The organism is Agathobacter sp. LCP21S3_B2 (assembly GCF_052118705.1).
GTDB lineage: Bacteria > Bacillota > Clostridia > Lachnospirales > Lachnospiraceae > Roseburia.
The window spans coordinates 1-56,129 of the sequence record NZ_JBQKGQ010000002.1; the positions used below are offsets into that span (position 1 = coordinate 1).

General features: G+C 41.0%; 66 protein-coding genes (1 of these 66 running past the window's edge). 4 read left to right on the forward strand and 62 right to left on the reverse strand.

The genetic code is table 11. The features are described 5' to 3' along the window. Positions 1-566: transposase (locus ACTQ1L_RS01435; RefSeq protein WP_441365186.1), on the forward strand; the 566-nt coding region annotated here is incomplete at its 5' end. A 254-nt stretch (positions 567-820) separates the two neighbouring features. On the opposite strand, the gene ACTQ1L_RS01440 is transcribed toward ACTQ1L_RS01435, so the two are convergent. From ACTQ1L_RS01440 to ACTQ1L_RS01520, 17 genes are all read right to left on the reverse strand, one after another. Further along, a complete protein-coding gene (locus tag ACTQ1L_RS01440; RefSeq protein WP_441365187.1) occupies positions 821-2,227 on the reverse strand; it encodes an ATP-binding protein in 1,407 nt (468 codons plus the stop codon). Positions 2,228-2,412: 185 nt separating this feature from the next. Beyond that, complete coding sequence (locus ACTQ1L_RS01445) at positions 2,413-2,661, reverse strand: hypothetical protein (RefSeq protein ID WP_441365188.1); 249 nt, start codon at positions 2,659-2,661, stop codon at positions 2,413-2,415. 53 nt (positions 2,662-2,714) lie between these two features. Continuing rightward, positions 2,715-3,140 carry a hypothetical protein gene (locus tag ACTQ1L_RS01450; protein WP_441365189.1) on the reverse strand — a complete coding sequence of 142 codons (426 nt, stop codon included), beginning with the start codon at positions 3,138-3,140 and terminating at the stop codon, positions 2,715-2,717. Between the two features lie 21 nt (positions 3,141-3,161). Continuing rightward, on the reverse strand, positions 3,162-3,887 hold the full coding sequence (gene qatD / locus ACTQ1L_RS01455) for a Qat anti-phage system TatD family nuclease QatD (protein WP_441365190.1): 726 nt from the start codon (positions 3,885-3,887) through the stop codon (positions 3,162-3,164). Between the two features lies 1 nt (position 3,888). After that, a complete protein-coding gene (gene qatC / locus ACTQ1L_RS01460) occupies positions 3,889-5,238 on the reverse strand; it encodes a Qat anti-phage system QueC-like protein QatC (protein WP_441365191.1) in 1,350 nt (449 codons plus the stop codon). Between the two features lie 2 nt (positions 5,239-5,240). After that, positions 5,241-6,053 carry a Qat anti-phage system associated protein QatB gene (gene qatB / locus ACTQ1L_RS01465; protein WP_441365192.1) on the reverse strand — a complete coding sequence of 271 codons (813 nt, stop codon included), beginning with the start codon at positions 6,051-6,053 and terminating at the stop codon, positions 5,241-5,243. Positions 6,054-6,059: 6 nt separating this feature from the next. After that, positions 6,060-8,129 carry a Qat anti-phage system ATPase QatA gene (gene qatA, locus ACTQ1L_RS01470; protein WP_441365193.1) on the reverse strand — a complete coding sequence of 690 codons (2,070 nt, stop codon included), beginning with the start codon at positions 8,127-8,129 and terminating at the stop codon, positions 6,060-6,062. A gap of 391 nt (positions 8,130-8,520) precedes the next feature. Continuing rightward, positions 8,521-8,727 carry a hypothetical protein gene (locus tag ACTQ1L_RS01475; protein ID WP_441365194.1) on the reverse strand — a complete coding sequence of 69 codons (207 nt, stop codon included), beginning with the start codon at positions 8,725-8,727 and terminating at the stop codon, positions 8,521-8,523. 198 nt (positions 8,728-8,925) lie between these two features. Next, on the reverse strand, positions 8,926-9,828 hold the full coding sequence (locus ACTQ1L_RS01480; protein ID WP_441365195.1) for a hypothetical protein: 903 nt from the start codon (positions 9,826-9,828) through the stop codon (positions 8,926-8,928). A 1-nt stretch (position 9,829) separates the two neighbouring features. Next, positions 9,830-10,852, reverse strand: coding sequence for a hypothetical protein (locus tag ACTQ1L_RS01485; protein ID WP_441365196.1), 1,023 nt, complete (start codon positions 10,850-10,852; stop codon positions 9,830-9,832). A gap of 10 nt (positions 10,853-10,862) precedes the next feature. Further along, positions 10,863-11,894 carry an HNH endonuclease gene (locus tag ACTQ1L_RS01490; protein WP_441365197.1) on the reverse strand — a complete coding sequence of 344 codons (1,032 nt, stop codon included), beginning with the start codon at positions 11,892-11,894 and terminating at the stop codon, positions 10,863-10,865. Beyond that, complete coding sequence (locus tag ACTQ1L_RS01495; protein ID WP_441365198.1) at positions 11,895-13,115, reverse strand: LlaJI family restriction endonuclease; 1,221 nt, start codon at positions 13,113-13,115, stop codon at positions 11,895-11,897. A gap of 18 nt (positions 13,116-13,133) precedes the next feature. Next, the gene (locus tag ACTQ1L_RS01500) at positions 13,134-14,774 is read right to left on the reverse strand and encodes an McrB family protein (protein WP_441365199.1); all 1,641 of its coding nucleotides are present in this window, start codon (positions 14,772-14,774) and stop codon (positions 13,134-13,136) included. After that, positions 14,775-16,565 (reverse strand): DNA cytosine methyltransferase, encoded by a 1,791-nt coding sequence (locus ACTQ1L_RS01505; RefSeq protein WP_441365200.1) that lies wholly within the window; start codon positions 16,563-16,565, stop codon positions 14,775-14,777. A 2-nt stretch (positions 16,566-16,567) separates the two neighbouring features. Beyond that, complete coding sequence (locus tag ACTQ1L_RS01510) at positions 16,568-16,789, reverse strand: helix-turn-helix domain-containing protein (protein ID WP_441365201.1); 222 nt, start codon at positions 16,787-16,789, stop codon at positions 16,568-16,570. A gap of 599 nt (positions 16,790-17,388) precedes the next feature. Beyond that, a complete protein-coding gene (locus ACTQ1L_RS01515) occupies positions 17,389-18,042 on the reverse strand; it encodes a hypothetical protein (RefSeq protein ID WP_441365202.1) in 654 nt (217 codons plus the stop codon). A gap of 465 nt (positions 18,043-18,507) precedes the next feature. After that, positions 18,508-18,723 carry a helix-turn-helix domain-containing protein gene (locus tag ACTQ1L_RS01520; RefSeq protein ID WP_055237716.1) on the reverse strand — a complete coding sequence of 72 codons (216 nt, stop codon included), beginning with the start codon at positions 18,721-18,723 and terminating at the stop codon, positions 18,508-18,510. Positions 18,724-18,951: 228 nt separating this feature from the next. On the opposite strand from ACTQ1L_RS01520, the gene ACTQ1L_RS01525 reads away from it, so the two are divergent. From ACTQ1L_RS01525 to ACTQ1L_RS01535, 3 genes are read left to right on the forward strand one after another with little or no spacing between them, the layout of a single operon-like run. Continuing rightward, positions 18,952-19,878, forward strand: coding sequence for an amidoligase family protein (locus tag ACTQ1L_RS01525; protein WP_441365203.1), 927 nt, complete (start codon positions 18,952-18,954; stop codon positions 19,876-19,878). A gap of 47 nt (positions 19,879-19,925) precedes the next feature. Next, positions 19,926-20,105 carry a hypothetical protein gene (locus tag ACTQ1L_RS01530; RefSeq protein ID WP_441365204.1) on the forward strand — a complete coding sequence of 60 codons (180 nt, stop codon included), beginning with the start codon at positions 19,926-19,928 and terminating at the stop codon, positions 20,103-20,105. Then, entirely contained in the window at positions 20,102-20,575 is a 474-nt protein-coding gene (locus tag ACTQ1L_RS01535) for a gamma-glutamylcyclotransferase family protein (protein ID WP_441365205.1), read from the forward strand. The genes ACTQ1L_RS01530 and ACTQ1L_RS01535 overlap by 4 nt, the downstream gene beginning before the upstream one ends. 22 nt (positions 20,576-20,597) lie before the next feature. Here ACTQ1L_RS01535 and ACTQ1L_RS01540 read toward each other — a convergent pair whose 3' ends face one another. From ACTQ1L_RS01540 to ACTQ1L_RS01760, 45 genes are all read right to left on the reverse strand, one after another. Beyond that, positions 20,598-20,858 carry a helix-turn-helix domain-containing protein gene (locus ACTQ1L_RS01540; protein WP_055237723.1) on the reverse strand — a complete coding sequence of 87 codons (261 nt, stop codon included), beginning with the start codon at positions 20,856-20,858 and terminating at the stop codon, positions 20,598-20,600. 146 nt (positions 20,859-21,004) lie between these two features. Further along, positions 21,005-22,345 carry a phage tail tip lysozyme gene (locus tag ACTQ1L_RS01545; RefSeq protein WP_441365206.1) on the reverse strand — a complete coding sequence of 447 codons (1,341 nt, stop codon included), beginning with the start codon at positions 22,343-22,345 and terminating at the stop codon, positions 21,005-21,007. Positions 22,346-22,353: 8 nt separating this feature from the next. Beyond that, positions 22,354-22,653 (reverse strand): aminopeptidase, encoded by a 300-nt coding sequence (locus ACTQ1L_RS01550; protein WP_441365208.1) that lies wholly within the window; start codon positions 22,651-22,653, stop codon positions 22,354-22,356. Then, on the reverse strand, positions 22,643-22,960 hold the full coding sequence (locus ACTQ1L_RS01555) for a hypothetical protein (RefSeq protein ID WP_441365209.1): 318 nt from the start codon (positions 22,958-22,960) through the stop codon (positions 22,643-22,645). The genes ACTQ1L_RS01550 and ACTQ1L_RS01555 overlap by 11 nt, the downstream gene beginning before the upstream one ends. A 9-nt stretch (positions 22,961-22,969) precedes the next feature. Continuing rightward, entirely contained in the window at positions 22,970-23,278 is a 309-nt protein-coding gene (locus ACTQ1L_RS01560) for a hypothetical protein (RefSeq protein ID WP_441365210.1), read from the reverse strand. Between the two features lie 40 nt (positions 23,279-23,318). Then, the gene (locus ACTQ1L_RS01565) at positions 23,319-23,537 is read right to left on the reverse strand and encodes a hypothetical protein (RefSeq protein ID WP_055237730.1); all 219 of its coding nucleotides are present in this window, start codon (positions 23,535-23,537) and stop codon (positions 23,319-23,321) included. A gap of 1 nt (position 23,538) precedes the next feature. Beyond that, entirely contained in the window at positions 23,539-24,624 is a 1,086-nt protein-coding gene (locus tag ACTQ1L_RS01570) for a reverse transcriptase domain-containing protein (RefSeq protein ID WP_441365211.1), read from the reverse strand. Between the two features lie 278 nt (positions 24,625-24,902). Then, positions 24,903-25,238 carry a diversity-generating retroelement protein Avd gene (avd, locus tag ACTQ1L_RS01575; protein WP_055237734.1) on the reverse strand — a complete coding sequence of 112 codons (336 nt, stop codon included), beginning with the start codon at positions 25,236-25,238 and terminating at the stop codon, positions 24,903-24,905. 143 nt (positions 25,239-25,381) lie between these two features. Continuing rightward, positions 25,382-26,467 (reverse strand): SUMF1/EgtB/PvdO family nonheme iron enzyme, encoded by a 1,086-nt coding sequence (locus ACTQ1L_RS01580; protein WP_441365212.1) that lies wholly within the window; start codon positions 26,465-26,467, stop codon positions 25,382-25,384. 5 nt (positions 26,468-26,472) lie between these two features. Continuing rightward, on the reverse strand, positions 26,473-26,820 hold the full coding sequence (locus ACTQ1L_RS01585) for a hypothetical protein (protein ID WP_349192855.1): 348 nt from the start codon (positions 26,818-26,820) through the stop codon (positions 26,473-26,475). Further along, positions 26,817-27,335: a hypothetical protein gene (locus tag ACTQ1L_RS01590; protein ID WP_441365213.1), complete on the reverse strand. Its 519-nt coding sequence runs from the start codon at positions 27,333-27,335 to the stop codon at positions 26,817-26,819. Before ACTQ1L_RS01590 ends, ACTQ1L_RS01585 begins: the two co-directional genes overlap by 4 nt. Positions 27,336-27,348: 13 nt before the next feature. Further along, positions 27,349-27,651 (reverse strand): hypothetical protein, encoded by a 303-nt coding sequence (locus ACTQ1L_RS01595; RefSeq protein ID WP_055237740.1) that lies wholly within the window; start codon positions 27,649-27,651, stop codon positions 27,349-27,351. Next, positions 27,651-28,667: a putative phage tail protein gene (locus ACTQ1L_RS01600; RefSeq protein ID WP_441365214.1), complete on the reverse strand. Its 1,017-nt coding sequence runs from the start codon at positions 28,665-28,667 to the stop codon at positions 27,651-27,653. The genes ACTQ1L_RS01595 and ACTQ1L_RS01600 overlap by 1 nt, the downstream gene beginning before the upstream one ends. Next, positions 28,660-29,769 (reverse strand): baseplate J/gp47 family protein, encoded by a 1,110-nt coding sequence (locus tag ACTQ1L_RS01605; protein ID WP_441365215.1) that lies wholly within the window; start codon positions 29,767-29,769, stop codon positions 28,660-28,662. Before ACTQ1L_RS01605 ends, ACTQ1L_RS01600 begins: the two co-directional genes overlap by 8 nt. Next, positions 29,770-30,189 carry a DUF2634 domain-containing protein gene (locus ACTQ1L_RS01610; RefSeq protein ID WP_441365216.1) on the reverse strand — a complete coding sequence of 140 codons (420 nt, stop codon included), beginning with the start codon at positions 30,187-30,189 and terminating at the stop codon, positions 29,770-29,772. Positions 30,190-30,193: 4 nt separating this feature from the next. Next, entirely contained in the window at positions 30,194-30,619 is a 426-nt protein-coding gene (locus tag ACTQ1L_RS01615; protein ID WP_118389209.1) for a DUF2577 domain-containing protein, read from the reverse strand. A gap of 11 nt (positions 30,620-30,630) precedes the next feature. Beyond that, positions 30,631-31,845 carry an XkdQ/YqbQ family protein gene (locus tag ACTQ1L_RS01620; protein ID WP_118389207.1) on the reverse strand — a complete coding sequence of 405 codons (1,215 nt, stop codon included), beginning with the start codon at positions 31,843-31,845 and terminating at the stop codon, positions 30,631-30,633. A gap of 9 nt (positions 31,846-31,854) precedes the next feature. Further along, complete coding sequence (locus ACTQ1L_RS01625; protein WP_055237752.1) at positions 31,855-32,514, reverse strand: LysM peptidoglycan-binding domain-containing protein; 660 nt, start codon at positions 32,512-32,514, stop codon at positions 31,855-31,857. Beyond that, positions 32,504-36,070, reverse strand: a complete 3,567-nt coding sequence (locus ACTQ1L_RS01630) for a phage tail tape measure protein (RefSeq protein WP_441365217.1) — start codon at positions 36,068-36,070, stop codon at positions 32,504-32,506. Before ACTQ1L_RS01630 ends, ACTQ1L_RS01625 begins: the two co-directional genes overlap by 11 nt. A gap of 190 nt (positions 36,071-36,260) precedes the next feature. After that, positions 36,261-36,731 (reverse strand): phage tail assembly chaperone, encoded by a 471-nt coding sequence (locus ACTQ1L_RS01635; protein ID WP_118389203.1) that lies wholly within the window; start codon positions 36,729-36,731, stop codon positions 36,261-36,263. 160 nt (positions 36,732-36,891) lie between these two features. Continuing rightward, positions 36,892-37,320, reverse strand: coding sequence for a phage tail tube protein (locus ACTQ1L_RS01640; RefSeq protein ID WP_055237758.1), 429 nt, complete (start codon positions 37,318-37,320; stop codon positions 36,892-36,894). A gap of 15 nt (positions 37,321-37,335) precedes the next feature. Further along, positions 37,336-38,679, reverse strand: coding sequence for a phage tail sheath family protein (locus ACTQ1L_RS01645; RefSeq protein WP_441365218.1), 1,344 nt, complete (start codon positions 38,677-38,679; stop codon positions 37,336-37,338). Positions 38,680-38,685: 6 nt separating this feature from the next. Continuing rightward, positions 38,686-38,973: a hypothetical protein gene (locus ACTQ1L_RS01650; RefSeq protein WP_441365219.1), complete on the reverse strand. Its 288-nt coding sequence runs from the start codon at positions 38,971-38,973 to the stop codon at positions 38,686-38,688. Continuing rightward, positions 38,963-39,439: a hypothetical protein gene (locus ACTQ1L_RS01655; protein ID WP_118389195.1), complete on the reverse strand. Its 477-nt coding sequence runs from the start codon at positions 39,437-39,439 to the stop codon at positions 38,963-38,965. The genes ACTQ1L_RS01650 and ACTQ1L_RS01655 overlap by 11 nt, the downstream gene beginning before the upstream one ends. A 12-nt stretch (positions 39,440-39,451) precedes the next feature. Then, positions 39,452-39,970 (reverse strand): HK97 gp10 family phage protein, encoded by a 519-nt coding sequence (locus ACTQ1L_RS01660; RefSeq protein WP_306765753.1) that lies wholly within the window; start codon positions 39,968-39,970, stop codon positions 39,452-39,454. After that, entirely contained in the window at positions 39,970-40,332 is a 363-nt protein-coding gene (locus tag ACTQ1L_RS01665) for a DUF3599 family protein (RefSeq protein WP_441365220.1), read from the reverse strand. Before ACTQ1L_RS01665 ends, ACTQ1L_RS01660 begins: the two co-directional genes overlap by 1 nt. Before the next feature lie 9 nt (positions 40,333-40,341). Beyond that, positions 40,342-40,734, reverse strand: a complete 393-nt coding sequence (locus ACTQ1L_RS01670; protein WP_441365221.1) for a DUF3199 family protein — start codon at positions 40,732-40,734, stop codon at positions 40,342-40,344. Positions 40,735-40,743: 9 nt separating this feature from the next. After that, entirely contained in the window at positions 40,744-41,157 is a 414-nt protein-coding gene (locus tag ACTQ1L_RS01675) for a hypothetical protein (RefSeq protein WP_441365222.1), read from the reverse strand. Between the two features lie 11 nt (positions 41,158-41,168). Further along, the gene (locus ACTQ1L_RS01680; protein WP_055237771.1) at positions 41,169-42,233 is read right to left on the reverse strand and encodes a hypothetical protein; all 1,065 of its coding nucleotides are present in this window, start codon (positions 42,231-42,233) and stop codon (positions 41,169-41,171) included. Between the two features lie 25 nt (positions 42,234-42,258). Next, positions 42,259-43,572, reverse strand: coding sequence for an XkdF-like putative serine protease domain-containing protein (locus tag ACTQ1L_RS01685; RefSeq protein WP_441365223.1), 1,314 nt, complete (start codon positions 43,570-43,572; stop codon positions 42,259-42,261). A 204-nt stretch (positions 43,573-43,776) separates the two neighbouring features. Beyond that, positions 43,777-43,944, reverse strand: a complete 168-nt coding sequence (locus ACTQ1L_RS01690) for a hypothetical protein (RefSeq protein ID WP_158572531.1) — start codon at positions 43,942-43,944, stop codon at positions 43,777-43,779. Continuing rightward, the gene (locus ACTQ1L_RS01695; protein WP_441365224.1) at positions 43,937-45,607 is read right to left on the reverse strand and encodes a phage minor head protein; all 1,671 of its coding nucleotides are present in this window, start codon (positions 45,605-45,607) and stop codon (positions 43,937-43,939) included. The genes ACTQ1L_RS01690 and ACTQ1L_RS01695 overlap by 8 nt, the downstream gene beginning before the upstream one ends. 1 nt (position 45,608) lies before the next feature. Continuing rightward, positions 45,609-47,315, reverse strand: a complete 1,707-nt coding sequence (locus ACTQ1L_RS01700; RefSeq protein WP_441365225.1) for a phage portal protein — start codon at positions 47,313-47,315, stop codon at positions 45,609-45,611. Further along, positions 47,315-48,793, reverse strand: a complete 1,479-nt coding sequence (locus ACTQ1L_RS01705) for a terminase B (RefSeq protein ID WP_118389183.1) — start codon at positions 48,791-48,793, stop codon at positions 47,315-47,317. The genes ACTQ1L_RS01700 and ACTQ1L_RS01705 overlap by 1 nt, the downstream gene beginning before the upstream one ends. Further along, positions 48,786-49,634, reverse strand: a complete 849-nt coding sequence (terS, locus tag ACTQ1L_RS01710) for a phage terminase small subunit (protein WP_441365226.1) — start codon at positions 49,632-49,634, stop codon at positions 48,786-48,788. The genes ACTQ1L_RS01705 and terS overlap by 8 nt, the downstream gene beginning before the upstream one ends. A gap of 99 nt (positions 49,635-49,733) precedes the next feature. Further along, positions 49,734-50,288 carry a ParB N-terminal domain-containing protein gene (locus ACTQ1L_RS01715; protein ID WP_055237782.1) on the reverse strand — a complete coding sequence of 185 codons (555 nt, stop codon included), beginning with the start codon at positions 50,286-50,288 and terminating at the stop codon, positions 49,734-49,736. Next, complete coding sequence (locus ACTQ1L_RS01720) at positions 50,281-51,429, reverse strand: phosphoadenosine phosphosulfate reductase domain-containing protein (protein ID WP_173885504.1); 1,149 nt, start codon at positions 51,427-51,429, stop codon at positions 50,281-50,283. Before ACTQ1L_RS01720 ends, ACTQ1L_RS01715 begins: the two co-directional genes overlap by 8 nt. Then, entirely contained in the window at positions 51,420-52,067 is a 648-nt protein-coding gene (locus tag ACTQ1L_RS01725; RefSeq protein WP_055237785.1) for a ParB/Srx family N-terminal domain-containing protein, read from the reverse strand. The genes ACTQ1L_RS01720 and ACTQ1L_RS01725 overlap by 10 nt, the downstream gene beginning before the upstream one ends. 64 nt (positions 52,068-52,131) lie before the next feature. Then, the gene (locus tag ACTQ1L_RS01730) at positions 52,132-52,920 is read right to left on the reverse strand and encodes a phosphoadenosine phosphosulfate reductase domain-containing protein (protein WP_441365227.1); all 789 of its coding nucleotides are present in this window, start codon (positions 52,918-52,920) and stop codon (positions 52,132-52,134) included. Continuing rightward, positions 52,921-54,318 carry a sodium:solute symporter family transporter gene (locus tag ACTQ1L_RS01735; protein WP_441365228.1) on the reverse strand — a complete coding sequence of 466 codons (1,398 nt, stop codon included), beginning with the start codon at positions 54,316-54,318 and terminating at the stop codon, positions 52,921-52,923. It lies immediately after the preceding gene. A gap of 150 nt (positions 54,319-54,468) precedes the next feature. Beyond that, entirely contained in the window at positions 54,469-55,056 is a 588-nt protein-coding gene (locus ACTQ1L_RS01740; RefSeq protein WP_441365230.1) for a hypothetical protein, read from the reverse strand. Positions 55,057-55,098: 42 nt separating this feature from the next. After that, entirely contained in the window at positions 55,099-55,320 is a 222-nt protein-coding gene (locus ACTQ1L_RS01745; RefSeq protein ID WP_441365231.1) for a YdbC family protein, read from the reverse strand. A gap of 25 nt (positions 55,321-55,345) precedes the next feature. Then, complete coding sequence (locus tag ACTQ1L_RS01750) at positions 55,346-55,876, reverse strand: hypothetical protein (protein ID WP_441365232.1); 531 nt, start codon at positions 55,874-55,876, stop codon at positions 55,346-55,348. Then, positions 55,869-56,096 (reverse strand): DUF6011 domain-containing protein, encoded by a 228-nt coding sequence (locus ACTQ1L_RS01755; protein ID WP_441365233.1) that lies wholly within the window; start codon positions 56,094-56,096, stop codon positions 55,869-55,871. Before ACTQ1L_RS01755 ends, ACTQ1L_RS01750 begins: the two co-directional genes overlap by 8 nt. After that, positions 56,093-56,129 carry the 3' end of a hypothetical protein gene (locus ACTQ1L_RS01760; protein ID WP_441365234.1) on the reverse strand. It continues 365 nt past the right edge of the window, so 37 of the gene's 402 nt are visible here — the last part of the coding sequence; the start codon falls outside the window, past its right edge; it ends in the stop codon at positions 56,093-56,095. Before ACTQ1L_RS01760 ends, ACTQ1L_RS01755 begins: the two co-directional genes overlap by 4 nt.

Sequence of the window (56,129 nt, forward strand, 5' to 3'; positions counted from 1 at the left end):
CTCTGGTTACAGATGGTGCTTACAGCAGTGAAGCCAACCGTCAGCTTGCTGATGATAAGAACATTGATCTTGTTACAACAGATCTTCTTGGAAGAGATGCCAGAGATATCTGTGCAGAGTTTCAGTTTTCAGAAGACGGAACCCGGATTCTGCTGTGTCCTGCCGGGAATCAGCCTAAGAGTTCTTCCATTGTAAAAAGTACCGGAAAAGTAAGAGCTTCTTTTCCTAAAAATAAATGCGAAAACTGTCCATACAAGGACCAGTGCAAACCAAAGACTTCTAATAAAACAAGTGCCGTTTATATTTCAAAGGGATCGCACGAAAGGGCAAAGGCTCAGCGCTTTACCGGGACATGGCAGTTTAAATTTCTGTCAAAGGTAAGGAATGGTGTTGAAACAATACCATCCACACTTCGTCGAAAATATAATATCGACACTATGCCGGTCAGGGGCAGGATCCGAATGAAGCACCTCTTTGGATTTAAAATCGGGGCATTAAATTTCCGTAAGCTGCTCAAATATTTAGGCAGCCTGGAAAAGTGCGCCCTAAATCCGGAAATTGCCTAGAGTATTAGCTGGAAATAGGCACTTGATACACGGAATAGCACGTATAAAATCCCATTTTTTAATTTAAAATCGTTTATGTGAAATTTTCAAGGTACAAACCGTTTTTTACGAGGTGGTTTTGACCCTCAAATCATAATATAATTACTTGAACTAATTTAGCTCAAAAACTATTTTTCAAATACCATCTTGCTGCATGTCTGGTTTCTTCAGCAGCATTTTTTTCTTTTCATAGTTTGAATAATATAATACACTTTCTATTCGTTAATCTCCCAGTGTCCACTGTAACCACTTCCGACATATGATACATTAGACATTTTTTTGATTTTTCGTTTTACTGTTGCAATTCCAATTTTCAATTCCTTTGCCATATCTGCCGTTGATACTTGCGGATTTTCCTTTATCATTTTGATGATTTTTTCTTGAGTATCATCTTGGGTATCACCTTGAGTATCATCTTGGGTATCACCTTGAATTTTATCTTCGTTTGCATGTGTTGCATAATTAGAACCATAATTCAAATTATACAAAATCAATGTAAAATCATCATTATCTGCCTCAAAGACCGGCATCTTGGTTTCATCAAATTCTACTTGTCCCTCATAATCTGCCAATATCTTCTTAAATCCACTACCTCTACGTTCCATATATTTTAAACGGCTGAATATATCAGCTAATATCGGATTTCTTCGCTTTGACGGGATTTTCAACAAATCTTTTCCTTCTAGAGATATTCCGCTTACCATTCCGCCAGGTGAATATATTTCAATTCTATCATCAAACATATCTATATGGACTTCACTACCTATCTCCATATAGTTTCTATGAATCAATGCATTTACTATACCTTCAAGCACTGCTCTATCTGGATAATCAGGCATTTCAATTCTTCCGTCACCAACCTTACGCCATGCTTTCTTGGAATTATTTCTCACAAAATCAGTTCCTGCCTGCAACAATGTGACAAGACTGCCTGTATATTCCTTATCATCAAGTGCATCCACTATTCCTGAGGCTTTAGTCAGTCCATTCCATCTTGTACAAAACAATCTGGAATGACGTACCGGTGATTCATCTGCCAAAAGTGCTCCAGCATTCGTTAGATTTCCTTTTTCATCAATCAGTCCGAAAGATTCATAATCTGTATCTTCAAATGTATTCCCCGTTCTCTGTTTATATACTGATTTTAATTTTGTAAAGGACATATTATCAAAATCATATCTTGATTTCAGACTATCGTAACTTTCGCCGCTACCTCGAAGCACCAATTCTCTTAGCTGTGAAGGAGTTGCCGGAACACTTTCATTTCCTATACGCATAAATGCAATGAGTTGTCCATCACCTTCATAATAGTATGGTGTCTGCTGCCCTTTCAAAACTTCCACAATAACAAAAATCTTTTCGCCATCTTTTTCAAAATACAACTTAAACTCCGGTATTGGATTCAAATGTGTTTTTATTGCTTCGCTAATTTTCTCGGCATCACCTTCAGCATCTGCAAGCCCCACCAGCTCATTATCATTCGACACGCCAAATATCAACTTGCCACCAAAACAATTGGCAAATGCACTGATACTCTTGCACCAGCTTTTAGGTTTCTTTTCTTCAAGTGCAAGTTTTTTATCGTAATCTGTGGCTTCACCGATTAGCTGCTTTATGTCCATAAATGTCACTTCCTTTCCGCCTTGGACTAATCTTAGACTATCTTGAGCCAAAATAAGATATTAATGGGATAAAAACCGTTGTATTGCAATAGTATCTTAGACTAAAAATCTTAATTGTTATGAAATACAGCAATCCTACAGCTAACACATCTACCCAGTTCATAATCTTCTCTAAGTCTCCATCATTAATACTCTTTGTTTATAAACAGCTTTGCTATTTCATCATCTGTTCCATCCTTACCATTCTGTATTTTTAATAATAATTCACCTATCATTTTACGAAGTTGTTTTATATTCGTAGCCAGACTTCCGTCCATTTTAGATCCACCATTTTCATATACTCTGCCAGCCTCAAGCTGATTTAATTTATTACTGATTTCATTTAGTTCATAACCATATTTTTCTTTAATATCATATTCTAATTTGCTACTCATCGCCCAAATCCTCCTTTTCATCAGACCATCCACAACTACTAAATCAAATAAATTTATTTTGCTTTCTTAGGAATCAATGGCTTTTCCAACGTTGCCGAATTATTTACAACATCATCCACCACATTATCAGCATTGTCATGTTGCTTAAGCCACAATTCTTCTTCAAGTTTTAACTTATCCAGCAAATACTCATGTCTTTTGGAGAATTCATCAAAAATTTCGCTCCACTTTAACACATATATTTTAGTCATTCCATTATCAACCCAATAAACGAGATGTTGTTCACCATGATTTTTATTATTCTCCAATTCACCTTCAAGGAACCCACTCGTATTAAATTTGTTTCCCACTAAATAAAATGTCCATTTAACATTTCCCATATTAAAGCGATCTTCCTTACGTATCACTTGTAAATATTTTTTCACCTGTGATAATTGTGTTTCTCCAAGTGCTACTGTAGGTCTCTTAAGTTCAACCACCACATTCTCTGTGTCATTATTCTAAAAAATTCTCATGGAATTATCCTCTATTTGTGAAATTACATCCTCATTTCGTATATAACAAATTTCTCTAGCAATTCTTTCTAACTCATTGTATAAATCTTCCATAGAATTACATTTCAATGTAAAAGGTGCATCTGTCTCCAGTAATATTCTATCCGCAGGAATATTACGTATTACATCTTTCCCTGCTTTTGTCTCTAGCATTTTAGGGTTAATAGAAAAATATGCACCATTATCTATGGCCAGTTTTCTCTCTGAAACACTTCCTGTAAACCAATGAAATATACATTTACAATTGCTAAATGCTCCTGTTTCTTGTAAAACTTCAATAGTTGCTTTTGCAGATTTAACACTATGAATCGATAGTACTTTTTCCCCCTCTATAGCACATTGCCTAACAATCTTATGAAAACAAATAAGTTGCATCTCTTTTGAGTCTTCATACCCTTTATTGAAATCAAGTCCAACTTCTCCGATAAATTTTGCCTCTTTAAACAAATTTAAAAACAAATCAATTTCTTGATGTCTTTGTTTTACCAACTGAGGATGCAACCCCAATCCAACTTTAATTGCATTAGCGCCATTAACAAATCGTAGTTCTTGTTTATAAGCCAACGGTGTTGTTCCAACAGCCATTATTCCAACATTTACATTTTTAGACTGTTTTATTAATAATTGCATATTATCCATCAAATCAAGATGAAAATGTGTATCAATCAACATATCAGTTCTCCCTATTATCTTGAATCCATTGGTCCACCTCCATCAGTCCTCGATAGTACATTTCTGAAAGTTCCTTTAAATACATCTCATCAGAATCAAGTGGACCAGTTTTATAAATCATTATTTCCTTTGAATTTGGATTCAGTTTTAATTTCTGAATTGCATATTGAAAAGAGCGTAATTGTTCACCAACCAAATCACGATTGCTCTCGATTGCCGCAATATCTGAATATAAATACTCAGAAGGATCGTTCTTTCCAAAAGCATGATACATTGCTGCTCTTCTTATGATACATGGTAAACAATGACCACAATGTTGTGAATGTCCACCACGAATATTCGCATTATTTACAGATGAACAAGAATATGATTTTCCCATTGCATCCATTAATTTATCTTTATTTAAACACTCTGCTGCCATTTCTCCCTTTGTTTTATTCCAGTATGGATTTGAAATGGAAAAACCAAAAACACTCATACTTATTTCATTCCATAATTTTAAATAAAAAGGGTGTGTAGTTCTCGTACTATGAGAACCAATACGCGTACTATCAAGAGGAACATTCAATGCAATTAATCCATTTTCAGGCATATACAGATGATTACACCCTTTTGTTCCACTCATTGAAAATATTGCAATTGAGATAAACAAAAATGATCTGCTTCGCTGATTTTTATCTTCATCAGCTTCAGGCAATTCAATATCACTCAAACTTGTCCAAAGATATGCATTATCATGTGGAACATTGGAATAATTTTCATCTAATAGTTGTAATAAATCTGTCTGCCATTTTCTAACTCTTGGTTCTCCAGCATGACTCACTAATAGAGTTGCTTGTCCTTGTTCCATATAATTAATCGCTGCAATGAGACTATCCATTCCACCAGAAAATAATGACGCAACTCTATATTTATCTGTACGCTCTTTTTCTTTATCACTTATTGCAAATCTTTCTTCTCTTTTACTGAATTCCAATGTCCATATATCACCCGTCAAAAATTTCAACATTCGTTCTATTGTATTTCTATGATTCATCCACTTACTATCATACACTGGTATAGAAAGCGTTATTTCCCTTGTCCATGAATCTTGTGATTGTTTTCTTCTTGATATTTTCATATCTGCAATATATACCATCAGTCCAATAATTATTGCATCAAATCCACTCTCTGATGGATAAATATTTACTCTTTGCAGTTCGCTTATCATCGTTTGAAGACCATATCGAAAATTTTCATTCGATGTCTGCATAGGAAGTAGCACTTTTATTGTACTTGTCTCAGGTATTATTTGATATTCACATGCATGCTGTTCTTTATTGAACGAAGCAACTAAATGATACCTATACATATTTATTCACCTTGCCCTTCCAATATTTCATATGTTTTCTTATATATGGAATCAGTTATTTGTTCTGCTTTTGTATTTGTCATCTGCAAATTATTTTGTTGTACTTCTGCACATGCATCAGCAACACTTTGTTGAATCAACTGTTCCACTGAACCTTCTATACGTGAAATCTCATTAATATCATTTGGAAGTATTATTATTTTATTAGCAATATCATTTTTAATATGTTCCATAATTACTTTACTCATATATTTCTGCAAAATTGACATACAATCTTGAGCAGTAAGTTCTTCAATCTTTTTTTCATATAACATTTGATTTTCAGCTATAACATCAAAATAAGCTGATCTTGCCATTCCCTCATCGTTAGGTCCTCCATCTGGACAAACAAATGAGGCAATTTTAGTAAAAAAGCTAGATGCTGACAATCCTTCTAAATTGTTAATAGATAACTGGTGCGCAACTTCATTTATTCCACCATTTCTAGACAGTGAATTTAATACATTATATAATCTTGCAGTACTATTTCGTGCAGACCCTAATCTTGTTGTAGCCCTAGAACTTCCTCCTAATGAACGACTCACATATTGCGATACGCTATTTCTCATTGAACTACCGTCACGGCCACCACCTGATATGTATTTAGTAAACGTCCCTCTTGGGCCGGTAAATCTATTTATATCTCCATCTGGTGGTATAGCCTTAATTTCACCAGCATTTTGCCCTTCTCTTCCGTCATCTCCACTTTCCTCTAACCATGAAGGTACTAAAGGTGTATGACCAGATTGTCCTTTATTCCTTGTAGATGTTCCCATAAACTATCACCTCTGCGATTCTTTTGCTGCGCTTTTTATAATCGGATTTGTAGTACTCTCTTCCACATTTTTAAAAAATAATCTCAATTTATCCCTAACATTAGATGTCTTTGGAATGCAAGAATCCCAGCCTCCAACAGCCCAAATTCCCAATTTATCAAATGGCAATGTTAATAAGAAATCTACCAAATCTTCTTGAAGTTCTGAATGATATTCTACTAAACATCTAATACCTTCTATACTCTTAGGTGGTTGACTTTCTGATAAATCTCTTACAAAAACATCCTGAGATACAATTTTTAATAATTGCTTTGCATCTGAAGTATTAAGTGCACTTATTTCTTCTTTTTTATTTAGAGTATTAAATGAGCCTGCCCGAACAACCGAAGCAAGTTCTCGTAAACGTTCTTCCGGACTACTAAAGAAAAAGTCTATTCTTTCGGTACAAGCAAAATAATATGGTCTAAGATCTATACCTGCTAAAGATGGTTCTATTTGCATCCATGCTTTTATATCTTCTTGTTGCAGAAATAATTTGAATTGTTCATTTCTCACAATAATAGAATCAGATTCTTTTTCACAAACTGTTTTTGTTACAGTCTTTGTTTCTTTTTTACTCTTAGTTTTCTTTTCATCTCCTTCACTTGTATTGTTTGACATATCAGTTTCATTAACTTCTGTTTTAGCTTCATCCAATTCTTGTTCAGAAGTGATTTGAAATGCCTTGCAATGACCTTCTTCATCTATTTCATCTGCCAAAGCCTTGTAAAAATCATTATTATACTGTTCTATTAGCATCATCTTGGCTAATACTGCCATTTTTAGCTCATTAGGATCAAATCCTCTATTTCTTGCAATTTCAGTTCTCAATAAAAGCATATTAATAAATCTTTTTATATTCCTTGGATTTCCACCAGTATGTTCCGCTAATATTTTATCAATGCTCTTGGCAATCCTAACATTTTCAATTGCATCTTTATACTTATCCTTTAAAGCAGCTTTTATTTCTTCTGTCGAAAGTTGCTCTAAAGCCCATGGTTTATGAAGTTTACTAATGACTACATCTCCTAATTCTTGTAACTCTTCTGATTCACCCAGCTCGGATTCTATCATTAATAGCATTATATAAAGCTGAGCCTCTGCAATACCGATTCTAGGAATATGTAATGGCACCTGTATCAGTTTTTCCAAATATTTATCAGCAAAATTGTTATAATCCAATTTGGTAATGGTATCCTGTTTTTCATTATTTTCTTCATGCACTCTTGGAAAATATTCTTTAACTGAATATCGAATCATTGCATCATCAGCAGCTATAATAAATGCTGTATTTTCCAATGTTAGGAATATTCGTACCGCCTCTAGTGTTTCAATTGCGACCTTTGGTAAACAACGATCCAAATCGTCAATAAGTACAACAATTTTTTGAATATGGGCTTTCTCAAAAAGTTGTTTGAAATTTTGTCTAAAATCTTCCATCTCTCTATAGCCAGATGTTTCTTCTTTAGAAGTATCAATCAAATTTCCAACTGTTCCTATCAACTCTTCTACTTTATCTTGATCTACTACGGTATTTTTTATAGTACTTATAATGCCTTCCATTATAGCTAAAGGAGCTGTTCCTGTTGCAATTGAAACTCCGACTTTTCCTACATTTTTAGCTAAACTGAGTTTATCAAGGTTCTTCCATAATTTCTTACCAATATCTTTGATTTCATCAATTCCATGCTCAATTGGATGATGCTCCAAATATACTTTTGCTGTATCTTCCAACTGACACACTATTGCTCTCATAAGTGCAATTTTTGCATCCTCAAATCCTTGATATTGCCAACTATTGAACCGAATTACACTGTAATCAGAATCAATATCACTCACATTATTTTGATCAGGATTGTTTAATTTCTTTAATTCATCTTCAACCATAGCAAGTACACTAGATTTCCCTGCTCCCCAATCTCCATGCACACCAATTGAAATGGATTCCGTATTTTCTTTTAAAATTGATACAATCGTTTTAGCAATTGCCATATTATTAAGCCGGTCAATTCTAGTTTCATTATCCGATAAAATCATGAATGAACCTCCTCTCCATCATTTGTGAATAAACTAACACATACAGTATCTGCTTACGTATCGAATACATCACATACATTCGTATAAATTTTCTAAAAGTCATTAGATTATTTAAATCTTACTGTATTTCTTTTTGTAGTTAATACTTCCTACATATGTTTCCTATTCCAATTCAAAAACCTTCCTCATCAGATCTTCTGCACTACCATAGAAAAGAATTGATATCTTGCTCCAAATATCTCCTGGCATTGTAATTGTATCCGGCTGATTAGCAATAGGAACATAAACTATCTTTACACCTTGCTCTACAATATATTCTAATTTTTTTTAATTCGTCCTATATAACTTAAAAATTTGTCTCTCACCTATATTATCTTCTTTTACATAAAATTTAGTTTAACTTTGCCAAAAACTTTTCCTGCACATTATTCCAATTATCTAGACTTTTTATCAATGTTTTCAAATTCTTTTCACATAATTCTTTCTCTATACCAAGAACTTCAAAAATAATCCTTCTATAAAGCACTGTCATTTTTTGAGCATACCTATCATTCTTTATATCAATAAGTTTTTTTGATATCCTAACTCTAAAAAACATATTTTTCTTCAAATGTACATATATTATAACCATACAGGAGGTTGTTCAAATGATTAAAATATTGGCACTTAATGATCACCGCGAATTAGAAAGAATGGTTAACGATTGGATAAAAGTCAATAATGTTGATATTCTCAAAATACATTATTCTGTTATTAATTCAGAAGATGATATTATCTATTCCGTTCTCATACATTATCAATCATACAAAGATAAACCGTGCTGAATTATCTTAATGTAAATACAACTTATCCAATTTAAAAAAACGGGATTCAAACATCTAAACAAGTCATTTTTGTTATAATCCATATCCAAAAAATTATTATTGCCTTGACCTATCAACATATGAAAATACTTATTTCGCATTTCTACAAAAATATCTTTTATATTAGAAAATTTCACATTCAAAGTATTATTTTCAAAAGTATATAAATCCATTTTTATGGACTTATGAAAATCCTCCCTCAAAATATCCACTTCCTCAATATCAAACAATATTTCAAATTCGAAATCATACATCATTTGTTCATCCGCAAACAATTCCTTCAAAAAGTAACCCAAAAACTTAAGTTCTCCCATCCCCTCTCCACCTTTAAAGAATTTTTTCATACTTTCATATGAACCACGATAATCTTTTGATTTTGAAGCATATATAAGCGGAAAGCTATAGCTCATAAACTCTAATGTTCTATATAAATGTACAAATCCTTCACATGGCGAAATATCCTTTACAACAAAGTATTGAGTGATTTCATTTAGCATATGTTCATAGACATATTTATTTCTTCTATCTCTCAAAAAAAATTTATCACACAATTCACGACTTTCGTCATCATTAACATCAATTCCCAAAACCTTATTAAACTGTCTATACGAATGACTAGTCTCTCTTTCATATGGAAGAACGGTGTAATTAACCTTTTGATTGAACAACATATCATCGTTTCTATCGCAGATTCTTATCTTACCCATTAACAATTTTAACAATACTCCATTTGCAGATATGTTATTCATCTTCAATTGTTCTGGCAATTTGGAAAACTGTATTGTATTTATTTTCCCATGATAGGAATATATCCCTAATGTGTATTTTTCATCCATATTAAATCTCCATCGAAATATAATCAATCAATTGTCCGACACTGTAAATAGATAACACCTCATATTTTTCGAAATATTTTTGTACCATTCTTCGCCTTGCCATACCCAGTTTGATTTTTGAAACATCCAGGGCTGAAAAAGCTTCTTCAAACAATTCTATTCCTTCTTCCATTTCTTGCAGTGTAACTGTTCTAATGATGCTATATGTTTTATTCATTGCAGCGCAAAAACCAATAAAGTTGTTAGGCACCTTAAACCATGTACACAATTTTTCACTAACCAATGCATCATTTATGTACCCAATTACATCCTTAAATTCCCCTTCTTTTTTAGGGATATTAGAATCCATAATTTGATCTGCAATTAACTCGTTCATTTTACTTTCAATTATTTTTTGATTATCTATATTAACAGAATTACTAATATAAGCAAGATATCCCTTTATTAATACTTCCTTGCTCATAGATTCATCATTTTTCTTTTTGTTCTTTCCATCCTTTTCTGTTACCGCCAAAATAGGCAAACTATCAAAGTCAAATATATTTTTTGCTAATATTTCTATTTGGTGTCTTGCAGTCATAGGCTTTTGACCATTATTAAGTGTTATCATACGATACAACAACTTATCCATAGAATCACATATTAATATATTACAATACAATGTTCTATCTTCAGGAAATCCATTTTCCTCAGACACTCTCTGCATCGTATTTAATCGTTGTATACCATCTAATACAAAAGCTTTATCTATGTTCCTTCGAATATACTCCTCATTAACATCTTCTATATTTTTCTGAATGGTATCATCTTTTATTGCTAAAGTAATATTCGGCATGACACAACCAGCCAATATATCTTTTTCCAATCGCTGATAAAATGATTTTCTTAACGGATTTCTTTGAAAATCCAATTTGTTTATTAATGGAACAAATTTTTCTATTGCATATTTATAGGAAACACCTATAGTTAAATAGTAACTATTAATTACATTGTCGTATATGGTATCAAAAATCTTTACTTTCATTTTTTCCTCCTTAACTCTCTATATCTGAATCTGTACTACCATGCAATTTTAATTCAATTTCAGCATACGCCATCAATCTATTTATTAGTGCAGTTTTTATCTCATCTGTCCCAACTATATGTACCTGTCGATGACAATTAGGGCATAGTGCAACCGCATTATCAATAGTATCGTCCCCACCATCTGCCAATCTCTCTACATGATGTTCCTCTAAATATGGATTACCCTTAGCATCCATAAATGGTGCATCCTTTCCACAAAGATCACACTTACCTTCAGCTCTTTTCTTGACATATGCCGAAACCACTGGATCACGATCATAAATCTTAGTTGTTGTCACTTTTCCTGATGATCCCCTCTTTACCTTCTTGCTTACAGAGTCATAAAGCTCATCTATACTCTTCTCAAGATTTTTACTTTCAGCCTTAGTGTGAGCCATGTCAACAACTGCCTTGGCATTATCTAACCCGACTGCTTCAAGATAGAATGTAAATGTACACTTCCCATCTCTTGCTTTTTTCTTCTCTATTCTTATATTGGTAAAGTTAGGAATCAAGCAATACGCAATTATAAAGTTATATTCATCATCACCTTTTGACGAGATATAATATCTCGGTGCTTTAGAAGTATCTGTATCTTGAGTTACTTTCATATACATATCAAAGTCTAGTTTAAAAGTCCTCTTCTTTATCCTTTGATATCTTACTTCCCAACCAACAGAATTTACATTTTTCCATGAATCAGATTTTCTATCATATGTCTCATATACTTGAAGTACATTTGAAATATATTCCTGATGTACCATTTCCATATATTCCATCAAGTTTTTCTTGTCAAAAGTATATTTGTTATCAATGCTCAATTCGATACAACTTTTCCCATCAACTTCAATTTGATTTCCTGTGCAATTCCAAAATTCAAGTGAATTAGGTGGTACTGTTATTTCTCCACCCAAACCACCTCTTGTCTTGGCTATATTTGATGCATATGCTGGAATACTACGAAGATACAATGAATTTCCATCTAACACATTTTTACTCAATTACTTTTCCCTCCCAATATACAATTCTATACATCGTGCCAATTCAGCGATTTCATTATCATCTTTAGAAACTACGGAATGCATAAGATGCTTTACATCTACCAAAATTCCCTGAATCTGTTCATACTCTTTTTTATTTGATTTCCAATCGCTTAATGCCACTCCAATATTTACAACATTTTCTGAAATCTTCTCAAAAGGCATCAGAAATGCATTATACACAGTATAATTCTCGCCGTGCTTCATCTTAAATTTATCCTGCTCCGCAATATATTCTCCGTATGTAATCTGCTTATTTATTGATGTGGATTCTGGAAGATCTGATGGTCGCTTAGTTGCTCCATATCTATAATATTTTGCATCAAGCACATAAATATTACCATTCCATAACATAATGGTATCCGGTTCCAAACAAGCATTCTCATAAGTCTTTCCATCTATTACCCAACTGGTTCTTGGAAAATACTCTTCTTTTCCTGTAATACCATATACCTTATCAATAAGAGCCTCCCAAACATATTCAAACCGGTCTGTTCCAAACTTATAGTCCAAAGAAACATCACTATCTCCCAAATAATTCACAATAGCCAACATGTCTCTGAACAATTTTCTATTCCTATCATTAAAAGTAGTTGAAATCTTTTGTATCAGAGTAGTTCGAAACAATTTTTTATTATATTTTATTCTCGGAGTCTGCGGCATACGCAATGTGAATAACCATCCAATTTTACTAAAACTCTCATATACACAGTACTCATGAATTAATGAAATCAACTCATTTTCATTCACTTGATTCTTTCTTGTCACAAAATTCAAATAAAAAATACTGTTATCCTGCACATAAGGATCTTGAGTTTTGATAGTCCTGTTCCAGTCTATTTTCCCTCGCTTAGAAACAATGTACTGTGTTTCTCTTTCCTTATAATAACCACGCTCATAATAGTCTCTTATTACCGCCATATAAGCCTGTATAGGAAACATGGTATGATTATATTCTTTCGCCGAACTATATATATCAGAACCACGTTTTCCAGTCGTAGAAGCAATTGTATCTAACAAAAGAATAATATCCTTACGGAGTTCCTTGTCATCAGAAGATATTGCAAATCCCAAGGGGAAATGCACACTAAATTCTCCATTCACACATTTTAATCCAACGAAAGTATCTGCATCCCAGTTTTGATTTACAGAACACCTATCTCTAATAGATAAATCCTGCATATAAAAACCCACCTTTCATTAATGATTATCGTCAGCATCAACAGCAGTTTTCGCTCTGTCCTTCATTTCTTTAATCATTCTTGCATACAGTTCTGATCGTAGTACAGACTGCAGTTTATCTACCGGACTATTTTCATATACCTCTATGACTTCTTCCAACGAACCAAATTTAGGATCAAATACAGCCTCTTTGTCCATTTTGAATGCATCATCCCACAAATACTTCAATACTTTTTCTGGAAATACCTCTGAAGCCAGTTCGCTCTTCTTTACGAAATATGCTCCAAGTCTCTTATCCTCAGAGCTACTAATATCTCTGTTGATTTCTATTATTTGCTCATTTATAACTGTAGCAAAAGCTCCCCAATCTATATTTGTGCCTTGTATTTCGTCAAGAGCATGGTTTCCATTTTCAAAAACAAATTTGTTAGGAATATGCTCCATTTTCCATCTTCTCTGAAAAGCGGTATCAAGTGTAAATACATTTTGATCCGCTGTGTTCATTGTCGCAAGAATAAACATATTGGAAGGTATCCTAACTTCGTGATCTGAATTACCATAAATAATATCAGCAACTTCATAGTTAGAGATTCCATACTCACTTTCACCTACAACATCCTCCGGGTAATTATCTCCATCCTTACGATCCAAAAGCTGAAATATTTCCCCAAAAATAGCAGGTGCATTACCCCTATTAATTTCCTCGATAATCAGATAATAATAGTTTCCTGGATCTTTCCAAGCCTTCTCAACCATTTTGGTAAACGGACCAGGTGTAAATACATATTTCAGCTGTCCATCAATAACACGTGGCAAAATCTGACCAACAAAATCCGAATACGTATAATCCGGATGAAACACTACTCTTTCAATCCGTCTACCGTCGGCACAATACTTCTTTGCAATACGATGACTCTTTCCTGCCCCCGGAACACCGTATAGAAGAATATTTTTACCGCCAGTAAGACGCTTAGCAGCAGTATTATCATTAGTCACATCCGCCTCATCCATCACCTTAGCTGATATGCCATGGAATTTGCAGAAATTACAATAATTGTATCGTTCAAAGAAATCCGCCCGACTTTTCGCATTAGGAATAGCAAATTCAGACTCAATAAACGCTACCTGTTTTTCCAAATAATCTGCATTTTGCTGCTCTATGTAAAAATAATGCTTATCGCCAATCTTCTCGTATTTCAAAGGACTACAATACGACTTTAGAATATTCATAAGAATGTCATCGCTCTTACCACCAATTCTACGATTAAAGAAGTCATAATAATCAATTCTCAAATCTTGTTTACACAAAATTTCCTTTACAAGTTCACAGAATATAAGCATCGGCTCATCATCTGAATTTACATATGGATTTGGTGCAAAGTATGTCTTAATCCAAAACTCTATATATTTTTTTAGGTTTTCATCATCGAAAGTATAGAGATATGTCTGAACTCTGAAATTCCCATTTCCCCTATCCTCAAGTCCAAACTGACATGCCTGCTGATAAGATGTCTTTTTATAACCCTTAGAAACACCCTCTATGATGTCTCCGGCTTCGCTCCAACTCATTTTCTCAGCTTGATCCGGATAAACCTCTAACAATGCCTTCAAATTATCAACTGTAAAATTTCTAAATCTTGCAAATGGTGAAAATGCCATTTATTTCACCTCCTCTACAATACCTGGGCAACTCTTAAGAATTTCTTCCATAATATGAATCAACACATCAACAACAATTGAATTGCCTGCTTGCTGATACATTGATGTATCAGAAACAACAATCTTAAAGTTATCAGAAAATCCCATAAGTCTAAGACATTCTCTTGGGGTTAGCTTTCTTAATCTACCATCTGTAGTTACATAATTATCTACTCCAGCTCTATGCATCTTGTGCATTGTTGTTAACAACGGTCTAGCCACATCTAAATCAGTTTTGGGTTTACTATAAAAGTTCTTTGTTCCCGTTGCTAGTACATATTTTTCTACCTTCTCCGACAGAAAATACTTCTCTAAATCAGGTATATTATTTGCCACTGCCTCCTCTTCGGATTGGAACACAAAATCTCCATGCCAGTTAAACTGCTGATTTTTCTTCTGACACAGTTGAACTTCACCATCTATCTGTGTAAATCTCTTGGTAAGATTTTTCTCCATTGTTACAAACTCGACCCCTTTTCGAGGGAGAAAATATCCGCCGGGTGCATTTTCCATCAAAAAATCTTTCATTTTCTTCTCAAGTGGAATTGGTGCCGGGAACTCAAATGTTTTTTCTCCCAAAATATCTTCCCTTATACCCACAACAAAAAGCCGTTCTCTATTCTGCGGTATTCCATAATTCTTAGCATTAAGCACTTTCCAATAAAAACTATACCCCAATTCTTTAAATACCTCTTGCATTTTCTCCCATGTCTTACCACCATCATGAGATGTGACAGCTCGAACATTTTCATAAATAAATACTTTAGGCTTAATCTCATCAATAAGACGAGCATATTCATAAAATAATGTTCCTCGTGTATCTTGAAGTCCTCTCTGCTTTCCTACAAGCGAGAACGACTGACAAGGACTTCCTCCCACAAACAGATCCACCTGACCGGCATACTGTTTACCATTCAAAAATGCAACATTCCAATGATAATTGTCTTCCGATATTTTATAATTTGCCATATAAGACTGCTTAACTTTATTTCTCTTTTCCTGACCAGCATAAAGAGAATCTACATATTCTTTTCGTGCTTTCCAGTCATCCCCCATAGATTCAAGTTCCTTCTGAACCTTCATATAATTTATTTTTTCATGAAGTTGACTTGTTCTTTGAGAAAGATCCTGCACACGACGGATAATTTTCTTTCCATCAACTTCTTCCAATCTATCATAAAGCAATTTTACAGTTTGAGAAATACTACGCCAATCAATTCCATCCACACTATCGTATTCTACATCTTTTCCAAGATTTTCGAGAGAGTTGTCCTTTTTGTAATCATTTGATATTTCTAGCATAACTTGAAGTTCTCTCAATCTTATTTGTTCAGCAGATCCTTTTTCAATTTCGGTCAAAAATTTCTTATATTCTTTGACTCTAGATGCTTTAACATTTTCCATTGCAAGAATTTTACTCAATGTTTCAGAAGTAATATTATCAGGATAATCAGGAAGATTTTGAATAGTTGCAAAAACACTCGCATACTCATCCAAAGCTTCCTTTAACATATTAACAAGCTGATCCTTATATAAATCTTCTACTTCATCATTAAACTGTATTGTTCCAATTGATTCCTCAAGACTATTTAACTCATCCTCTATCTCATCAATATTTATGCCAATTTTCTTGGTTAGAATCTCAATATCACCATTATCACAGGCAAAAACAATTTCATTTTCTATATTCATACGTTCCAGTGCATGCTCTATTGCCCCAATACCACTAAAAACAGTTGCTAATCTAATCATATTTATCTCTTCTCTCCTTCTGTTTCATCAATCATTTCCATAATATCTGAAATATCACAATCTAAAGCAGTACATATTTTCCTTAGTATCTCGGTATTGACATTTTCATTTTTTGAAAGCTTAGCTATTGATGTGGAACTAATTTCAGCCTTTGAAGCTAAGTCTTTTTTCAACATATCTTTATCTATAAGAAGTTTCCATAATTTTTTATAACTTATTTGCATGTTCATCCTCCATCGCTGAAAATCAAAATTTCTCTATCAAATATACTACCATATTTCATTCCTTTTGCATAGACAAAATTACGTGTTCTCAAATTTTAATTATTAAAACAGCACTTTTAACTCTGTTTTCATTAATTTATAAAGTGAACGTTTTTTTACCCAGTTTGAACCGGAATTCAGCTTTAATGTTCTATCTCAGCAATTTGCTTACGCTTACAAAAGTTAACTCCGATAAACACCCCTCCCGAAGCCACCAACCATCTTAAAACACTGAATTCCGGCTTCGCCAGATACGCATTTTGTATGACAAAATGCTTCTGGTCAGAGGGAATCTCCCCCTGAAACCCCCAAATACACCCTTCGGGTGCCAAAAATACCCAAAAATGTCAAAGTGATGTGACATTTCAGCAGATAAACTACCTTGCATATTTAAGACCAAAGAATTTTTCATAAATCTCTGAACAACAAAAAAGCCAAGCCGCAATTGATATGCTTCCCTTAAAACTTGGGACATATCAAAATACCACTTGGCATTTCATTGTTTATAGCATGATTACTAACAAATTCTATTCGATTACGAATGCCTATTCCATAGCTTATCAAAAATTTTTAATTTCCAAATAATGTTGCAGTTTCCCAATTATCTTATATACCTTGACAGGCTTTTTTAAAGCATCCTGAAGTACGCTGAATAAAAAATAATCTTTTTCACTTACGCATACCACCTTATGCTTATATCCATTTGCACACAATGCAGGTACAAGTCCAAACTTTCCAAACACATCAACAATACTATCGGTACAAATATCTGCACTGCATATGATATGATGAATCATTGCTCTGTATATAGGATTACACTCAACCTGTGCATAATTAAATGGCAAGAATAAATTATCATATTTTTCCTGCTGGAGTTTCATATCAGGTGAATACATATTCCAGTATTTTTTTCCAAAGACATCCTTCGGCAAGTTAATATTATTCTCTATCAGTTCTGTCTGCCTAGCCTGTGGATTTGCTTTAAGCTCATTATACAATACTCTCCATACAACAATTTTAAACCACTCTGGATAATCTATTATAGAACATTTGCATGTATTGAAAACTCTGTCTATCCACTCATTTATTTTTGCTACAGCATCTGAAAAATTCATACTTTCCAACTGCCAACAATCATTTTTTATATTATCTGCAACATCTGAAAATTCTTCATCAAAGTTAACTTTATCTATGGCATCTGAAAATTCATACATATACATATCCTCTTTTCTTTGGGTTTTTGGGTTTTACTCTCAACTTGTATTCGTAAAATCATTATATCAAAGAAAACTTCATACACATATCACTTTTTATGGGTTTTTGGGTTTTTTATGGAAATGATGTATAAGACCGAACTTCTCCTTGCAAAACTTCCAGCTACGCTATTGCAAGACCGTTCTCTATAGATACCCCCGAAACACTTTCAAAAAATATCTTTCTGTGTCCCGATATATATTTTTCTGAATATAATTGTCCCGAAATTGACCCGTAGAGCCAACAAAAAAGCCCCATAAAGCCCGTAAATACAGGCTTTGTGGGGCATATTCCTCTATTCAAACTCGATTTTGTAAGGCTGATTTTTAGTATTTTCTTTCATATTAAATACTATTCTCCTTGTCTTTTCGGTCTTAAAATTTATATTATTTATATCTATTTGAATTATTAACATCACGATAACATCATTCAGCATTTTCTGGATTAGGCTGGATTTCTATTACATCTTCTATCCTGCACCCCAGCTTCTGGCATATCCCGTCAATGTGTTTCATCTCTACATATTGATTCTTTGACAGCCTCGACAAAGTCCCGGCACTGAATCCTACCATATTCATGAGCTGTGTCTTCTTAATATCCTTGTCGATAAGTGTCTTCCATAATGGTCTATATGATATCATATCTGCTCCTTTTTATCAATTCCGTAACTGTGTTTCCTGTTTTACTCATTATAATTCAATGCCTTATTCCTGTCAACATTTTATTCTAACTTGTTAGAAATTTTATTCATCTTTTTGTATCAAAACTATTGACGTACAGTGTACATATGGTAATATACAACCAACAACATAACAGAACAAAATTACAACAGGTTAGAATTTTAATTTTACAAAATGGAGGAAAACAATATGTTAAAGGAACAGAGATTTGGAGTAGAGGTTGAAATGACAGGAATCAGCAGAAAGAAAGCTGCAGATGTTCTTGCAGAAGTGTTCGGAGCAATCGCAGGTGAGCCAGACGGTACCTGCTATCACACACGCATCATCAAGGACCAGAAGAACCGCAAATGGAAAATCATGAGAGATTCATCTATCACACCGGTAAGAAACGACAATTCAAATGCTTCGATGGATGAATACAGAGTAGAAATGGTTACACCACCCCTCAACTATGAAGACATTGAGCTCCTGCAGGTCGTTATAAGAAAGCTTCGCGAGAACGGAGCAAAATCCCATCGCAGCTGTGGTATTCACATCCATGTTGACGGAGCCAATCACACAGCGGCATCTCTCAGAAGACTGGTAAGCTTCATGACAGCTAGGCAGGATCTGATCTATGAGGCTCTTGAAATCGGTGATCGTGAAAACAGCTGGTGTCACAAGCTTAACAAAACACTCCTTAATGCAATGAAAAAGGACAAGAACCTCACGAACGAAAAAGCAGAGGAAATCTGGTACAGCAGTGCAAATGACGGTTACTGTGGGGGCATAGACCATCAGCATTACAATTCCACAAGATACCATGGTGTGAATCTCCATGCTTTTTTCACAAAAGGTACAGTCGAATTCAGACTTTTCAACAGCACACTTCATGCCGGAAAAATCAAGGCATACATTCAGTTCTGTTTAGCTGTATCTGCATGGGCTATCACCTCCAACGACAAGCTGGTGTTCCGTTCCATGGATAATTACACTGCAGAGCAGAAAGTTACAATCATGAGAAACATCCTTACTCACAGACTTGGTCTCTATGGGGACGAGTTTAAGACCTGCCGGCTTCACATGATGAACCCTTTGAAGAAAGCCGCAGGCATGGCTGTAAGAGAAGCTGCGTAGCACACAATGCGCTGACCTATCGGCATGACGGGGAGAACGGAGACAATATGGCAAATCAGAAAAATATCCCAATAAGGCTCTGGAAAAAATACAGGATCGTTATCTCTGGCGGGCTTTCTAATGATCATTTTGTGAAAGCTCCAAACAAGACTATTGCCAGGTCTATGGCAAAAGGAGAACTTAATCCATGGATAAAAATAATCAGAATTGAGGAGGTATCAGCATGAAGAAATTATATGTAGCATACGGAAGCAATCTCAATATTGCACAGATGGCTCTCAGGTGCCCTACAGCACATATTTATGGCACCGGCCTATTAAATAACTGGGAGCTTATTTACAGAGGCAGTATGACCGGATCATACGCAACGATAAGGAGAAGAAAAGGCTCTGCGGTTCCGGTTGTGGTGTGGAGTATAATGGAGAACGATGAGAAGAGTCTTGACATTTATGAGGGATATCCCAGATTTTATTTCAAGCAGAATGTTATGGTAGATCTTCCATCTGGAAAGAAGAAAGCAATGGTCTATATCATGGATTTGAAACGGAAGCCAGGCAGACCGAATCAGCGATATGTAGAATCCATCCGAGAGGGATATATTTCAAACGATCTGGATATACTCTACTTAGAACGGTCACTCGCTTTGAATTCGCAGGAGTGTAAAAAAGAGACGTTCTGTAAAACGTCCCCTTTTTAGACAAGTGAGGAGTTGCAGCTCCCTACTCGTCAATTTTTGACTTTTGTGAACCGTTAATGGTGTGGGTGGTTCTTGGAGTTTTATTCGGCACCCTTACAATTAACTCATCGAGAGAACAGTCCAATGCCTCGCAGATAAGGTCCAGGTGGTCCAAATTTACCCTATCTACCATCTCATGGTACAACTCGTTAATCGTAGTTGGTCGTATACCGGTCTTTCTCGCAAGATCTGCCTGAGTCCACTTTCGGTCACCAAGTCGTGAAGAAAGTAAAATTCTAATCATACGTCATTGCTCCTTCCGTTATAATCTACCCCTTTTCCGGAGAGAAAAGGGGTATTTGTTAGATTATCACGTAGTTCGTTATTTCTTTATAGTGTGGGATTGAGCAATGACGACCTCATCATCTAATATATCACATCCATTTCATGCTATTTTTTCTTGAGCCACTTACTATTGACAAATCCTGCGTATTTATCAATGGCGACCAGATACCATTTTACACCATCCTTAGTGCTGTAGTATCCGTAACACTTCACTCCTGCGCCCTCTAAGAGAGTGAGGATTACAGTGTTGCCAGTACCGGCTCCTGTCCTCATATTCAAATCAGATGTTGTTACATAGGTTCCGGCAAGAGAATTATTCCTGCTCGTTGCATATCCGACCTTGGCAGAACCGTTTTTGAGCACATATTTCTTCTTTGTTGCAGGAGCGGAAGGTGCCGCCGGAGTTGCCGGCTTGACGGATGCTTCTTTATCATACTTCGGAACTCCAAAGCCCCGGATGTATTTTCCGTTCACAGCAAGGCTTCTTCTCTTGACCGCATTGGAATAATTACCCTCAATTACAGTAATCAGGGCACCTTCTACCTTTTCAACAACACCGACATGATCACTAGAACCCTTATTATCTCCGACACCGCTATCCTGCCAGTCATAAAAGATATAATCTCCAGGGCTCGGAACGTAGGCATCATTCTCCACCCAGCATCCTAACGTCTGGAATAAGGCAATCAACTTATCACAGCCGCACTCTGTAGGGATAATGTTTGTATATCCCTTGGCAATGGCACACGCACTTGCAAAAGTGGCACACCATGCATCAGTGTACTTAACCTTATATCCTCTCGCCAGCGGCTTGTGGTTGTTGTAAAGGTCGATAATCTTTTTATGGCTTCCATCAGCTTCCTTGCATCCAATCCAGCTCTGTGCCTGTGCCACAATTTCACTTCTCTTTCTACTCATACTCTTAGTACCTCCTACAAATTTTTCGTAATAATTCTGACCATACGAGGCTCTTTTCTTCTGAACCGCTGTACTCTGGTCAGCAGGTCTTTCAAACTGCAAAAGAACCGCATTGGATGCCTCTGCGACACTTTCTGCGGTTCTCAAAATCTGATATACGGAGCAATACGACTGCTTCAGTTCCTTAACAAGAAATGCAAGCTGCGTTTCCATATCTCCGATTGATGCTTTTTTGGCTTGCACGAATGTAAGCAGATTTTGCTTTCTGCTCCAGTACGTCCATTGAGCCAGTCCATACCCGGCGCCGTCTTTAACGAAATTCTGATAATCTCCGTTATCAACGGCAGCTGTGTATGTATCATCGGTAAGCCCCAGTTTCTTCTCGGAACTGTTCTGCAGATTGGTCGGTTTTAATCCGGACTCTGCATACAGATTCCCCATGAGTCCGGCTGTACCGAACTCATTGAAACCATTGCTTTTTAAGTAATTCCAAATCTTCTCGTCATTTGTTTTTCCAGTTAAAGCCATACGATCGCCTACCTTTTAAACTGTGCGATTGCCTGCATTACCTTGTCATATCCAACCATTGCACATAGCCAGGACAATAGAATCAGTGCAATCAGATATACCGCTGTCTGTGCATTAAGTACAGTTCCGACCAGAATAATATAGGCAATGCCAACCGCAATTGAAAGACTGATTGCTACATATCCTGCAAGGGCATTGGAATAATACTTTGTTCCCCGCTCGTCCAACCACTTTTTAATAGCCTCCGTAAAAAGACCAGTCAGTGTGGATACAATAAGTAAACCTAATAAAAATACTTCAAGACTCATCTTTCATTTCCTCCATTTCTGAATTGTTATCTTCTTTTCTGTCTGCACGTTCCCAGTCATGCTCCCTTTTCCTGTCCTTGGTCGTGCGGATCCATCCGCAAATGCCGGCTTCTCCGATTGTCGCTGTGATAACAGCACAGGCATACGTTTCCGGTATGGCTGCATACTCCCGGAATATGCACAGCATCTGCCAATTAAACCAAATAAAAAAGGCAAACATCAGAATCAATACCAGATTCAGAGTGCCTACCTTTCCTATTGCTTTTTTAATGTTCTTCCACAGGTGGAAGCCTCGCCTTTTTCGCATACATACCTCCTACATACCTATCTGTGTAAACACAAAGCCTACGGCAATGCCAATTATCGTTGTGATCACATAACCAACGGCCTTTCTCCACATCTCACCGTCTTTGCTTTCTAAAGACACGAGACGTTTTCCTTGTGCCTCCTGCTCTTTGACCATGCTCTCAACAGACTGTGCCAGCTTTTCAATTGATACCGTAAGAGCATTGATCTGCTTGGTGTTTTCTTCCAACTGTTCAATTCTCTTGTTCTGACGGTGGTCTTCATCCTCAATGCGTTTCTGATACTCCTCGTACTCTGCCCTTGTGATTGGCTCCTCCATTCACTGCCTCCTTTCCAAAGAAAAAAGAGACTTCCGGCTCTCATTCTTTCATTTCTTCGTACTGATCCATACATTCTTCCAAAATTTTCTCGTCAATCTCCTGGTTTGAATCCACTTCAAAGAATCCATTTATAGTCCGCAGGTTATGTATCTCTCTGACATAGCTTTTCAGTAAAGCTGTCATTCGATATATGATTTCATCCTGCTTTTCAACCATGTCCATATAGATTTCAAGAAGCTCCAAATCATTCTTACCCATGCTATTCCTCCATATTGTGTGTGAGTACAAAATCTTCCCACAGTTTATCCTTAAAGCGGTTTCCATCAACATGCTCAAGCATTCCTGCGTAGCTGGCTGCCACCTGCTTGCAGTAATCGAAGGATACCTCATATTTTTTGTATTTTTCTGCCACTCTCCGAAGGTTCTTTTTCATTCTCAGAGTAGTGCTTTTCCTCAAAAGAACATGATCTGGATAGATTACGCATCCCACGAACTCACACCCACACCTGTTTGGCCGGAGTGCACACCGATCATTAAATTCAAGTAGCAGTTTTTCATTGAGAAACTGAGTGAGCAGCTTCCCATATTCCTTCAGTTTTACCTTATCTGTATCAGTGATAATGATATCATCTGCAAATCGGATGTATTTTTTTATCCCAAGGGTTCTTTTTGCGTACTGGTCCAGCGGATCAAGATACATATTCCCAATCATGTGTGACAGTCCGCCTCCTATGGCGATTCCCTTATCCCAGAGCATTTCATCGTCCGTAATTGTAAGATGGTTGCCATCAAGTGGCATCCCGAACGGTCGCTGTGTGCTGCACATATAGTACCGCATAAGCTCTACAGTGTATTTGTCGGAGATCTTCTTTTTAATGATATTCATCAAAACTTCGTGGTCAATCCGGTAAAAGAATTTTCTAACATCAAACTTGTAATAATACGCATACTGTCCTCTACCATTAAACTCACGAAACCACGAAGCAAGTCTCCTAACCGCTTCGTGCTGTCCTCTGTCCGTAACACATGCGTATGTGTCAGTTATGAATCCTCTCTGAATTGGCTCATATAGAACGTCATATATTGCCCTCTGAATCACTTTCGTGGTGTAATCAGTGTAAATAACCTTTCTTACTTTTGGATCAAATACAAGGAAGCTGCGATACCGCACTGGTGGAATATCCAGTCTCCTGAGCCTGTCTCTCAAGTTCAGAAGATTTTCCTCAAGGTTCCTTCTGAACTCTATAATCTCCCATTTGTCAGTGTGCTGTGACGCACAGTTCTTATCTGCTCTGAGCAGATTTTCAAATGATGTTATTTCATAATAAACATTCTTTATCGACATTGTTTCTCCAGTTTGGCACACACGGAATTTGGATATGCCTACTATCGGTGTGTGCACAGTTTTAATTTTTTGCCTATGGCAAGGAAAAGCAGTCCTTTACCTACCATGTACTGGGAGACAGCCCTTGAGCTGTCAGCATCTGACTATTTGGTAGAGCGGAGCGGAAGCCGAGGTCCCAGTTCGAGTTCGAGCGGGGATTGTTGCCGTTCAAGGCGAACAGACCCGCATTAGCACCGTTGTTCCAATTGCCACCAGAGTAGAACGCTACACCGCAATCCCTATCTCTGGACATTCTTGATCCAGCCGCCTACCATTTTACCAATTTCAACGACTTTCTCAGCCCAGATTTCGTATTTTTTGATCGGAAGGAATCCAAGCTTGTAAGAAAGACGGATATATGCTTTTAACTTTGTCACTTCAACATCAAGTTCCTGCAAAGTTGTCTTTTTATAATATTTCTTAGACCCCTCGACTACTCTTTCGAGGATAAGGTTCATACACCGCTTTATATCCACAACTAAGGCAAACTTCTCAGACTTTGGAAATTGTTGCAAACACACGTAAGCATATTCCATCATCTCAAAGACCTTCTGCTGTATCTTCATTTCTTCCATTCTTTTTTCATCCTCCCGTTAAAAACACAAGTTATTTTAGCATCCTTGTTAGAATTTATGCCATTTTGTTACATTATCACGTATTCCGTTATCGTAACCTCCAAAAAATATACCCCCACTATCGTGGGGGTAGACAGAACACATTACTCAGTAGGCAGGTCTACATAAGCGGAGCGGAAGCCGAGGTCCCAGTACGAGTTCGAGCGGGGATAGTTGCCGTACAAGGCGAACAGACCCGCATTAGCACCGCCGGTCCAATTGCCACCAGAGAAGAACGCTCTCTCGTCGGCTCCATTGTTCATCCACATATGGTCGTCTTCGTATTCAGATGCAGTCGCACTTGCAGGCAGAAAGGCCAATGCCTTTAACACTGCCTGAGCTGCCGCTGATACAGAAGACGCACAGGTAACGCTTGCGAAAGCACAATCACGAGAAGTGTCAGCCTGAGTGGTGATTGTTGCAGAATAGGTAATCTTGCCAGATACCCAGTCAAGCTTAATAGAGTTCGCTGTAGTTCCAGATCCGTTCGGGGTAATGTACGCTCCGGTTGTCGCATCAATGGCTTTCCACTGTGCACTGGATGCTGCCTGTGAATGGTCGAGATCCGCAGCATTGTTATTAACAAGCACCTGCAGTTCTCCTTTTACAGTTCTGGAACCGCCATTCCACTCCCAGATGTTTCCATTCAAATCCCAGATACCCTCCAGAGTGCCGTCATGGCTCCATGATACAGGACCAGTTCCGGTCAATACTCTGGCTGTTCTTCCGGAATCATTTACTCCTGGAGCGGGAATTGCTTTATAGCCACCCTCAGAAGCATCTTTGCCATAGTTGTTATTACCTTTAGGCAGACAGCCATTTGCCTTGCACCACAAAGCGATTGCCGCCCATTCAGCCCTTGTCATAAGGTGCCATCCGTCGCCCTTCTGTGTACAGTAGCTGATTGCCTGATCCAGATTAACAGAAGTCTTAGGGTCTTCACAAGGAAGGCTGTACGCTCTGTTGTTGTTCACAATATTCTGGTACTTGGAAATGTAGATTGCATCAACTTCCTGCCCATTGACGATAAAGGCAGGATGTACGGAATCTGCTCCGCCAGGGATAACCTGTGAGATTTTGAATTTCGGGATTTTAACCATGACGGAAGGAAGCCCCTTATCATCATAAAGAATATCATTTGTAGGGCACACTGCTTTAAGTGCCATTGCTGCTAAATCAAAATTTGCCATAGTGCTTATACCTCCTCTACTCTTTCTCTCTCATCAATGCTCCAAAGTGTAAGTGTGACATCATCCATGTTAAGAGGCTTTGCAACCATCTGGATTCCCTTCTCTCCATCTTCTCCATCTGTTTCATGCTCCTCATATTCCTTGGCTGGAATATCGACTTCTGCCACATACCACTTTCCGGATGCTGTGCCGATTACAAGATCTCCATCATCATCAAAACAGATATCCTTATGCTCCGGCTCATCCTTCTGGAGCTTGGCCAGATTTAACATAAGCTCGTCAGCGAACGTGATCTTGGTACCGCTCACTTCGTAATCGATCTTGGTGCCTGCGTTTTTCTCTACAATTTTCATGAAAGAATTCCTCCTTTTACAATGTATTTAACTGTTACTGATGTGGCACTTCCGTCAAATCCAAGTTTGAATCCGTTAAGAGCCTTATCTGATACCGATAATTCCCCAGGAAGCCCACCGGAAAAGTCCGTCACCCTCGCCTCTACAAGGTAGTTAGTTGTCTTCCTTGTCTTGGTAAGATTTATGGTCTTATCGCCGTTATTGAACGGATACTTCAATGTGTTAGTAAGGGTAACAGTACCCGTTTCCACAATGTTCTCCGTCTCAAGGCCGCTTACTCTTTCCTCGTGATCGTCTTCAAACTGAAGCTGATGCTGAAAGATAATCTGCTGTGCAATCTGTGAATCCTGGATAGCTTCCTCAATGCGGTTGAAGTTCTCTGCACTCTGATTGGTGCCATGCTGCATGAGTTTCCCGGCAGGCTCCATTGTCACAGTTCCGTCCGCATTCTGAGTAGCTTTGTATGTTCTTGCAGGATCTCTTACATTGTCCTGCCAAAGCATTCTGTCAAACATGTCTTTCCTCCTTCTATTCTTCTACCATAGGCACGTCGATCTGGATCAACGCACCTTCCGTTGAGCTCTTGACAATAGACCGGTTGCCTTCATACGCAACGTCTCCGTCTGCATCAAGCAGTCGTACTTTGGTAATAGTTATTGACATTTCATCGGTTGTCTCGATTTTGAATGTCATGGTATTTCCAGACATACTCTTTTCAGTGAATCGTCCTTCGTACCACTTCCCGGTTGCCGAAGCATAATACTGTGCTCGGGCAATCTTGCGCAGCCACCATCTGCGGTTTTTATCCAAAAATGTTTTCTGCCAAGCCACTACAATCCCTCCTCTCCACATAGATTTGTACCGCATTCTACATATGTTAAAACAGCAGAGCTTTCGGAAGTTCCAAATGAAACTCTGTTTTCGCTCTGCTGACCTAATGTAGCAATATCAGGGTTGGTTCCACATTGTTCGTATGCTATCAATGCAGAACTCTCATTTGTGCTAATAGTAATCTTATCCTCGTAAGAAATGCCTACTGTGGTGTTCTCCGGATATGTGCCGGCTTCCTGCTCCTCTGAGCTCGGTAAATGACCGTAGACAATATCAGATGAACTGGTACGTATATTTACACCATTTTCAAGAACCATGCCCTTAGTGGTATCTGTTGGATACGTTCCTGCGAGCATGTTTTCGTCACTTGGCATATGCGGATATACCACATCATTGCTGATTGTGCCGACATTCATGCCGGATGGAATGTATGCACCTACGGTTGCTATATCCGGCTTTGTTCCACACAATTCATATGGAAATACATAATGTGTGATACTGGTATGGAACTTTATCTTTGTGGTGCTTATGAGCAGGACTTCTGCCAGGATATGTGCTGGCTTCATTTTCTCTATCAGAGCCTCAAGGTCTGATATATATACCTGATTCTCCTCTTTTATCTGTACCGAAATGGTAAGTCTTGTTGTCATTCTTACGGATGGAGTTTCATCACATCCTGTATAATTCTTCACTATGCTCTTAATAAGTGAACCGGAAAACTTGTCTCCGCCATTCCAGAACAGCTTCACCCTTTTTCTTCTGTATTCGAGATCTGTCTGTGAATCAGGAAGAAGATTGAGCCATTTTTCCCACCGGCTTATCGTTTCCTCATCTGCAGTATCGATGAACTGATCCTGCATAAGCTTTTCAAGCCCTTCCGCACCTACATCAAGCGTTTTTCCTGCAAATCTGTAGTTGGTGTCCATTTCCAACAAATCCCGATAAAAAAGCGGACCGTAGGAAAGTAATTCCTCGTATCCGCTTCTTTGCTGATTGTAAAATACTGTACTAAGCATCGATCAGCACCTCCTTCAGAACAGGTGCGCTCTCCTTCCCTACCTTTACATTTTCAGTAGAGCCATTGAGCTTCAGAGAAGCAGGAACATAGTCTAATATGCTTTCTGCCGACGCAATCAGCGAACCAATTGAGGACACTCTCACAGTAATATCCTCGTCTCCATCGACAACCAGTGTCTTGAAATAAGTCTTGATTGCATTCTGGACTTCCGTCTGTGCTGTCTGCTTGCTGTACCCGCTTTTCAAATCCGCACTGAATGATACCGAAATATCAACCGCCTCCGGAGCAGCCGCCAGAAAATGAGCTCCCAGATCAGATACCCCATCTCCTAAGCCATCACTGAACGTAAGAGCCTTGCCGTTGACAGTAACTTGATACCCTTCCACAATCGGATCAATATAACTCTGTACGTCCTCTAATATGCTCTTAGCGGGGATTCCGCCCTCTGTGGAATATATGACAGCCTTAACGGTATTTTCGCCTCCGTACAACGGCAATATGTGTGCCCTGCCTACACCCGCTCTTTCCTCGCACCAGACTTTGTATTGTGAACGATTATTATTCTGTGCCGGTCCTGTTTTCTTTTCCTGCCATCTGCTTCTTAAATCATCGTCTGTTTCTTCCTCAGCTCCCGGAATATAAAGAGAGCCAAGCGTACATGCTTCAAGACCGTTGACTTCGTAGACTGGCACGACATTCTGTCCGGGCAGGATAGAATTGGTCGCAGTTCCAAGGACTTCTGACTCCAGCAAAAACCTGTCGTCCTTCGATATAAGCTTGAAGTAGCAGGAATCCACAAAGAACCTGCTTCCAAGCTCCGGAGTTGTGCCGGTAAATGAAACTTCATAGTAGGATGGAGTGGCACTTTGTCTGTAAATGCCATCCTGAGCCGCCTTTTCCGTCAAAACATCTCCGGTGCAGGTATCAACTGCCAGCATTTCAAAGGCTGTACTGAGATCATTCATGAATTTTGCAATACGGATGCAGTGACCTGTGGCAGCATCCATAAATAAGCTTCCCTGTCTGGTATCCACCCCGTATTCTTCACCAAGAGCTCTCGCCTGATCCATAAAGTAATCTTCCGTAAATTCTTCAAACACCTAAATCACCTCCTTTGTCTGTATGCTTCCGTAAATTGTGTCTACATCAAACGATATGATCACACTGTCCTGATGCGGATAGGTATCCTTAAATTCAAACCCGAAGTTGTAAACATCCAGAATTCTCGCGTCATGAATCAGTGTGTCTCTGATAAGGAAGGGCATTTCTGCCTCTATATACTCTCTTGTTGCAGTGTTCCTTATAACACTGTCACGTATTTCGCTGCCATACTGACTGTCATAAATAAGGCAATGAAAACGAGGTGTCAGAAGGGCTTTCTTTATGAACTGCTTAACAGCCTCCTGCTCATCTATGAATCCGGCAATCCGACCAGCTTCCCAGTCTATAGCGTAGGTTCTTGATGTGATCGTTTCCTCGTCTTCAATGGCAGCAACCGGAATAGCTATGTCAACCGCCATCTGATTACCCCTTTCTGTCCAAAATGTAATATTGTTTTCCGCTGTTGAATGCCAGCAGATAAACGGTATCGCCTTTCTTTAGTGCGTTATGAATCATAAGAACTCCGTCTCTGACAGTAAATGTTGCCAGAAAATGGGAATGTGCTCCATCATCGCTTCCGCTTAGTTCCTCATGTGTATGCTTTCCGTCCGTCTTCGTTTTTGATATGAGAGAGCCGGCTCCCGTTTCCAGATCAACCTCGACCTGGTAGTCCGTAAGGCTTCTCGGTACCACAAGCGAATTGGCGGTTAATACCATTTTTGCATCATTCTTCAGCGTGACTTCCAGTGGAGAGGCGGATGTTACAATTCCCTCCTTCACACTCGGTGCTTCCGGTGCCATTGATTGTATCAGCTGTTTTATTCCGGTAGGTGTTTCCTGATCTGCCATAATCCATCCTCCTAACTAAATGTGCCATCATCAACCCAACCAAACACCCTGCTCTTGCTGTCTGTGTGCTCTAGGTGCCATGGGTGAGCCTTGCCTTTTGCAATGTGAGTAATCTTGGCCGGACCTGCATTGCATCTGGAGCCGGTAGGCTTGCTTGCGGTACTGTTCACATAGTGGTAACCTCCATTGAACTGCACAACGTCTCCTATCTTGTGTTCAGAGCTTGTCTGTGTTGAGCCTGATGATTTTGTCACAGGCTCTGCAAAGTTAAGCTTTAAGGTCATTGTATGGCTTTCTCTTGTGTACTTGTGGGTGTCTTCATCAATAAAAAAAGACCGTTTTAATCCAAGATGAGGGATGATAACATAAACACATTTTCCGGATACAGCTTCCGATACTCCCATGCCAGAGACCTTCAAACTCTGCTCCGGTGTCCCCTTTTCATCAAAGATTGATTCGACCAGCTCCTGCATCTGTGCGGCTGTGTAGGAATCGTCCACCGACTTTACCTCCATGAAGGTACCAATCTTCGATTCCAGCTCGGTATTGGCTTTCTCATACACTATCGCATCCTCCTTCGACAGGAGCCTTACTCTGGTTCTTATCTTCTCAATGCTCTTGGAGTATTCGTAACTGGTGAGGTTTGACTGACTGCTCCCAGCTTCCAATACCCACTGCATGGCATTTTCCACTCTTTTTCTTAAATAAATCGTGCCATTTTCGGAAGAAATATAATATCTTTCCCCTGTGGCTTTATACGTTGTGCTTAACGCATCGAGCATCACATCATAATAAGTTGTCTTTGCTTTTGGAAGTTCCGGTATTACATAGCTTGTATCAACCGCATTTCCTGTCATTCCCAGCCTTGACATACAATCATTGAATATATCTGTGGCCGTCTTGTTTGTATAGCAGAATGAATCCTTGTTGTTCGCCAGATAATAAGCATTGTCATAGGCTTTTACCACCAGCTTTTTAGAATTACTCTGCTTATGGCTTGTGATTATGCCCCGGAACAGCTCTTTGCCGCCCTCATAAAAAACACATTGGTCTCCATTGGCACAATCTACCGTAACCCTTGAATGATTGTATCCATCATCATCCATCAGAGTGATACTGACAGACCTTGGAGCAGCTCCTTTCCTGCCGCTCCAAGTGATCTCCTCGAACATATTTGACACATCATAGCCCGTTCCGTTATGGATAATTACAAATTGTATTGCCATGGCTACCTCCTATGCTGCCGGTATGGTATAAACCTGTCCGGGATAAATCAGATTTGGGTTACTGCCAATAACACCTTTATTCGCATTGTAAATAACGGTATATTTAGCTCCTGATCCGTAGAACTTCTTTGCGATGTTCCAAAGACAGTCGCCCTTTTTCACTGTGTATGTCTGTGCCGCCGGAGTGTTATCCACCCTTGGAGAGGATTGTGAAACAGTAGCTTTCTGTGTGGTAACATTCACCTTGATCTGACGCATGGTGATTTCTCTGTACTCCTTGAAGGTAATGTCAAACTGCACCGTTCCAGGATCGCCGCCAACCTCTGATGTTTTGAATTTCTCAATGGTGGCATACATGGATATTCCCATGCCTCCGGTAAGAGTAAGCCGCACCGGCTTCTTGGTGTTCTTCATTGCCAAAACCTGTGCTACTGCTGTGTTCGGATCCGGAATGTTGCTGTAATTGCATCCGCTGAAATAAGTCTTCGGGAAAAAGCTCGAAAAGCTAATGTTCGCAGCTGCACTGTCCTGTATAATCGTACACTCACCAACTCCATACACCTTGAGGTTGGAGTTGTCACTGCCATACGACACTTCTATTTCTTCCGGAAGAACCGGAAACCGAAAAATGCTGTTCAGCTTCATTGCTAATTGATAATTAGAACTCATACGACAAATCTCCTTCCTCCTCAATTTCCTGCTGAATGATACCCATAAGAGCATCCTTCATGTTCGACATTAACAGGCTTACAACATCTTCCTTTGTGACACCATTTCCGGTTACCTTCATTTCTCCAGCACCCTCTACTCTAAAAGTCACTGTCCTGTCGCCGCCTACTGTATCATTAGCCGCCTGCTCCGGCTCCACATAGAAACTGTCCGAAGATGTATCTTTTGCAAGTATGTTAGCTGTTTCATCAGCTGTATAAACAACTTCTCCGCCACCAAAATTGACAAGCTCCGGACCTTCCTCGCCGACCAGTGCAAGTCCCGGTTCCGCATCTACGGTACCTTCTGCGTATGCATGATATCCACCGCCCTTTAGAGTGGTGTTTGCAAAGCTTAGGGAATTGATTGCACTCTGGGCTTTCGATACTCCGTCTTGAATTTCCTTCACATAGGCATCCATAGTGGATTTCGCATTTGCCTTCGCTTCATCACTCAGGTTTAGATTATCAACAGCTGTTTCCATATCCGTCTGTATCTTGGTAAGGGAATCAGAAAAATTCGTCTCCAACTCTGCCATACTGGTTGCTGTATCGCCTTGAGCTGTCTGCAGGTCATTGTATTGCTTCACTACTGCTGACAGATCTGCATCATTCATGCTTTCCATGCCGGCCAGCATTGCAGCTGACTCCTCACTGCCATCTGACAAATCTTTCAGCATATCAGACAATCCTTCGATTTCGTCTGCTCTGGCTGTAAGAGAATTCATGTTCTCGTTGTATGAGTTCCAGTAATCTATCTGTGACTGCAACGCATCCTTGATACTCTGGGATGTCATTGCTGTTACATCCTCAACCTCTGTCCATAAATCATACTGACCTTGAACACTCTGCAGAGCTGAATCGTAAGCATCATCATAGGCTGTGCACAATTCTTCAAGCTGTGCCGAATAGCCTTGAATGACACTGCTTGCCTCGTTGTATCCGTCAGATGTACTCTCCAGTACCTCTCTCTGCTGCTCATATATCTCAGAAGCCTCTGTTGCTGATGCAGACGCAAGAGCAAGTTCTGACATCATGCTGTCGATTTCTTCCTCAGAGTACCCCATTTCTTCATAGCATTCACGAATGGCATCTGTGACACGATTAAATTCCTCTTCTGCATCTGCAGTCGCATCTTTAAGCACACTATACTCGTTATAGGCATCTTTTACCGATCCAGACCAGTTCATTTCAGCTCCATCAGCTAAACCCGACCATGCTAAGAATGGATGTTCTTCCGACCAATCTTCATCAAGAGCTTTCTGATATTCTTCATATGCTGCATTCATGGACTTATTAGCTTCATCAAATGTGGACTGTGCATTTTGGTACTGTCCTATATAATCCATAAGCTTATCCATGTTTGCCTGTGCTTTCTCCTGATTTGCGGAATCAGTAACCGCCTGCCATAAATCTTCCACCGACATGTTCAGTTTTCCGTTTGTAGAGTCAAGCGTGAGGTTTAATCCCTCATAGGAATTGTTCAGTCTATCGACTATGCCTTGCATAATTTCCAACTGCCCACCAGATAGATTTGTATTTTCCTGCATAGCTACAAGTTGAGCGATTAAAGATTTTGAGGAAGATTCGCTATCATCAATTCCACTCATTGTTTCTTCGTATTTGCTATCAATTTCATCCAATGCCGTTCGTAATTCCTCGGTCTGTGCAACAAGATCTGCTATAGTCTCTTTATTTTCCTCAAACGAAGCACTCAACTCGTCGATTTGGTTTTTTAATTCGTATGCCGCAACTGTATCTGCCTGTCCAGCTTCTTCAAGTTCTGCATATTGATCTTGTAATTTATCGAGTTCCTTTTGTGTCTCCTTTGACGATAGAGTAAGATTCTCCTGCGCCTTTGCCATCTCATCTTCTGTATTATTAAGATAAATAACTGCCGCTGTAACTCCTCCGATTGCTGCTGCAACCAACGCAAGCGGTCCAAGGGCTACCGACATAGTAGTCCCCATTGCCGCTGTAACTACAGTCGCTACCTTTGTAACAGCGGTGTACGCAGTAAGTGCAAGAGTGACACCACCAATCCCAACAGCCGCACCAGTAAGCAGTGCGGAAATTGCTGGATGTTTCGTGATAAGTTCTGTAAATCCATCTGTAATATCTGCTATACCATTCTTAAACTGTGTCACCGTAGGGTTTATGTCGTCTCCAATGGCGATTGCGAGGTTATTGAAGCTATTCTGCATACGTTCTGTCGCATACTGCGTAGTATTCGTCATAGCAGAATAAGCTCTCTCCGTTGTTCCTGCTGAATTTCTCAGCTTATCCAGATTGTTATTAAATGTATCAAGTCCCTGATTGATAACAGCGTTGGCAGCCTTTCCGGCTTCTGCACTGCCCCACAGGTTCATCAATGCTTCACTGTCCTGATCCACGCTGTTATAGAGAATTTCCAGAACGTCTGCCAATGAATATCCTGACTTCATCAACTGTCCGAAGGACTGTCCTGTTTCCTCCATGATTACTCCGGCAACCTCCGAGCCGGAATCACCCAGCTCATTGAACATACTGGAGATATAGGTCGTGGATTCTTCAACGCTTACACCCGCCTTGGTCAGACTGATGTATCCTGATTCCAGATTGTAAAGATCAATCGAATAAGCGGATGCCGTACTGATAGCTTTACCCATGCTGCTTGACAACTGGTCGATTGTCATAACACCCAAGTTCTGGGATGTAATCAAGCTATCCGAGATATTCGTTACCTCGGAAGCTTCCAGCTGATACGCATTGAGGGCTGTCGTTAATACAGACAGGGCAGATGCAGACGATGTAAAGCCCGCTGTGGCAAGCTTTGACGCTTCTCCTACAGTTTCTACCGCTCCCTCCGTGGCGACACCGGCTGATATTGCATTGTAAGTGGCATCCGCAAGCTCATTTACGTTCTTTGCAGTGTCCTTTGATAATCCAGATATCTGTGTAGAAAGCTGATCTGCGGACAGCACGGTGGTGTCGGCTACCGTAGATACCATGGCAACATTCGTCTCGAACTCTGTAGCTTTATCAGAGGCATCTGAAAATGCATCCGCTATTTTATTCAGTACCGCCACAATTCCGACTGTAGCAAGAATATCATCCAGTCCTACCACCGCATTTTTTGACTTGTCCCCGAAATCCTCTGATTTCTTGCTCGTTTTATCCATTTCCTCTCCGAGCTGTTCTGTCTTATTCTGCGCTTCCTCCGCCGCATCCGCTTCTGCTTTCAGTGCATCCTCTGTCTTAAAGCCCATATTTACAAGTTCTTCTGTTGAATAAACCGCTTCCAGACAGCCCTTATCATAATTGCCAACTGCATCCGTCCAGTAATCGGTTGCCTGCGCCGCCTTTTCCATTGCTTCTGTGGCTTTCTGTGTTTCTTCTGTGGTATTTGCAAATGCCTTATCCGCTGTATCCGATAATTTGTCGAAAGCGTCAAGTGTTTTATTACCGGCACTGGACATAGCATCCAACTTATCGCTTATTTCATCGATGGCTTTAAATATTACCGATAATCCAGCCACTACCTATCGCCTCCCTTCCGACCGGACAGCAAATATACTCCTCGTCTGCAAGGGTCTTCAGTTTCTACAAGCTCGGAAGCTATAAAGAAACCTCTTTTTCGCTTGGGCATTCTCTCAAATTCCTCTGGTCTGAGACCATGCCTCTGCCAGAGGACGTGTGCCCAATACTCCAAAGTGCCCTTGCTTTCAATCAGTTTTTTGCGTCTTCGGTCTCCTTAGCCTCATCGTCCTCCTCCGTCAGGCCAAGAACTTTTAACACCTGCTTGCTTACGTGTCCGTATTCCTTATTGGTAGGGAATACTTTAAGCGGCATTTCGGTAATGTCCACGCATCCGAAGTATTCCATGAGCTTCTTGTCCTTCAGATCAGGATAAACGAGAGCCTCTACCATGAGGTGGCGGGCTGCCTTGTTTCTGTCTCTCTCGACCTTATATACAACATTGCCATTCTGAACAATGAAATTACCCTTCTTATCCTTGAGAGGTGTCTTGGATTCATACATCTCATTGATTTTCGCAATAGTGTCGTTGTGCAACTGCTTAATTTCCAGCTGAATCACATTGCCATTCTCGTCCTTGATGGACTCAGGACCTGGAACCGTAACAATCTGTTCCACCTTTGCTTCCTCACGCATGAAGTATCTCAAATCTTTATTAGCCATAATGACCTCCTATTTTCTATTCTCAGGCCTCTATTTTGACCTGTAGCACACTTTAAGTTCCATAGACAGTAGTTAATCTGTCTGCATGATTTTGAACGTAAAAAAGGCACACACAAAACCGAAGTTCTGCGTATGCCTCTGCTGTTCATGACTGTCCTGCTTAGGACATATTCTTGGCGCCAAAACTGATGCTGTCCTTTACTACATCTCCATCTGTGTCAAGTGAAATGAGATTGATATCTCCTGTCAGTACAGCTCCAGTCACTGTTACGGACTCGCTTCCGCTTACCTCGTAGAAATCAGAATCCTTATCGGTTCTGATGCCCTGGATTGTAAGCTCCGGAGTGATTCCAGAGTTCTCATACTGCTTAACGATATTATTCCATCTTGCAGTAGTGCGGTACTCGTCAATGCTTCCGGTAATATCTCTGCCAAGCCAGCGTCTGTTTGTTCCCTTATCGCCCAGCATCTTGCCAGACCATACCGTAGGAGTGTAAACAATCGTAAGCTTTACTGCGTCCATTACCTCTACTCCATCAATATAGATGTGACCTTCTTTAAGGCTGAGTGGTTTTCTGTTCTCGCCCATATTCTTTCATCCTCCTTATCTTGTTGATACAGAGAAGTACAGTTTCTCTGCTGAATCTACTGCCTGCAGTCCGACATTGAAGAACGTCTCGTCTCCGATACTCTTACTCTGATCAACGTAGAAGTCGTTTTCTGCATCCACGTTCGTGATTGCTCCCTGCTTCGCATAACTCTGGAGAAGTGCTCTTCCAAGGCCTTCCATGACAAGCCATCCATCCGGGTCATTGTCAAACTTATTCGGAGGGAATGTCAGCTTCAGATCATCTGCAAAGCTGTCATATACGCGGATTACTCTGTTCTTGGAATAATCTGATGTTCTCTCCGTTGTGAACTTATGGAGGCTGTTGATATCATACTCTACGATTACTTCATCCTCCTCGGACATAGAGAAGAAAAACTCTCCGTTGGAGATAGCTTCGATTGCTTCCTCGTTGGTCTTTAAGCCGACAACATCCGTAGCACCCTCAACCGCAACATATGTATTGGATGTGGTCTTGTCTGCTCCTGCTGTCGCACCTGCCACCCACGCACAAGCCTGTGCATTGGTAAGCTCCTGACCATCTACCGCATAGGAGTTTGTCACATTGATAATTCCTTCGTAGTCAGATTCGGCATCTGGAAGTACTGCCTGCACAGTCTTTCCGCACTGTTCACGAAGATATTTAATCTTTGTGATTACCGCAGTCTTCTGTGAGGACTCGTCTTTAGGGAATGCCATTGTATTCCACTTGATCTTCTCGGAAGCATCCAAAAATGCTGTGATATCGGTGTTCTGCACAGCTCCGTCCGTTCCGCTTTCAAGATTTGTGGATGCAAATGCAGTAAGGTTTGCGGATGTGGATGTTGCTGAAAACACAACATACTTACCAGAGTTTACCGCAATCAGATCAGCGATTGTGGTAAGCCCTGTGTACTCCTCCACCTTGTCTGCACCAAGATATACCCTCACTGCGAAAGTAGAAGCTCCTGCCTCTGCCACGCATGCAACAGCAATATCATTTCCTCTGGTACCGCCATATGCGGCCGTAATGGTCATTCCTCCTGCTGTCTTCGTTGCCTTGTCTCCATTGTTGATAATGTAAACAATAACGGTAACAGCATTCTTGAATGCCTCTCTGATTAGCAGCATAAAGTCGTTTGTGTCATAGATACTGTGTCCAAGCTTTGCCACCTCCGCATCCGGAGACGCAGAGGTCAATTTCAGAATCCCCTTGTCAGGTCCCCATCCAAGCCCGATCAATGGAATGAGTGCGGTACCTCTTGTGGATCCGTTAGGGCTCTGCTGACGTTTTGACTTGAAGTTAATATAATCTCCAGGTCTTTTCTTTGAAACATTTACTTCAAAAGTTCCACCAGCCATGATTTACTATACCTCCTTTTCTAACCATGCTTTAATGTGTTCATGTACTTCCTGGATGGAATACTCACCATCCGGAAGATCTGCAGTTGCTCCTGCAAAAGTGCTTGATGTCACATGAAACAGCTTCATGCAACTCTTTCTGATCTCATCTAAGGAGAACTTCTTTTCTTCCATAACTTTCTCTGCAGTCGGCTGTTCCATAACTTTCTCTGCAGTCGGCTGTTCCATAACTTTCTCTGCAGTCGGCTGTTCCGTAACCTTTTTATCTGCATCTGACTGTCTTCTACTCGGCATTTTGACCTCCTTCTATTTGCTCAGCAATAGGAGTGCCATTGAAATAGAACTCCCTTGCCAGTGTTGCTGCTTTCTCGTTAAATCTCGTGTATCGCTTCCATGAAATCTCAATCTGCCACACACCCTCGTCCGCCTTGGTCGCTTCCATGCTGTCTATTCGGAAGTTATTTCCTGTCCGTTTTCCTTTTTCATCTACCAGCGGCACTTTATAGCGATTCCCGCTTATTGCATGTACTATCTGCGAGCACTTTCCTCCTGCGGAAACATTGTCAATGTCCATCACCTTCGCATATAAGGTAAATGTCGTAGCGTATGTGTTTGTTGAGAAATCCCCGCTTTTCTGGTGCGGAGAAGGATAAAATACACAAGGGATTTCCATATCCTCTGGCACTTCATCAAAATATGCCGGCAGGTTCAGAATGCCGGCAACAAAGTAGTAAAGAGCCGCAATCTCAAATTCCAGCATTTCCTCACCTTCCTACATAAAAAATTGTTGTAACCATTGTTCCATCTTCTGTTCCATGAGCCCAGGAAGCATATCCTCAATACAGCGGACTGCGTCTCCCCAGTAATGTGAGCCTTCAATCCATTTCTGCTTCAAAAGCATTCCTGTCTTAGCTCCCGGCTCATAGATGAAATGCTCTCCCTGCCAGTATCCCGGAACAAACCTGGTATTTACCCCTTTTGGGTTCAGCCAGTGACCTTTATCCGCATACTCTGCGTATTTCACATTGGTGCCGACTTCTATAGTCATGCTTCCCTCATTCAGCACAAAAACGTTATCCTGCTCCCCTTTTGAGAAGCTATTCAGAAGCAGTCTGGTGTCAACTGTCTGTTTCCGGATGATCTCGTCCTGCACAATTCTGAGGAATTCATACCCTAAGCCTTCCATGAAGTTGACCAATTCCTTCTTGAATTCTCCCTGAGCTGCTTTATCCAGTTTTCCAACAAATCCTTTCAGATCTGAAGTGTCAATCTTTACATAAGTTGTAGCCACTATAATGCCCCTTTCACAGTTCCTTTCCGCTGAATATTTACCATAATGTGATGGTCTCTAATGTTGTGAGGCATTTCCGCTGTATATGCCAGTCCGGTATTCTTATCAACAACCTTGTCATTGACACGAACGTCCGTATCTGCCGGAAGCTGTAATTTCCCAGAGTATATGAATTCGTTCGCTGATTCCGTCTGAGTAAGTTCTGCATTAGCATTCACATTGAAATGACACGCTACATCTTCAACGTCCGGAACCTTCGGATATGAGAAACCTGTCTGCTTGATTGCAAACCCCATATCCTTTTCCCCTTTTACCATGTGATAAATATCACACCTATGGTCCAGTAAATCCTCAAATGCCATAAGCGCCTCCTATAACTTCCTAATTTTCATTGTCACCTTGCCGTTATCAGGCTGGATGATGTAATCATCTAACATCAGAGCCAGCCCCAGATTTTCGGCAATGTCTGAATCATTGTCCATGGTGTAGGAGTAATCATCAAAGGTCTCTGAGCTTTTCGCTCCCTCCTTCTGTGTAATTGCCTGCTTGGCATAAGCTTCAGCCAATAAAATAACTGCCATCCGGACATCCTGTGGCAGCTCTTTTTCGTACTCTTCTGTATCAAATCTGTTATGCGTATGGTAAATAACATATCTTTCTGCTCTGGCTATATCATAGGCAAGTCGAACATCAGACCTTGCCGCCACCTTGGCAGATTCAGAATACTCTTTTACCTCCGCAGGCTGTACCCAAGGTCTCTGCATGTGTTCCTCCTACTCTAATCCAAGCTTAGAAAAATCTACAAGTCCGAGAGCACCATTGATACGTTCAACATACTCGTCATGCTTGCTGCATCCTTCAAGGCTGATATTCTTCTCTTCGGCCAGAGCTAAAAGGTCGGCATTACGCATATGGGATACTTTGCTTGCTGTCAGTCCGTCCTCAACTCCTGCTTCTGCGCTAGCTCCATTCTCCGGAGCTTCCGGCTCCTCGTCTTCTGCGCTAGCTCCCGTGTTATCGGTATTCAATTCCACCGCAGGATTAGCAATCACTGGCTGTTCATCAAATCTGCCGGTAGCAAGAAGCTGTTCTGCCAGTCCGTCCTCAACTTCAAAAGGCTCCCCCTTTACACAGGAGAAGCCTCTGATAGAGTAAGAAAGCCCGGTATTAAGTGATAATCGTTTCATAAGGCACCTCCTTAATCAAGAGAAGGCAAGCCAGTAATAATCGCAGTAGCGTCAAGCTCCTCGATGATCGGATCATAATCAAGGTGGCATACATAGAATCTCTTATCCTGCATGATCGCCTCTTTGCCCTCAGTGGTCTTTCTGATCTTCATACCGTAGGTGTTTACAACAACGAGGTTCTTCGGATCCGTAAGGATAATCTTATCGTCACTGATAGACGGACAGGAAACAGTAGGAATGTGTACCGGCTGAGTGTAAACATTCTCCGGAACAGCTCCGCCTTTGCCGATTACCTGATTCATCAGATAAAGTTCCCACTCCTGTGCTCTCTTAGGGGACATGAGCCAACGAAGCTTTCCATTGTTGTACTTATTAGGCAGCTTCTGGAGTGTCTTGTAGAAGATGTCCAGCTTCATGGAGTTTTCACTGGAAGCGTCATATACATGACCGCCGCCGTTGATCTGCTTAATCCAACCATCATTGAGCTTTAAGAAGTCTGCATCTGCAGCTGCTCCAATCTCAATCGCCTCGGAAGCATTCCATGCACCCGCAGTATGTGCTTTGATGAACTTGTACAGCTTCTTGTTATTGGTTACGATGTCTCCGATAGCGAATGTATCTGAGCTGTTAAACTCCTTTACCTGGGAAGCTTTCTCGTCGCCATTGAGATACAGGTCCTCAAGGTCAACACCAAGCTGTGTGGTCATGAGGTTTGTAATGACTGCCTCTAACTGCTGACCTTCGATATTCTCACGAAGGGTTTCCTCAGTAATCTCCCAAGGTAAACGAACGGCCTTGCAGGCATACTCGATCACGTTGGTATTTACACCAGCTCTGTAGCCATCATCTGTGTTCTCGACCTTGGCACGAAGAATTCTGGATGCGATACCAATCTTGTCAATCTCACCGCTTTTTGATGTTCTCATGACGTGTCTTACCAGAGGTCCGAGGTTGGTCGCTTCGAATGTCTGCTGAATAAATTTTCTTGCCTGCTCCGGCTGTAAAAGTCCATGAGTAAGGCTGCCGGTCTGAATTGCAGTACCGGCTTTGTTAATGATCTGCTGATTTGTAGGCATAATATTTTTCCTCCTTCTTTTTTGCTTAGAACATGCCTGTCATGTAGTGCTGTTCTGCTTCCTGCTTCTCAACAGTGCCTGCGGCAGAATTGAGGTTGCCCGGAAGTGCTCTGCTCTTCAAGAGCGGCTCGATTGCCTTTGTAACAGGCTCCATGGCCTTGGAAACTGCCTCACCCACCATCTTAGCTACATCGTCTGCATTTACATCAGACTCAGGTTCTGCAGGTGTGCCTTCTCCTTCGCCGCCCTCGCCCTTTGTGATAGCTTCGAGCTGTTTTGTGATAGGTTCCATTGCTTTTGCCACTGCATCCCCTACCATCTGCTGAACTTCTTCTCGCTTCATTTCGTCGTCCTCCTTTTTGACGTTATTTTTTGCTACTGTGTCTCCACCTTCGCCCTCTGAATTATCAGTGAACTCAGACAAAAATGAACCCAGCGTATCATAAATGCCTTTAAGTGCACTTAGATTCTTGGTACTGATACTCTTTCCTGCTTTTTCAACAGGCGCATGAGCTTCCTTTGCCGCCTTCTCCAATGACTTAACAATACTGCCATCACTCGTAAGAAGCTGCGTGACAATATCATTGAAATCTGTGAGAGCGTCTTTGATGGTCTCCTCGTCAGAGTTATATCCCCATTCCCAGGAGCCAGTATCGGGATTGTAGAAATTGCCTTCCAGGCAGCTTCTAAGCGCATACCATGCAGAGTAGAAGTTATCCTCTTTCACACGTCGTTTGAAATTGTTCTTCACATCACCTTTCTCAACGACATCGAAGCCCATAGCCTTTGCAAGCTTTCTAAAAAGCCCTTTCGGCTCTTCCTGCTTCTCTACCGGAAGTTCTACATCTTCCTCAGAGTAGACACCAACACCACCCATAGAGAATCCTGTGATATCCCCTTTCTGAATGGAATCCCATACATCAGAGTCCGTAATCTCCATGGTCATGAGCCATGTGCCTTTCTTGATCGTTTCTCCTTCAATCTCCATATCGCATTTTGCAACATAGGATTCGACCACCTCTGCTCCGTCACACTTCTTGAAGCAGTGCTGAAGGTCTACCTGATTGCCGTTCTTGGCGAACCAATAAGCAGCCTTGGTAATCTCCTCCTCCGTCATGTAATTGCCCTGTGTATCCTCTACCATGGGCTCATACACAATACCGGTCACAAAGTGGCTGTCTGCGTCTGCCTTCAAAATTCGTCCAAACGTGGCGAAATTTGCGGCACCGTCCTCTGATTTAGTAATCAGGAACTGCTTTTTATTCGCAGCCTTGTCAACCAACGATACGAAGCTGATTTTTGCATCTGTAATTGCGTATGCTTTCGCAATCTTAGGCATACTCTCAAACCTCCTTCTGGTTTATTTACTGTTTAACGGACAGCTCCGAGATAATAGGATCACCTCCTTCCTCATAGCAAGTAGCGGAAAATGTACAACTTTTGCATCAGATACGAATGCCTTTGCTTGTAACTCACGATGCCACCTCCCTACCGAAAAAAGGCAATAAAAAAAGCACCCTCTCGGATGCTAATTTCGCAATAATTAGTCTGTATTAAATCTTTCCTCAGATTCTCGTTTGTCAGCCTCGGCAAACTCATCAAAGATTTTCTGTTCCTCTTCCGTAAGCTCACACGTCGGCACCAAGGTACCAGATTCATCATATTCAATTTTTCCTGCAAGTTCCGAAGGATAAATTAACATATTATTCACTAGTCCTTTCCTTAAACAGCTTCTTGACCGTTTTCTCCAACTTAGTGTTCTTTGTGGAAGATACGGCTTCTGCAACAAATTCATCTGGACGTTTTGCTGCGTATATACCTAACTTCTGCTTAATTATACTACGATCAACCTTTAAATTGCAAGCACTCATAGCATCTTCCATAATGGATTTGCAGAACACATCTCCATCAATGGCTTTCCATGTATCATCCAGATTGTCATACATACTTATGGTTTTCTTATATGTAACCATGTGAACCATCTCATGTTTCAGAATTCCATAAGCACCGGACTTCGGTGTCCAATTTCCTTCCTCAACCTGTGATTTTATCAGATTATTGATAACTTTCTGGTCCGCAAAATGAGAGCTCGATATTTTCAGAACTGTTTTTATCTCTGAACCCTTCTTGCTGATTGCAGCTCTGGCGGCATCTGTTCCAAGGTTATCAACAAAACGGATTTCGTCAATGAAGCCATTTAATTGCGGATATTCCTTGTAAAGTCTCTGCATAGCACGATTTACCCGATTAACAGCCTTAATGTCCTGTTTCGTATAATTCGTCTTCTTGACACCTAGGTGAGTTTTCGCCCACTTGTCTGCGGCTTTGGTGTTTGCCTGTGAAACAGATCTGCTCTGCGTTGCTTCATACGGAACAATTCCTGCTTTAGCTTTTTCTTTCTCGCTTTGCTCTTTCTCCCAGCTTCCATCGTCATTGTCAATGAATGCCTGCTGCATCTTCTTCCGTTCGTCAATAGGCAATCCCAAGGTTTCCTGATTAACGATTCCCCTGTGAATACAATGGCAGTTTATGCTTTCGCCTGCCGGAAGGTTCGGATCACGAGGAAACATAGGATAATATGTGCCACCTTCCTTGCCCTGCATTTCAAAAGGCTGGTCTTTCGGCACCATCTGCCCGTCCATAGCAACATGGTTCGGGCGAGGCTTAATCTTATGTACCCCTGTGTGTCGCCACTCTTTCATATCAACAACCGGGCTTTGCTGAATGGCTTCCTCTTTCGCTACACTGTGTGCCCTAAGTACCTCAGTTACAGCAACACGTTTCGCTTGGTAGTATTCCGTTCGCCAGCCTCCGTCCATAATCTTGCGTGTCAGCGTTGCAATATCATCCCCATTCGCTATCGTTTCCTGGATAAGGTCAGTGATCTGCTTATGGGTGTTTACTTTCATCAGATTGCCGAGCTGTTCGCTCCATGAGGCGAACCATTCAGATGTTCTCTGCCGTAAAGTGTCTACCACAAGCTCTCCATCTGATTCCTGTATATATACTGTTGCCAGCTTCGGGATATTGAGCTCATACATCGCATTGGCTGCTTCGGTAACCTGTTCCGCTATGTCGTCTTCATCGATCATATCAGATACATTCTCCTGTGCGGCATCCCAATCTCCATCTGCGGCTTTAAGAGCAGTGACAAGAGCAGTAGTCTGGGAATGAAGAATGTCGGCGATTTCCTCCTCTAAAGAGTTTATCTCCGACACTGTATCCTTCGGCTCTGCGTAGCCTTCCTCCTTCAGCTCGTCCTCAAGGTCTTCGTCAGCCTTTGCCAAGTATCTGTCTATAGCATCATAGATTGGATCAGCATGAGCGATAATTGCTTCCGCCACCATCTGGTAATACTTCGACTTGTCAGCCATATCAATCACCAGCTTTCTCTCGGTATGCTCCCAATGCGTTTCTGATTTCCTTCATAATTGGAACCAGCTCTGCATCATTCAGCTCTGCTTTCTTTATCTGTCCGTCAAGTATGGCAAGTTCTTCCTCGGTAACCGTCTTCTCATTGCCCTGTGGCTTTGTATTTTGACCTGTAGGCTCGTTTCCGGTCGTTTGCGGTTGTTCCCCTGCTCCCGCTCCTAAATTCGCCTGTAGCTGGCTCTGGGTGACTGTTCTGGAATATGCCAGAGGAACGTTTCCCCATTCTCCGTCATAGTCAGCACATCCATCTTTACCGAGGACTTCATAGGTGTACTCCTTGGCAAGGTTCGGTGTTAGTCCTCCGGCTCTCTCTGTGATATTGAGTATCTTCTGAATATCGTCCGGATTGGTTATATCCGGTTCATCAAACCTAGCTTCAACGTGCTTGAATCCATATCCATTCAGCAGCTTGTTGTTGATTACCCACGCAAGAGATGTTCTTTCCGGCTGGAATACCTGCTTTTCAGTAACCTCCATAGCTGTCTGTGCAGTAGCTCTGTTAAAATCTGTCGTGTATCCGACATACAGATCTGGAAGCAGGAAAGCTGACTGTGTTTTCTTCCTGCCATTCTCCTGATACTCCTGGAACAATTCATCTTTCTGTAGGATTGAGGCAAGGTCTTTTATTTCGACCTCCGGTTGCTTCTGGTCTTGGAACGCTGCACCCGTCTCATTGTTCTCTGTTTCAAGAATCAGGAACGAATGCTGTCCCTTTTCCCCTTCGATCTCATTCATGTATGTTTGGAGCTTCGTGAATGCATCACCAGAGAGCGTTCCACCCTTAACCAGTATCATCAATGGTGTATGCCTGCCCTTGCGGAAGTATGCGTTATTCAGAACCTCTGCTCTCCTGTTTCCGTCAACAGTGAGTACCTGTCCTATCCACCGCACTTCTCCATAAGGCATACTGCCAAGTCTGAAATCAATTATCTCATTCGCCTGATCGTCAATATCGACCGGCTCCGTATCTTCCTCAGTGACATATTTTCCAGTTCTCTTATCCATAATTCGCGGATCTCCAAACTCCTTAAAGTAAACTGTCCTGCCGGCTACGTTCTGTCGGAACTTTCTGAACTTCTTCTTTCGCATCATTCTCTCGCCCTTATAGAAAAACTCTGTCTCGATATAAGGCTCTAACGGATATGTCATGTCGATTGACGGAGTATCAATGATAAACTCCAGCTGTACGACATTCCCTTTCATATCCCGGATAACCTCGCAATATGATATTCCGAATGTCTCTCTGTCCCGAATCACATTCTCGAAGACTTCCTTCGACATGCAGTCCATATTGAGCAGATCGATGACTCTCTCCATCGCATTCCATTCCGCCTGCATCTCTGTGGTTTCTTCCTCGTAGTCCTCGCGGTATCCAACGCTGATTCCAAAGCCTGCTATATTGCTCTTATATGCTCTTATGCACTGCGGAAGGATAGTGGAATTGTCTACCAGCTCCTTCAACCCTCTCATGTCGATAGGGTGCGTAATCCATTCAGATGCATTTACAGCATTTACCATGCTCAGCTGTTCGCTTTTATCTGACTTTTCAATCGGTTTCTGGCTTTCAACAAAAACCGTTGGTGTCTCCCCGAAGTTATCTGCCTTCACAATCTTGACACCAACCTGTCTGACCGGTTTTTCCTCAGACATTATTTTTTCCCTCCTTTCTTCTTGTACGTCATAGGCAAGCAGACAAGCAGTATGCAGTCGGCTTCATCCGGAGACGTAAGCCCTCTGTCCTTCATATCTTTCTTGCTTTCAACCTTCTGTTTTGAGTTACTTGTAAAAGAATACTTCCTACACGACAGCTGACCTATGAGGTCGTTATCATCAGGAAGCAGTATCTCCGGCTTATGCGGTCGCCCCTCTTCATCAAACGGAGCAATCAAGTCCTTAACCACACCCATCATGTACGTTGTGGAATCCACGTAATACCGATGGCTGATAGGCTGTCCGAAATTGACTGGAAGCAGGTGTGAATCCTGCCATACCGCAGGCTCTGTTCTTGCATAACTGCGAAGCTGGTCAACGACACCGCCGCCAACACCGCCATCATCCACTTTAATACCTATTGGACCAGTATATTTATATTTGCTCCTCAGCTGTTTATAAAGGATTGCTATATTACTGGCTGTCCATGTTGTGTCCTGCCCGTTGTACTTCTTGAATATCTTCACAACCTCATTGATGCGGAAGCCTATGCATGTCTTATCATCACCAAATCTGGCAACGTCACAGCCAATCTCAATCTTATCTATTAGTGACGGGTCCTGTGGATATTTCCGCCCTTTATCGTCTGTATATATGCCTAATGCCCTTGCTGTCCTCTCGGATATCTCCGTCTTACAACTCTGCTCTAACCATGAAATGGGGATGAATACATCATCTTCCTGCTGTGGAAACTCTCCATAAACACGAACACGAACAACATTGCTATCCGCTCCGTACTTCCGCTTCATGGCTTCGATATTCTCTTTGTTGGTACGCTTGCTGTGTTCTGAATTGACCGTATGGCACTTATAGAGCGAACGGTCTACAGTGTGGCTGTCGTAAAATGTTCCGGAGGTCTTTGTCGGGTTCCCCATCAACAGAAGCTTGTTGTTCTCTCCTGCAAGAGTACCTGTGATTGCCTCCATGATAGGATCCGCAACACCGGAAGCCTCGTCCACAATGAATAGCATGTTATCCTCATGGAAACCCTGCATATTCTCTGGCTTTGTAGCAGTCCTAGCAACAGCAAACCAACGCTTTTCATAGCCAATCATATAAACATAGGTCTTTGTCCATTTAAGGAGCATAGGAAGCAAAGGAGAGTTGTTCATCCACTTGTCAACCTCAGACCACAGTACATCATGAAGCTGCTGCTTCGTCGGAGCTGTCGCGACTATTCTTGGATATGGATAACATACCAAGAACCACAGAAGCAGTGCCGCCTCAAGACCTGTCTTTCCGACACCTTGGCCAGACTTGACCGATACCCTCGGGTAATCCCTCAGATCATGTGCAACCTCGATCTGCCAGTCGTCCGGTTCAAACAGTAGAACCTCTCTCATGAACATTACCGGATCAGCTTTCCATTTCGGTATGCTGTCCTCCAGGAAGTCATTCAGCCATTGGTTATCATCCATCCGAATCCCTCCTGTTCTGTAGCACCTTCTCAGCCCACATCCTTACAACGTCATTGCCCTTATTGCCGCCATCAAGCTTCTGGTGCTCAATGTGCATCTTAGATAATGCCTCGATTGCCTTAGTCTTCTTGGACTGTACGTTGGATAACTCTGATTCCAGCCTTGCTATGATCTGGTCTTTGTTATCTGTCTGGGTAAATACCGAATATTCATTGCCCGGAAGTCTTTCTCCGGCAGCAACCTTTTCTGCTATCCTTCTGGCATATTCCTCTTTATCCTCGTCATTCTCAAATGTCCGCTTCCGCTCCGACCTCTGCGAAAATGCCAATGCCACAGGGCTTTCGCTGTTGCGGTATTTGTTGATTGCTTTCATAATCCGTCGTTCCCTGACCGAGAAAAGCTGTATCTGCTCTATCAGCAGTTCTTCCTCATCCTTTGGCATATCCTCAATGAGATTCTTCTCGTCTTCATCCAACGTATCCCAGTAGACAGCCGAGTACCCTCCATGCTTTGTCGCATCTGGCGGCTTAGCATTCGGATTGCCTCTACCTCCCACTGCATTCTTGTTGCCCTTCGGAGCACCTCTCTTACGTGGAACGCTCCCTTTATCCGAAGTGGAACGCTCCACTTGTTTTTTTTTGCCATTATCAGCTTTGGTTGGGCTAAGCTTTGCCTCCCATCCGTCCATGGACTTCCACTTCCGTACCTTGTTGGCCGGAACCTTTAGCTTTTCAGCAATTTCAACAAGTTTAAGGCTTCCTTTGCTTTCCAGATATATTTTTTCGGCCTGCTTGCGTTCATCACTTCTCTTGTCCACATTTGGACTTCTTGGTGTTGGCATTTACCTCCCTCCCATCAGCTTTGATATTGTTTCGTGGGTACATGAAAAAGGGGAAGCACTCACACTCCCCCGCAATTACGAATATTTCTCGTTTTATCATTATATCTTCGTTATATATTCCGCTTTGGAAAAGTTTTTCTTCTCCTGTACCATCATTTTCAAGAAGTCCTCCTTAGAAAACTCTGATAAACGGAATATTTCCTCCGGTCTCATGCCAAGCTGCTTGCCGATTTCTTCTACCGACTTGCCCTCTTCCATGAGCTCTTTGACGATTTTCTTCATTGGTTCGAGCAGGTGTGTACCTCTTGCCCTGTTATGGGTAACGGTGCCGTAAATATTACCTGCCTTGTCCTTGTGATCAACGATAACGACCAGCACCTTACCTCCAAGACGTTCAAACAGCGTTCTCTTGTCCTTTTCTGAAGGTGGCACATACTTCCATTCCGGACCTGCAACAGTCCATCTGTGGAATCCGTCAATAATCGTATAATCTGGTCTTACAACAATCGGAAGCGTCCATCCATTGGTAAAGATAGATTGTGTAAGCAATTCAAGGTTCTGCTTCGATACCTTGTTCGGGTTATAATCATTCGGCTTTACCAATGCTCTGTCTACCCATTGGAGAGTAGAGGATGGTTCCATAAGCTTATCCATTCTTCTTCGCCTCCTCCCTTTTAGCCTCGGTAATATACCGGCCATATATTCTCTGATAGAGTGCCCTGTAAGAACGGAGCTTAGGATCTCCAGAGATAAGCCCCTCGTAAATAGCTTTGTAATCCTTATCCGTTGCTATTGCCGCAACAGATATGAAGAAATTTCGGTATCTGGAAGCCACATACCGTTTATGCTTTGTTGTAAAATAAATGTCCATGTTATTGAACATCTCTATAAGCTCTGCCTTATAGTCTTTCTGCCCCTGCCCGCTTTCATTGTTCTTTCGTGCGGCTGTGCTCCTGCCAAACATCTCGCTGTCCCAATACAGCGCTGCGAGATATGCATTAGGTTCTCTGCGTGTTACCCTCTCCATAAGGTCAGGGTAATACTCATTCATCTTCACAAGGCTACGTGCAGTATCCACAGAAAAGAACTGTGATACCCTCAGCTGACCTTTTCGGGTTCCTGCCTGCCACAAGAACAGGTAAATCTCCGGAATGTCAACATGCTCATTCAGCAGGTAAAGCCATACGTCATTGTTTGTCCAGTCATAGATTGGAAAGACCTGGTGCTTATTCGTCATTGTCTTTCCTGCCTTTATCATGGATGCAATGTTCTGTAATCTCTGCACCGATTCTGCTGTCCGTATTCCTGTTATTGTGATTCCACTCTGACAGGTTCTCGGAAGGAAGTCTTGGTACGCATCAATCCTCGGTCTGAGGAGCGGATGATTCCTGATTGCAAATGCAGGCGGTCTTCTTACCCACACATTCTCTTTTGTGTGATCCCAGCAGATAAAGGTTTCATCATTCGATAATTCGTTGAAGCAGTTGTAATGTTTTACTTCCAGACAATACCATTCAAATCTGGCACCCATGAGAAGAAATCTCTTTCTCCAAGTCTTTACAGTCTCCTCAATGCATGGGAATATGGCTTCCTCGTCTATGAACTGCACTACAAGTTGGCTTGGATTGATCTTTCCTCTCTGCACAAGGTTGTAAATCAGCTGTGCCATGCATAAGCTGTCCTTCCCGCCGGAAAAGGACATATATACCGGCAGTCCGTTGTTGAATACGTTTGTGATCCGTATTTCAGCAGCCTTTACAACATCGATGCTGGACTCACATCTCTTTACAGCCATATCTTCTCACCGCACTTCGGACAGATAACGAATTTCTTTACTTCGGCGGTTTCTTCGTCCTGCTCCTCATGGACAGCATCACTTGTGGTTGTAATAGCTGTATTCTGTGGATTTTCATTGGTACTAGAACCAGAATCCGGCATATTTGGTTCTGTGGGCTTCTGGCTTCTCTCTGTCCTGTCTCTAATCGCCTGTATCTCTGATTCATCAAGAGTGCCATATTCCGATAGTTTCTCGGTCACTTCTTCGGCATCTGATACCATCTGTTTCAGTATCTCTGAATCGAAACCAGGAATATCAAGGTCCCCCTGCAGATCTTCCAAGAAAGAATTGAGTGTGTCAAGGTTCTCGATACCCAGTGAGAATATCTTGTTGTCAGCAATCATAAGTTTTTTCTTCTGGTTCTCTGTCAAATCAGTGTACTGGTACACCAATGCTTCCTCATACCCCATACGGAGCAGGGTTTCATATAATCCGTTGCCGGCGAGGATTACATTCTTCTCATCAACAACAATCGGTCTAATCTGCCCGAACATCTTCACGCTTCGCTCAAATTCTCTGAGCTGTTGCTCTGTATGGATGCGGACATTTTTCTCAGGTCTTACCATATCGGTAAGCTTCATAGTAATGCTATTCATAATGTTTTCCTCCAAAATATTATTTTGAAGGAGAGTGACGTATAAACCATCTGCAAATGGTGTGTTACTCCAAGCCCTTTAGAAATTCTTTTGCACTTGGAATTTTCTTGGCAGCTTCTTTCACTATATCCGGCTCAATCTCGTAGACCTCTTTCCATCCGTTTTCGATGGATCCCGTCCATTGTCGTGCCGCCCATGGATGGGTGCCGCATAAATATCCGTTTTTCCAATCATAAATTGGAGGCATTATCAAATTGTAATAATGGATATATGCCAATACTTCTTCATGGCTCCAATCAGCCAGAGGACTAAAACGTGTGACACCTTTTCCGTCCGTATATATATTGCTCCCTTTTCCGACATAGTTTCCATCAGCTCTTCTGCGTCCAAGCAAGATCATATCAAGCTCATGAGCCTTATAATACTTTGCCTGTCCTCTGTGTTGAACAATATGAAACCATTGCGCCGCAGTGTTGGAATCCTGGGGGAACAGCATCTGCGGGTGTTTCACAAGCCATTCAATATCCTGCCCTGTGTTTATAATCTCCAGTTTAGGAGGCTTATTCCTATCCACCCATTCTGTAAATGCTGAATACTCTAAATTACTCACTACGAGGACGCTATCCTCTATTCCTGCTTGTCTGCAGACATCTGCGAGCACTAAGGAATCTTTGCCACCACTCCATGCAACTGCAGCTTTCTTTCCATTTGTTGTAGCCATGATATCTTTTACTGTCTGTCCCACTCTTTCATCAAGCTCTGATTTTGGGACAAGATCTTCAATCTGCTTCATTGCCTCCAACCATGCATCATTACTAATTTTCTGTTTTCTCCCAAGTATCTGTTGTCCCATTTATTCCACCGCCTCTCTTTTTAAGACACGAGAAATAACCAGTGCCACCATTCCAGACGAAAGGACTGTTATCAGGCTTCCAGCTGTTTTATATGCTGACAGGTTGGAAATCGTCCCGTAGGCGAAAATAGGAAGCCCTACAAGGAATGCTGTAAGCACTCCTGCGACAACTCCGCTTGCCGTAAGCCTCACATTCATCAGTGTAAGCATGGTAGGCAACATTGTTGTGGCTCTTAGCGTGCAGTAAAACAAGAACATGTGCGTTACTGTCAGTCCCGGAATATTTGCAATCAGTATTCCAACGATAAGTAAGACAATCATGGATGCCTTAGATGCTTTTATCTGGTCTGCATCCTTCAATCTCGCTGTGGCTTTCAGATCCGTTGTCAGTGATGCGATTGCACATAGGTTACTATCCACTGTGGAAAGTAGTCCGGAAATCAGCATGAACATGAATGGAATGATTACCCATGCAGGGAATATCGCCTTGATCAATTCAAAGTTTACCATTCCTGTGTCTGTCGGAATAAATCCTGTGCCGGCTGCGATAAATCCGAGAATTCCCATTGAAAGTGGAACGACCGCAAACATCACAGCTCCAAGACCGAATGAACGTCCGATTCTGTCTTTCCTGATTGAAAAAGCTCTCTGCCAGAAGCACTGGTCTCCAAAAGGTCCGGCAAACAGTCCGATTGCCGTAGGCAGTCCAAATCCCAGAAATACTTCCAAACCTTTCTCTGAAAACAGGTATCCGTAATCTCCGCTTGCTCCTGCAATCTGAATGGCAGCTGCTCCTCCATTAAGCTTCAATGCCCATGGAACGAAGATTGCACATGCCAACAGCAGGAACACCATCTGAATTGCGTCCGTAAAGACAGAAGCCTTGATTCCGGAAATCTGCGAATAAGAAAAAGCTATGACTGCCAATACGATAGTCATAGCCCATAATGGTAAGCCCGTTGCTGTACTCAGTATCTTTCCTCCTGCTAACAGCTGAACTGCAGTTGACAGGATTGTAAGTGCTGTGAGCTGAAAGAGATATACTCTCTTCACCGGCTCGGACTTGTATTTCTTGTGCATATACCCGGAAAGCGTGATTCCGTCCGGCATATCCCGCCGGATTTTTCTTGCAAATGGAATGAACAGGATCAGGCATACAATATTCGGCACTAAAAACCAGAACAGCCCTGCAATGCCATTCGAGTAGGCTTTCTCTGCCGACGTGAATAAAGCCGGCGCCCATATCCAGGTTGCTGCAATGCTCATTGCCGATACTACCATTCCCATATTTCTGTGTCCTACATGGAAGCTCTCACCTCCGTCTTCTCTTTTCGTAAAAGCTTTTGTCGCACCCACCATCAAGAGTGCGTAGACAATCAATACGATTATCCCTTGCATTTTTGTTACCTCCTTCGGTTTTTTATAGTCGAAGAAGCAACAAAAAAGCACCGAGTTTTTGCCCGATGCTTTACGATTTAGAATTTTACGGATTCCACTTTACCACTTATATATTTGAACGTCAACCGAAACTTTTTTGAAACGGGGGATTTATTGTAATGTCAAGCCATCCACCCCAAAAATAAGAGCCGACAGTCTTTCGAGAGCAATTTTCTCGTCAATGTATGTCGTGTCGTTGGATACATTCCACTTCTCAGCAAGCTCTTTTCTGCTTATTTTGTCCTCGGATATGTATAATCCGTATATGATATCATATCTCCGTTTGTCCAGCTCGTTTGAAGACTTCTCGCAGCATACCTCAAAGATTTCCAACATCGTCCGGATGTGGCTTACGATAATGCCGGTTCTTGTGGCACTGTTCTTAATACTCTCCACCACCAGGACATCATTGTAAATGTTCATCATGCTTTCGAGGATATCTGCAGCTGACTCCTCCATCTGTGTCCTTCCGAATACGGAGTTTTCCGCATTCTCCTGTAACATGCGGAAATTACGGAGCAGAAGCTTCGTGTTATGGAGCCTTCTATCTCCCCGTTTCTTCTGCGATTTCTTCAATTCTTCGACATACTTATCTATGCCTGCGTTTGCTCCTACCTCAGCCGCCTTTTCAAGAAGATCGTGTAAATCTTCGGGACTTAATGCTATGAGGGTAGAGTGTGCGTTTTCATTTCCATCCATTGATCAGACCTCCCTAAAAATATTCCGGTTCCTGGTACCGCTTTATCCGAAACGCTTTTCAAGAAGACCTAACAGGTTTCTTGCTTCCTCCTCTGTAAGTGTAATGCCTTTTCCCATTTTTTCATCATCAGGCGACCAGTCTCTGATATCATACTTAGGATCAGCATCATTCCAGCTTACCAACCGGAGCTCTTTGTTCCACCCGTTGGTGCCTTGTCTTATTATACCAATTTTTTCTATCGTTGTACATTTAATTTCTGACATTTTGCATTATTCCTCCAATTCGTTGTTAAAGTTTTGGTCTCTTTGCTGGCTCGATCCGGTTCATGTGTACCTCTGTCTCAGCTCCATTTTCCTGCATTTTCTTGTTGTAAAGATAAATCTGGTTAGAAACCTGCTGTGGTGTCATTTTCATTTCATCTGCAATGTCCTTAACCTTCCACCCTGCCTTTTTCAGAGCCATAATCTTGCCTACATCATACTTTTTCTTTCCGGTTGTGCTTTCATCTTGCGCAGCCTCAGATACGGTTTCCTGCCCTTTTGCTTCACTTTTAGCAGGTTCGCTACGCTTTCCCTCGTTTTGATCACATTTTTCCTTATTTTGATCACGCTTTTCATCGTTTTGAGACGGTTTTAACGGCAATGTACGCACATATCTCCGGATATCCTCCGTACACTTCTTGCAGAAAAGCCAGCTTTCAAACTCATTCTCCTCCAACAGATCTCCCTCTGCTTTATCTCTGGTATTTACGGACACGAAACCATGCCTTTTCTCCTTTGTCATTTCCGCTCCGCACCGATCGCAAAAATACTTAATCATCGTCATTCCCTCCTTTCGGCATTTCTATAAAATCACTCAGTTCCATTTGTCCCGGCACCTCATAATCCCAATCATCCATAGAGCCTCTATCTTCTTTGACCTTGGTCGCTCTGGCTTTCTTTGGCTGAGGTGGCATTATCTTCTTGTAACATACCGGTCCGTAACCTCTCAGGATGCTCTCGGCATCCTTTAAGGCTCGCCCGCATTTCTCGCATATCATGCACTCTCTCCCTGGAAATCAAAGACATACGCT

What these genes read in the sequence shown, in the direction of transcription:
- ACTQ1L_RS01440 (WP_441365187.1), bottom strand. Translation starts at nt 2,227, where the DNA reads ATGGACATAAAGCAGCTAATCGGTGAAGCCACAGATTACGATAAAAAA.
- ACTQ1L_RS01445 (WP_441365188.1), bottom strand. Translation starts at nt 2,661, where the DNA reads ATGAGTAGCAAATTAGAATATGATATTAAAGAAAAATATGGTTATGAA.
- qatD (WP_441365190.1), bottom strand. Translation starts at nt 3,887, where the DNA reads ATGTTGATTGATACACATTTTCATCTTGATTTGATGGATAATATGCAA.
- qatC (WP_441365191.1), bottom strand. Translation starts at nt 5,238, where the DNA reads ATGTATAGGTATCATTTAGTTGCTTCGTTCAATAAAGAACAGCATGCA.
- qatB (WP_441365192.1), bottom strand. Translation starts at nt 6,053, where the DNA reads ATGGGAACATCTACAAGGAATAAAGGACAATCTGGTCATACACCTTTA.
- qatA (WP_441365193.1), bottom strand. Translation starts at nt 8,129, where the DNA reads ATGATTTTATCGGATAATGAAACTAGAATTGACCGGCTTAATAATATG.
- ACTQ1L_RS01475 (WP_441365194.1), bottom strand. Translation starts at nt 8,727, where the DNA reads ATGTTTTTTAGAGTTAGGATATCAAAAAAACTTATTGATATAAAGAAT.
- ACTQ1L_RS01480 (WP_441365195.1), bottom strand. Translation starts at nt 9,828, where the DNA reads ATGGATGAAAAATACACATTAGGGATATATTCCTATCATGGGAAAATA.
- ACTQ1L_RS01485 (WP_441365196.1), bottom strand. Translation starts at nt 10,852, where the DNA reads ATGAAAGTAAAGATTTTTGATACCATATACGACAATGTAATTAATAGT.
- ACTQ1L_RS01495 (WP_441365198.1), bottom strand. Translation starts at nt 13,115, where the DNA reads ATGCAGGATTTATCTATTAGAGATAGGTGTTCTGTAAATCAAAACTGG.
- ACTQ1L_RS01500 (WP_441365199.1), bottom strand. Translation starts at nt 14,774, where the DNA reads ATGGCATTTTCACCATTTGCAAGATTTAGAAATTTTACAGTTGATAAT.
- ACTQ1L_RS01505 (WP_441365200.1), bottom strand. Translation starts at nt 16,565, where the DNA reads ATGATTAGATTAGCAACTGTTTTTAGTGGTATTGGGGCAATAGAGCAT.
- ACTQ1L_RS01510 (WP_441365201.1), bottom strand. Translation starts at nt 16,789, where the DNA reads ATGCAAATAAGTTATAAAAAATTATGGAAACTTCTTATAGATAAAGAT.
- ACTQ1L_RS01515 (WP_441365202.1), bottom strand. Translation starts at nt 18,042, where the DNA reads ATGTATGAATTTTCAGATGCCATAGATAAAGTTAACTTTGATGAAGAA.
- ACTQ1L_RS01520 (WP_055237716.1), bottom strand. Translation starts at nt 18,723, where the DNA reads ATGATATCATATAGACCATTATGGAAGACACTTATCGACAAGGATATT.
- ACTQ1L_RS01525 (WP_441365203.1), top strand. Translation starts at nt 18,952, where the DNA reads ATGTTAAAGGAACAGAGATTTGGAGTAGAGGTTGAAATGACAGGAATC.
- ACTQ1L_RS01530 (WP_441365204.1), top strand. Translation starts at nt 19,926, where the DNA reads ATGGCAAATCAGAAAAATATCCCAATAAGGCTCTGGAAAAAATACAGG.
- ACTQ1L_RS01535 (WP_441365205.1), top strand. Translation starts at nt 20,102, where the DNA reads ATGAAGAAATTATATGTAGCATACGGAAGCAATCTCAATATTGCACAG.
- ACTQ1L_RS01540 (WP_055237723.1), bottom strand. Translation starts at nt 20,858, where the DNA reads ATGATTAGAATTTTACTTTCTTCACGACTTGGTGACCGAAAGTGGACT.
- ACTQ1L_RS01545 (WP_441365206.1), bottom strand. Translation starts at nt 22,345, where the DNA reads ATGGCTTTAACTGGAAAAACAAATGACGAGAAGATTTGGAATTACTTA.
- ACTQ1L_RS01550 (WP_441365208.1), bottom strand. Translation starts at nt 22,653, where the DNA reads ATGAGTCTTGAAGTATTTTTATTAGGTTTACTTATTGTATCCACACTG.
- ACTQ1L_RS01555 (WP_441365209.1), bottom strand. Translation starts at nt 22,960, where the DNA reads ATGCGAAAAAGGCGAGGCTTCCACCTGTGGAAGAACATTAAAAAAGCA.
- ACTQ1L_RS01560 (WP_441365210.1), bottom strand. Translation starts at nt 23,278, where the DNA reads ATGGAGGAGCCAATCACAAGGGCAGAGTACGAGGAGTATCAGAAACGC.
- ACTQ1L_RS01565 (WP_055237730.1), bottom strand. Translation starts at nt 23,537, where the DNA reads ATGGGTAAGAATGATTTGGAGCTTCTTGAAATCTATATGGACATGGTT.
- ACTQ1L_RS01570 (WP_441365211.1), bottom strand. Translation starts at nt 24,624, where the DNA reads ATGTCGATAAAGAATGTTTATTATGAAATAACATCATTTGAAAATCTG.
- avd (WP_055237734.1), bottom strand. Translation starts at nt 25,238, where the DNA reads ATGGAAGAAATGAAGATACAGCAGAAGGTCTTTGAGATGATGGAATAT.
- ACTQ1L_RS01580 (WP_441365212.1), bottom strand. Translation starts at nt 26,467, where the DNA reads ATGGCAAATTTTGATTTAGCAGCAATGGCACTTAAAGCAGTGTGCCCT.
- ACTQ1L_RS01585 (WP_349192855.1), bottom strand. Translation starts at nt 26,820, where the DNA reads ATGAAAATTGTAGAGAAAAACGCAGGCACCAAGATCGATTACGAAGTG.
- ACTQ1L_RS01590 (WP_441365213.1), bottom strand. Translation starts at nt 27,335, where the DNA reads ATGTTTGACAGAATGCTTTGGCAGGACAATGTAAGAGATCCTGCAAGA.
- ACTQ1L_RS01600 (WP_441365214.1), bottom strand. Translation starts at nt 28,667, where the DNA reads ATGCTTAGTACAGTATTTTACAATCAGCAAAGAAGCGGATACGAGGAA.
- ACTQ1L_RS01610 (WP_441365216.1), bottom strand. Translation starts at nt 30,189, where the DNA reads ATGGCGGTTGACATAGCTATTCCGGTTGCTGCCATTGAAGACGAGGAA.
- ACTQ1L_RS01615 (WP_118389209.1), bottom strand. Translation starts at nt 30,619, where the DNA reads ATGGCAGATCAGGAAACACCTACCGGAATAAAACAGCTGATACAATCA.
- ACTQ1L_RS01620 (WP_118389207.1), bottom strand. Translation starts at nt 31,845, where the DNA reads ATGGCAATACAATTTGTAATTATCCATAACGGAACGGGCTATGATGTG.
- ACTQ1L_RS01625 (WP_055237752.1), bottom strand. Translation starts at nt 32,514, where the DNA reads ATGAGTTCTAATTATCAATTAGCAATGAAGCTGAACAGCATTTTTCGG.
- ACTQ1L_RS01635 (WP_118389203.1), bottom strand. Translation starts at nt 36,731, where the DNA reads ATGGCTAATAAAGATTTGAGATACTTCATGCGTGAGGAAGCAAAGGTG.
- ACTQ1L_RS01640 (WP_055237758.1), bottom strand. Translation starts at nt 37,320, where the DNA reads ATGGGCGAGAACAGAAAACCACTCAGCCTTAAAGAAGGTCACATCTAT.
- ACTQ1L_RS01645 (WP_441365218.1), bottom strand. Translation starts at nt 38,679, where the DNA reads ATGGCTGGTGGAACTTTTGAAGTAAATGTTTCAAAGAAAAGACCTGGA.
- ACTQ1L_RS01650 (WP_441365219.1), bottom strand. Translation starts at nt 38,973, where the DNA reads ATGCCGAGTAGAAGACAGTCAGATGCAGATAAAAAGGTTACGGAACAG.
- ACTQ1L_RS01655 (WP_118389195.1), bottom strand. Translation starts at nt 39,439, where the DNA reads ATGCTGGAATTTGAGATTGCGGCTCTTTACTACTTTGTTGCCGGCATT.
- ACTQ1L_RS01665 (WP_441365220.1), bottom strand. Translation starts at nt 40,332, where the DNA reads ATGGCATTTGAGGATTTACTGGACCATAGGTGTGATATTTATCACATG.
- ACTQ1L_RS01670 (WP_441365221.1), bottom strand. Translation starts at nt 40,734, where the DNA reads ATGCAGAGACCTTGGGTACAGCCTGCGGAGGTAAAAGAGTATTCTGAA.
- ACTQ1L_RS01675 (WP_441365222.1), bottom strand. Translation starts at nt 41,157, where the DNA reads ATGAAACGATTATCACTTAATACCGGGCTTTCTTACTCTATCAGAGGC.
- ACTQ1L_RS01680 (WP_055237771.1), bottom strand. Translation starts at nt 42,233, where the DNA reads ATGCCTACAAATCAGCAGATCATTAACAAAGCCGGTACTGCAATTCAG.
- ACTQ1L_RS01685 (WP_441365223.1), bottom strand. Translation starts at nt 43,572, where the DNA reads ATGCCTAAGATTGCGAAAGCATACGCAATTACAGATGCAAAAATCAGC.
- ACTQ1L_RS01695 (WP_441365224.1), bottom strand. Translation starts at nt 45,607, where the DNA reads ATGGCTGACAAGTCGAAGTATTACCAGATGGTGGCGGAAGCAATTATC.
- ACTQ1L_RS01700 (WP_441365225.1), bottom strand. Translation starts at nt 47,315, where the DNA reads ATGTCTGAGGAAAAACCGGTCAGACAGGTTGGTGTCAAGATTGTGAAG.
- ACTQ1L_RS01705 (WP_118389183.1), bottom strand. Translation starts at nt 48,793, where the DNA reads ATGGATGATAACCAATGGCTGAATGACTTCCTGGAGGACAGCATACCG.
- terS (WP_441365226.1), bottom strand. Translation starts at nt 49,634, where the DNA reads ATGCCAACACCAAGAAGTCCAAATGTGGACAAGAGAAGTGATGAACGC.
- ACTQ1L_RS01715 (WP_055237782.1), bottom strand. Translation starts at nt 50,288, where the DNA reads ATGGATAAGCTTATGGAACCATCCTCTACTCTCCAATGGGTAGACAGA.
- ACTQ1L_RS01720 (WP_173885504.1), bottom strand. Translation starts at nt 51,429, where the DNA reads ATGGCTGTAAAGAGATGTGAGTCCAGCATCGATGTTGTAAAGGCTGCT.
- ACTQ1L_RS01725 (WP_055237785.1), bottom strand. Translation starts at nt 52,067, where the DNA reads ATGAATAGCATTACTATGAAGCTTACCGATATGGTAAGACCTGAGAAA.
- ACTQ1L_RS01730 (WP_441365227.1), bottom strand. Translation starts at nt 52,920, where the DNA reads ATGGGACAACAGATACTTGGGAGAAAACAGAAAATTAGTAATGATGCA.
- ACTQ1L_RS01735 (WP_441365228.1), bottom strand. Translation starts at nt 54,318, where the DNA reads ATGCAAGGGATAATCGTATTGATTGTCTACGCACTCTTGATGGTGGGT.
- ACTQ1L_RS01740 (WP_441365230.1), bottom strand. Translation starts at nt 55,056, where the DNA reads ATGGATGGAAATGAAAACGCACACTCTACCCTCATAGCATTAAGTCCC.
- ACTQ1L_RS01745 (WP_441365231.1), bottom strand. Translation starts at nt 55,320, where the DNA reads ATGTCAGAAATTAAATGTACAACGATAGAAAAAATTGGTATAATAAGA.
- ACTQ1L_RS01750 (WP_441365232.1), bottom strand. Translation starts at nt 55,876, where the DNA reads ATGATTAAGTATTTTTGCGATCGGTGCGGAGCGGAAATGACAAAGGAG.
- ACTQ1L_RS01755 (WP_441365233.1), bottom strand. Translation starts at nt 56,096, where the DNA reads ATGATATGCGAGAAATGCGGGCGAGCCTTAAAGGATGCCGAGAGCATC.